At 69.6% G+C, this 57,442-nt stretch carries 52 protein-coding genes and 1 pseudogene (1 of these 53 cut by a window edge); 34 read left to right on the top strand and 19 right to left on the bottom strand.

Features of this window, described 5'->3' with window-relative positions; all coding sequences use genetic code 11:
• Window positions 1-431: the final stretch of a TauD/TfdA family dioxygenase gene (locus tag Q0A34_RS08755; RefSeq protein WP_291479611.1), read on the top strand. 514 nt of this gene lie to the left of the window's left edge; 431 of the gene's 945 nt are visible here — the last part of the coding sequence; its start codon lies off the left edge, out of view; the stop codon is at window positions 429-431.
• Window positions 432-476: 45 nt separating this feature from the next.
• Complete coding sequence (purT, locus tag Q0A34_RS08750; RefSeq protein ID WP_291479610.1) at window positions 477-1,733, top strand: formate-dependent phosphoribosylglycinamide formyltransferase; 1,257 nt, start codon at window positions 477-479, stop codon at window positions 1,731-1,733.
• A gap of 4 nt (window positions 1,734-1,737) precedes the next feature.
• Here purT and Q0A34_RS08745 read toward each other — a convergent pair whose 3' ends face one another.
• The 4 genes from Q0A34_RS08745 to Q0A34_RS08730 all read right to left on the bottom strand — a co-directional run bounded on the left by Q0A34_RS08745 (window position 1,738) and on the right by Q0A34_RS08730 (window position 5,864).
• On the bottom strand, window positions 1,738-2,562 hold the full coding sequence (locus Q0A34_RS08745) for a hypothetical protein (RefSeq protein WP_291479609.1): 825 nt from the start codon (window positions 2,560-2,562) through the stop codon (window positions 1,738-1,740).
• A 92-nt stretch (window positions 2,563-2,654) separates the two neighbouring features.
• Entirely contained in the window at window positions 2,655-3,587 is a 933-nt protein-coding gene (locus tag Q0A34_RS08740; RefSeq protein WP_291479608.1) for a rhodanese-related sulfurtransferase, read from the bottom strand.
• 94 nt (window positions 3,588-3,681) lie between these two features.
• The gene (locus Q0A34_RS08735; protein ID WP_291479607.1) at window positions 3,682-4,251 is read right to left on the bottom strand and encodes a GNAT family N-acetyltransferase; all 570 of its coding nucleotides are present in this window, start codon (window positions 4,249-4,251) and stop codon (window positions 3,682-3,684) included.
• A 182-nt stretch (window positions 4,252-4,433) separates the two neighbouring features.
• Window positions 4,434-5,864: an FAD-dependent oxidoreductase gene (locus Q0A34_RS08730; RefSeq protein ID WP_291479606.1), complete on the bottom strand. Its 1,431-nt coding sequence runs from the start codon at window positions 5,862-5,864 to the stop codon at window positions 4,434-4,436.
• A gap of 1,041 nt (window positions 5,865-6,905) precedes the next feature.
• Between Q0A34_RS08730 and Q0A34_RS08725 the strand changes: the two genes are divergently transcribed.
• The 11 genes from Q0A34_RS08725 (at window position 6,906) to Q0A34_RS08675 (ending at window position 20,593) form a co-directional block, all read left to right on the top strand.
• Window positions 6,906-8,783 carry a nitrite/sulfite reductase gene (locus Q0A34_RS08725; RefSeq protein WP_291479617.1) on the top strand — a complete coding sequence of 626 codons (1,878 nt, stop codon included), beginning with the start codon at window positions 6,906-6,908 and terminating at the stop codon, window positions 8,781-8,783.
• Between the two features lie 15 nt (window positions 8,784-8,798).
• Window positions 8,799-8,993, top strand: a complete 195-nt coding sequence (locus Q0A34_RS08720) for a hypothetical protein (protein ID WP_291479605.1) — start codon at window positions 8,799-8,801, stop codon at window positions 8,991-8,993.
• 78 nt (window positions 8,994-9,071) lie between these two features.
• Window positions 9,072-10,703: an ABC transporter ATP-binding protein gene (locus tag Q0A34_RS08715; protein WP_291479604.1), complete on the top strand. Its 1,632-nt coding sequence runs from the start codon at window positions 9,072-9,074 to the stop codon at window positions 10,701-10,703.
• Window positions 10,704-10,717: 14 nt separating this feature from the next.
• Window positions 10,718-12,532 carry an ABC transporter ATP-binding protein gene (locus Q0A34_RS08710; protein WP_291479603.1) on the top strand — a complete coding sequence of 605 codons (1,815 nt, stop codon included), beginning with the start codon at window positions 10,718-10,720 and terminating at the stop codon, window positions 12,530-12,532.
• 316 nt (window positions 12,533-12,848) lie between these two features.
• Entirely contained in the window at window positions 12,849-13,712 is an 864-nt protein-coding gene (locus Q0A34_RS08705) for a phosphoadenylyl-sulfate reductase (RefSeq protein WP_291479602.1), read from the top strand.
• Window positions 13,709-14,626 (top strand): sulfate adenylyltransferase subunit CysD, encoded by a 918-nt coding sequence (gene cysD, locus Q0A34_RS08700; protein WP_291479601.1) that lies wholly within the window; start codon window positions 13,709-13,711, stop codon window positions 14,624-14,626. The genes Q0A34_RS08705 and cysD overlap by 4 nt, the downstream gene beginning before the upstream one ends.
• Window positions 14,626-16,002, top strand: coding sequence for a GTP-binding protein (locus tag Q0A34_RS08695; RefSeq protein ID WP_291479600.1), 1,377 nt, complete (start codon window positions 14,626-14,628; stop codon window positions 16,000-16,002). The genes cysD and Q0A34_RS08695 overlap by 1 nt, the downstream gene beginning before the upstream one ends.
• Window positions 16,002-16,757 (top strand): CbiX/SirB N-terminal domain-containing protein, encoded by a 756-nt coding sequence (locus Q0A34_RS08690; RefSeq protein WP_291479599.1) that lies wholly within the window; start codon window positions 16,002-16,004, stop codon window positions 16,755-16,757. Before Q0A34_RS08695 ends, Q0A34_RS08690 begins: the two co-directional genes overlap by 1 nt.
• Window positions 16,754-17,740 (top strand): sulfite exporter TauE/SafE family protein, encoded by a 987-nt coding sequence (locus Q0A34_RS08685; protein WP_291479598.1) that lies wholly within the window; start codon window positions 16,754-16,756, stop codon window positions 17,738-17,740. The genes Q0A34_RS08690 and Q0A34_RS08685 overlap by 4 nt, the downstream gene beginning before the upstream one ends.
• Before the next feature lie 204 nt (window positions 17,741-17,944).
• Complete coding sequence (pta, locus tag Q0A34_RS08680; RefSeq protein WP_291479597.1) at window positions 17,945-19,360, top strand: phosphate acetyltransferase; 1,416 nt, start codon at window positions 17,945-17,947, stop codon at window positions 19,358-19,360.
• A 15-nt stretch (window positions 19,361-19,375) separates the two neighbouring features.
• A complete protein-coding gene (locus Q0A34_RS08675) occupies window positions 19,376-20,593 on the top strand; it encodes an acetate kinase (RefSeq protein ID WP_291479596.1) in 1,218 nt (405 codons plus the stop codon).
• Between the two features lie 36 nt (window positions 20,594-20,629).
• Here the strand turns inward: Q0A34_RS08675 and Q0A34_RS08670 are convergent, their stop codons facing one another.
• Genes Q0A34_RS08670 through Q0A34_RS08660 form a run of 3 tightly spaced genes read right to left on the bottom strand, consistent with a single transcriptional unit; the run spans window position 20,630 to window position 25,685 of the window.
• A complete protein-coding gene (locus Q0A34_RS08670) occupies window positions 20,630-23,146 on the bottom strand; it encodes a serine/threonine protein kinase (RefSeq protein WP_291479595.1) in 2,517 nt (838 codons plus the stop codon).
• Entirely contained in the window at window positions 23,143-24,369 is a 1,227-nt protein-coding gene (locus Q0A34_RS08665) for a transporter substrate-binding domain-containing protein (RefSeq protein WP_291479594.1), read from the bottom strand. The genes Q0A34_RS08670 and Q0A34_RS08665 overlap by 4 nt, the downstream gene beginning before the upstream one ends.
• Window positions 24,366-25,685: a hypothetical protein gene (locus Q0A34_RS08660; protein WP_291479593.1), complete on the bottom strand. Its 1,320-nt coding sequence runs from the start codon at window positions 25,683-25,685 to the stop codon at window positions 24,366-24,368. Before Q0A34_RS08660 ends, Q0A34_RS08665 begins: the two co-directional genes overlap by 4 nt.
• A gap of 217 nt (window positions 25,686-25,902) precedes the next feature.
• On the opposite strand from Q0A34_RS08660, the gene Q0A34_RS08655 reads away from it, so the two are divergent.
• The 3 genes from Q0A34_RS08655 to Q0A34_RS08645 all read left to right on the top strand — a co-directional run bounded on the left by Q0A34_RS08655 (window position 25,903) and on the right by Q0A34_RS08645 (window position 28,959).
• Complete coding sequence (locus Q0A34_RS08655; protein ID WP_291479592.1) at window positions 25,903-26,901, top strand: ABC transporter ATP-binding protein; 999 nt, start codon at window positions 25,903-25,905, stop codon at window positions 26,899-26,901.
• Window positions 26,901-27,713, top strand: coding sequence for an ABC transporter permease (locus Q0A34_RS08650; RefSeq protein WP_291479591.1), 813 nt, complete (start codon window positions 26,901-26,903; stop codon window positions 27,711-27,713). Before Q0A34_RS08655 ends, Q0A34_RS08650 begins: the two co-directional genes overlap by 1 nt.
• 64 nt (window positions 27,714-27,777) lie before the next feature.
• A complete protein-coding gene (locus tag Q0A34_RS08645) occupies window positions 27,778-28,959 on the top strand; it encodes a multidrug effflux MFS transporter (protein ID WP_291479590.1) in 1,182 nt (393 codons plus the stop codon).
• A 7-nt stretch (window positions 28,960-28,966) separates the two neighbouring features.
• Here Q0A34_RS08645 and Q0A34_RS08640 read toward each other — a convergent pair whose 3' ends face one another.
• The 6 genes from Q0A34_RS08640 to Q0A34_RS08615 form a co-directional block, all read right to left on the bottom strand.
• Window positions 28,967-29,560 carry a MarR family transcriptional regulator gene (locus tag Q0A34_RS08640; protein WP_291479589.1) on the bottom strand — a complete coding sequence of 198 codons (594 nt, stop codon included), beginning with the start codon at window positions 29,558-29,560 and terminating at the stop codon, window positions 28,967-28,969.
• Between the two features lie 119 nt (window positions 29,561-29,679).
• Window positions 29,680-31,182 (bottom strand): cardiolipin synthase, encoded by a 1,503-nt coding sequence (gene cls, locus Q0A34_RS08635; protein WP_291479616.1) that lies wholly within the window; start codon window positions 31,180-31,182, stop codon window positions 29,680-29,682.
• Between the two features lie 62 nt (window positions 31,183-31,244).
• Window positions 31,245-32,033: an exodeoxyribonuclease III gene (locus Q0A34_RS08630; protein WP_291479588.1), complete on the bottom strand. Its 789-nt coding sequence runs from the start codon at window positions 32,031-32,033 to the stop codon at window positions 31,245-31,247.
• A 10-nt stretch (window positions 32,034-32,043) separates the two neighbouring features.
• Complete coding sequence (locus Q0A34_RS08625) at window positions 32,044-33,162, bottom strand: GNAT family N-acetyltransferase (protein ID WP_291479587.1); 1,119 nt, start codon at window positions 33,160-33,162, stop codon at window positions 32,044-32,046.
• Window positions 33,155-33,790, bottom strand: coding sequence for a peptide deformylase (locus Q0A34_RS08620; RefSeq protein ID WP_291479586.1), 636 nt, complete (start codon window positions 33,788-33,790; stop codon window positions 33,155-33,157). The genes Q0A34_RS08625 and Q0A34_RS08620 overlap by 8 nt, the downstream gene beginning before the upstream one ends.
• 37 nt (window positions 33,791-33,827) lie before the next feature.
• Entirely contained in the window at window positions 33,828-35,174 is a 1,347-nt protein-coding gene (locus Q0A34_RS08615) for an MFS transporter (RefSeq protein ID WP_291479585.1), read from the bottom strand.
• Between the two features lie 156 nt (window positions 35,175-35,330).
• Here Q0A34_RS08615 and Q0A34_RS08610 point away from each other — a divergent pair, with 156 nt between their 5' ends.
• The 3 genes from Q0A34_RS08610 to Q0A34_RS08600 all read left to right on the top strand — a co-directional run bounded on the left by Q0A34_RS08610 (window position 35,331) and on the right by Q0A34_RS08600 (window position 37,674).
• On the top strand, window positions 35,331-35,567 hold the full coding sequence (locus tag Q0A34_RS08610) for a DUF3263 domain-containing protein (protein ID WP_291479584.1): 237 nt from the start codon (window positions 35,331-35,333) through the stop codon (window positions 35,565-35,567).
• A 64-nt stretch (window positions 35,568-35,631) separates the two neighbouring features.
• Complete coding sequence (locus tag Q0A34_RS08605; RefSeq protein ID WP_291479583.1) at window positions 35,632-36,468, top strand: hypothetical protein; 837 nt, start codon at window positions 35,632-35,634, stop codon at window positions 36,466-36,468.
• A 24-nt stretch (window positions 36,469-36,492) separates the two neighbouring features.
• A complete protein-coding gene (locus Q0A34_RS08600) occupies window positions 36,493-37,674 on the top strand; it encodes a glutamate--cysteine ligase (protein WP_291479582.1) in 1,182 nt (393 codons plus the stop codon).
• Between the two features lie 354 nt (window positions 37,675-38,028).
• Here the strand turns inward: Q0A34_RS08600 and Q0A34_RS08595 are convergent, their stop codons facing one another.
• Both Q0A34_RS08595 and Q0A34_RS08590 read right to left on the bottom strand, forming a co-directional pair.
• The gene (locus Q0A34_RS08595) at window positions 38,029-38,658 is read right to left on the bottom strand and encodes a hypothetical protein (protein WP_291479581.1); all 630 of its coding nucleotides are present in this window, start codon (window positions 38,656-38,658) and stop codon (window positions 38,029-38,031) included.
• 236 nt (window positions 38,659-38,894) lie between these two features.
• Window positions 38,895-40,316 carry a dipeptidase gene (locus tag Q0A34_RS08590; protein WP_291479580.1) on the bottom strand — a complete coding sequence of 474 codons (1,422 nt, stop codon included), beginning with the start codon at window positions 40,314-40,316 and terminating at the stop codon, window positions 38,895-38,897.
• 228 nt (window positions 40,317-40,544) lie between these two features.
• On the opposite strand from Q0A34_RS08590, the gene groL reads away from it, so the two are divergent.
• Together groL and ppk2 are read left to right on the top strand one after the other, a co-directional pair.
• Window positions 40,545-42,194 (top strand): chaperonin GroEL, encoded by a 1,650-nt coding sequence (gene groL / locus Q0A34_RS08585; protein ID WP_291479579.1) that lies wholly within the window; start codon window positions 40,545-40,547, stop codon window positions 42,192-42,194.
• Window positions 42,195-42,368: 174 nt separating this feature from the next.
• Window positions 42,369-43,289, top strand: a complete 921-nt coding sequence (gene ppk2, locus Q0A34_RS08580; protein ID WP_291479578.1) for a polyphosphate kinase 2 — start codon at window positions 42,369-42,371, stop codon at window positions 43,287-43,289.
• Between the two features lie 111 nt (window positions 43,290-43,400).
• Here ppk2 and Q0A34_RS08575 read toward each other — a convergent pair.
• From Q0A34_RS08575 to Q0A34_RS08560, 4 genes and pseudogenes are all read right to left on the bottom strand, one after another.
• Window positions 43,401-43,844 (bottom strand): annotated as a pseudogene (locus Q0A34_RS08575) (MarR family transcriptional regulator); the annotation flags it as partial.
• Between the two features lie 73 nt (window positions 43,845-43,917).
• On the bottom strand, window positions 43,918-44,226 hold the full coding sequence (locus Q0A34_RS08570) for a rhodanese-like domain-containing protein (protein WP_291479577.1): 309 nt from the start codon (window positions 44,224-44,226) through the stop codon (window positions 43,918-43,920).
• 164 nt (window positions 44,227-44,390) lie between these two features.
• Window positions 44,391-44,864, bottom strand: a complete 474-nt coding sequence (locus tag Q0A34_RS08565; protein WP_291479576.1) for an inorganic diphosphatase — start codon at window positions 44,862-44,864, stop codon at window positions 44,391-44,393.
• Window positions 44,865-44,875: 11 nt separating this feature from the next.
• Window positions 44,876-45,340 carry an SRPBCC family protein gene (locus tag Q0A34_RS08560; RefSeq protein ID WP_291479575.1) on the bottom strand — a complete coding sequence of 155 codons (465 nt, stop codon included), beginning with the start codon at window positions 45,338-45,340 and terminating at the stop codon, window positions 44,876-44,878.
• 140 nt (window positions 45,341-45,480) lie between these two features.
• Between Q0A34_RS08560 and dacB the strand changes: the two genes are divergently transcribed.
• The 13 genes from dacB to panD all read left to right on the top strand — a co-directional run bounded on the left by dacB (window position 45,481) and on the right by panD (window position 57,399).
• Entirely contained in the window at window positions 45,481-46,833 is a 1,353-nt protein-coding gene (dacB, locus tag Q0A34_RS08555; RefSeq protein ID WP_291479574.1) for a D-alanyl-D-alanine carboxypeptidase/D-alanyl-D-alanine-endopeptidase, read from the top strand.
• 7 nt (window positions 46,834-46,840) lie between these two features.
• Complete coding sequence (gene tilS / locus Q0A34_RS08550) at window positions 46,841-47,920, top strand: tRNA lysidine(34) synthetase TilS (RefSeq protein ID WP_291479573.1); 1,080 nt, start codon at window positions 46,841-46,843, stop codon at window positions 47,918-47,920.
• Window positions 47,917-48,498: a hypoxanthine phosphoribosyltransferase gene (hpt, locus tag Q0A34_RS08545; protein WP_291479572.1), complete on the top strand. Its 582-nt coding sequence runs from the start codon at window positions 47,917-47,919 to the stop codon at window positions 48,496-48,498. The genes tilS and hpt overlap by 4 nt, the downstream gene beginning before the upstream one ends.
• A 38-nt stretch (window positions 48,499-48,536) precedes the next feature.
• Complete coding sequence (ftsH, locus tag Q0A34_RS08540) at window positions 48,537-50,921, top strand: ATP-dependent zinc metalloprotease FtsH (RefSeq protein ID WP_291479571.1); 2,385 nt, start codon at window positions 48,537-48,539, stop codon at window positions 50,919-50,921.
• A gap of 21 nt (window positions 50,922-50,942) precedes the next feature.
• Window positions 50,943-51,557, top strand: coding sequence for a GTP cyclohydrolase I FolE (gene folE / locus Q0A34_RS08535; RefSeq protein WP_291479615.1), 615 nt, complete (start codon window positions 50,943-50,945; stop codon window positions 51,555-51,557).
• A gap of 107 nt (window positions 51,558-51,664) precedes the next feature.
• Window positions 51,665-52,507: a dihydropteroate synthase gene (gene folP, locus Q0A34_RS08530; protein WP_291479614.1), complete on the top strand. Its 843-nt coding sequence runs from the start codon at window positions 51,665-51,667 to the stop codon at window positions 52,505-52,507.
• On the top strand, window positions 52,500-52,880 hold the full coding sequence (gene folB, locus Q0A34_RS08525; RefSeq protein ID WP_291479570.1) for a dihydroneopterin aldolase: 381 nt from the start codon (window positions 52,500-52,502) through the stop codon (window positions 52,878-52,880). Before folP ends, folB begins: the two co-directional genes overlap by 8 nt.
• Window positions 52,881-52,888: 8 nt before the next feature.
• Window positions 52,889-53,422, top strand: coding sequence for a 2-amino-4-hydroxy-6-hydroxymethyldihydropteridine diphosphokinase (gene folK, locus Q0A34_RS08520; protein ID WP_291479569.1), 534 nt, complete (start codon window positions 52,889-52,891; stop codon window positions 53,420-53,422).
• Entirely contained in the window at window positions 53,419-53,910 is a 492-nt protein-coding gene (locus tag Q0A34_RS08515; RefSeq protein ID WP_291479568.1) for a DUF3180 domain-containing protein, read from the top strand. The genes folK and Q0A34_RS08515 overlap by 4 nt, the downstream gene beginning before the upstream one ends.
• Window positions 53,907-55,031, top strand: a complete 1,125-nt coding sequence (locus Q0A34_RS08510) for a DUF6779 domain-containing protein (protein WP_291479567.1) — start codon at window positions 53,907-53,909, stop codon at window positions 55,029-55,031. The genes Q0A34_RS08515 and Q0A34_RS08510 overlap by 4 nt, the downstream gene beginning before the upstream one ends.
• Window positions 55,032-55,052: 21 nt before the next feature.
• Window positions 55,053-55,958, top strand: a complete 906-nt coding sequence (locus Q0A34_RS08505; protein ID WP_291479566.1) for a DUF2520 domain-containing protein — start codon at window positions 55,053-55,055, stop codon at window positions 55,956-55,958.
• Between the two features lie 90 nt (window positions 55,959-56,048).
• Window positions 56,049-56,975: a pantoate--beta-alanine ligase gene (gene panC / locus Q0A34_RS08500; RefSeq protein WP_291479565.1), complete on the top strand. Its 927-nt coding sequence runs from the start codon at window positions 56,049-56,051 to the stop codon at window positions 56,973-56,975.
• A 10-nt stretch (window positions 56,976-56,985) separates the two neighbouring features.
• Entirely contained in the window at window positions 56,986-57,399 is a 414-nt protein-coding gene (gene panD, locus Q0A34_RS08495; RefSeq protein ID WP_291479564.1) for an aspartate 1-decarboxylase, read from the top strand.
• Window positions 57,400-57,442: the final 43 nt, after the last annotated feature.

Below are 57,442 nucleotides of genomic sequence, written 5' to 3'. Positions count from 1 at the left end.
TCTCCTACGCCGAGTTCACCCGGGTGCGGTTCGAGACCGAGCACCCGGTGGTCCACGTCCATCCGGCCACCGGGGAGCGTTCGCTGCTGCTCGGACAGTTCGTCTCCCGGCTCAGCGGATTGCGCGACGACGAGTCCCGGGACCTGATCCGGTTGTTCCAGGCCCGCATCCTCTCGCCCGACAACACCGTGCGGTGGCACTGGGAGGAGGGCGACGTGGCCATCTGGGACAACCTCGCCACCCAGCACTACGGCGTGGCGGACTTCGGTGACCAGCGGCGGAAGAACCACCGGGTCACCCTGGCGGGACCGGTGCCGGTCAGTGTGTCCGGAGAGAGGTCCCGCGTGATCACCGGCGACGCCTCGGAGTACTCGGTGATCGACGAGGAGGTTCGCCTGGCGGACTACCCGGGGAACCTGGCGGTTGCCTGACTGGGCTGCCTGCGGACCACGCGGGGGCTGGTAGCGTCTTGTCCCATGTACACGCCTGACGTCATCGGTACACCTCTTGCACCCAATGCCACGAAGGTCCTGCTGCTGGGATCCGGCGAGCTCGGCAGGGAGGTGACCGTCGCCCTGCAACGTTACGGAGTGGAGGTGCACGCCGCGGACCGGTACGAGGGTGCGCCCGCCCACCATGTCGCCGACGTCCGCCACACCCTCGACATGACCGACCCCGTCGCCGTACGCGCGCTGGTGGACGAGGTCCGCCCGCACTTCGTCGTCCCGGAGATCGAGGCACTGGCCACGGACGCCCTGCAGGACGTGGAGGACGAGGGCCTGGCGACGGTCATCCCCACCGCCCGTGCCACGCGGCTGACGATGAACCGTGAGGGCATCCGTACCCTGGCCGACCGGGACCTGGGCCTGCCGAACTCCCGCCACGTCTTCGCCTCCTCCTACGACGAGTTCCTCGAGGGCGTCCGGAGGATCGGCATGCCCTGTGTGGTCAAGCCGGTGATGAGTTCCTCGGGGAAGGGGCAGTCCTACGTCCGCTCCGAGGACGACCTGCGGCGGTCCTGGGAGTACGCGATGAGCGGGGCGCGGGTGTCGTCGGGGCGGGTGATCATCGAGCAGTTCGTCCCCTTCGACTACGAGATCACCCTGCTCACCGTGCGCTCGGTGGACCCGGAGTCCGGCGAGGACGCCACCTGGTTCTGTGAGCCGATCGGCCACCGGCAGGACCGTGGGGACTACGTGGAGTCGTGGCAGCCGGCGCAGATGACCACCGCGGCACTGGAGTCCGCACGTTCGGTCGCCGCGCGGATCACCGGAGCACTGGGAGGACGGGGGGTGTTCGGGGTGGAGCTCTTCGTCAAGGGCGACGACGTCTACTTCTCCGAGGTCAGCCCCCGCCCGCACGACACCGGGATGGTGACGATGGGCTCCCAGCGTTTCAGCGAGTTCGACCTGCACGCCCGGGCGATCCTGGGCCTGCCGATCGACACGACGTTGATCTCCCCGGGTGCGTCCGCGGTGGTCTACGGCGGTGTGGAGAGCGGCGAGTCCGCGGCGGCCCCGACCTACTCCGGCCTGGCCGCCGCGCTGTCGGTGCCGGAGACCGAGGTCCGGATCTTCGGCAAGCCGGTCAGCCACGAGCGTCGCCGTATGGGTGTGGCCTTCTCCACTGCGGAGAGTGTGGACGTCGCCAGGGAGCGGGCCACCGAGGCGGCGTCGGCGGTGACCGTCGGGGTCGAGCAGGTCGCCCGCGACAGCGGCCGGTGGGGCCGCTGACCGGTCACTCGTTGTCGTAGAGGACCTCGGCCTCGACCTGCACGAGCCAGCCCGGGACCGGCTGCTCGGCGACGCCGACGGTGACCACCGTGGGCTTGGTGGGGTTCATCTCGCCGGAGTAGGGGGCGTCGTCCGGGGCGTCGGTGCCGTCGCCGGTGGTGTCCGTCGGTGCCGGGGCGGCGGAGGACGACGTGCCGCCGTCCCTGCCGTCCTCGCCGTCTTCACTGTCCCCGCTGTCACTGTCCGACGGTTCGGAGGTCGCGGACGTGGGGGAGGGGCTCGTCTGCACCGTCAGCGTGACCGCCGAGGTGCCCGTGAGCAGGGAGTCCCCGGTGACCGGGTCGAGGTTGGCGAAGAACGTGCGGTAGGCGCGGTTCCAGCCCTCGAAGTCGGCCGCCGCCGCGTCCTCCCCGGCACCCCCGTCCGCGGAGGGGTCGGGGGCGAGGTAGACCCGCAGGCTCGCGACCTCGGAGATGCGCCGGCCCTCGGCCTCCACCATGTCGGCGATCTTCTGGAGCACCTGGAGGGACTGCGCCTCGGTGACCGACATACGTTCCGGCAGTTCGCCGTCCTCCAGGAGGACCGGGTCGACGAACTCCATGGGGGTGCCGGGTTCGGCGTCGTCGTTGAGGGCGTCCGGTCCGGTTCCGGACGTCCGCCACAGGTCGGCGCTGCCCGGTGCGGAGAGCGCCTGGGCACGGTCGGCGGTCCCGTCCTCCTCGGTGGTGGTGAACACCGTCTCGAAGGAGCAGGCTGAGGCGCCGAACAGCAGCGCGGATCCGGCGCCGAACGCCAGGACGCCACGGGCGAGGGCGGGGATGCGGGTCATGGGGAGCTCCTGCTGAAGGTCGTGGAGAGTCGCGCACAGGTATTCTGGCACCGACTCTACGGTCCGGTCGCGAGGGTGGGGCACAGGGCCCGTCAGGACACGACGGCGGCGCACCTGTCCCTGCCGCAGTGGGCGGTGGCGGGGCTGGCGGCGCAGGACGTGCACAGCAGGACCATCTCCCGGCAGTCGCCGTTGGCGCAGTTGTGGAAGGTGTTCGTGGCGGTGCCGCAGTGCACGCAGGTGCCCAGGGTGACGGCGTCCTCGCTGAACTCCATGTGCATCCTCTTGTCGAAGACGTAGAGGGAGCCCTCCCACAGTCCGGCGTCGCCGAACTGTTCGCCGTAGCGGACGATGCCGCCGTCGATCTGGTACACCTCGGAGAACCCGCGGTTGCGCATCAGCGAACTCAGCACCTCGCAGCGGATGCCGCCCGTGCAGTAGGTCACCACCGGACGGTCCTGGAGGTCGTCGTACTTGCCGGACTCCAGTTCACGCACGAAGTCGTGCGTGGTCTCCACGTCGGGGACCACCGCGCCCCTGAACCGGCCGATCCGGGCCTCCATGGCGTTGCGGCCGTCGAAGAAGACCACCTCCTCGCCGGAGGCGCGCTTCGTCTCGACGAGCTCGTTGACCTCCGTCGGGGACAGGTGCGTGCCGCCACCCACGACCCCGTTCTCGTCGACCCGGAGTTCATCGGCCGCGCCGAAGCTGACGATCTCCTCGCGGACCTTCACCGACAGCTTCGGGAAGTCCTCGGCGGACCCGGCGGACCACTTGAACTCCATGTCGTGGAATCCGGGGTACTCGCGGGTCCGGCGGATGTACTGCTTGACGGAGGTGAGGGAGCCGCCGACGGTGCCGTTGATCCCGTGGCGGCTGATGATGATCCGTCCCCGCAGTTCCAGCGACTCGCACAGGGTGCGCTGCCACAGCATCACCGCGGTCGGGTCGGCGACCGGGGTGAAGCGGTAGTAGAGGAGGATGCGTGTCTCGGAGTTCGTGCCTCTGGTGCTCTTGGTTCCCACCCCGGTCACTCTATCCGGCACACGGCAGCCGGGTGTCCCCCGTCCCCCGTCCGGGGAGGGGCGGGGGACACCCGGCTGCACTGGCCCCACTGCGCTAGTCGAGCGTGAGGTGCATCTCCTGGTGCTCGATGCCCTCGGCCATGAAGGGCTCGTCGGTGGGCTCGAAACCGTAGGACTCGTAGAAGGACATCAGGTAGGTCTGGGCCTCGATCTTCACCACGGTCTTCTGGACGTTCGGGTCGAGGGCCGCCGCACGCCCGCGGATGACCTCGAGGGCGTCGTCCACCAGCTTCGAGGCGATGCCGAAACCACGGAAGTCGGGGTGGACGCAGAGCCGTCCGATGTGCTGCTCCTCCGGCGGGCCGAAGACGCGCAGCGTGCCCACCAGCCGCAGCGGCGAGCCGGGGTCAGGCAGACCCCAGGGGTAGTCCGGGCCGGAGCCGGGGTGGACGTACGCCAGGAGGTGGTGGGTGCCCGGGTCGATGTCGGTGTCGTCGATCTCCGGGAAGCTGGCGCGCTGTTCGTTGACGAAGACATCCACGCGCAGCTTGTAGAGGGCGTGGACCTGCTGAGGCTGCATGTTCAGCACCTGCTTGCCCGTGAGGTGGACCTCCGGCGCTTCAGAGGCCGGGTTACGGGCTGCGGTGTCAGTGGTGTCGCTCATGACGTTAAGGATAACGGTATGAGCGCAATGAATCACTAAAAGACGGAGAAAACTCCGGGTTTCGCCCCTGGACGCGAAAAACCCCCGCGGAACAGGGGTGTTCTACGGGGGACGTCGGCAGGAGGTATCCCGGGATTTATAATTTCACCGTGTGAAATACGGGCTTCTCCGCGGGGCGGGTGTTACGCCTTCACGCGTGCCTCGCCGGAGGAGTAGTGCACCATCTCCTCGTGGGAGCGGACCTTCTTGCGCTCCCGGCCCTCGGCCTCGCCGAGGGCGCGCTCGTGCGCGTCGAGGTTGTACCAGCCCTCCCAGGTGGTGTAGTCGATGCCGCGGGAGTGCAGCAGCTCGAGGACCTCGTCCTCGGAGGGGGCCTCCGGGCGGAAGCCGATGCCGGCCTCGTGGTCGGCCAGCAGGTTGGCGACGGCCTCGTTCGCGTCGCCCTTGGTGTTGCCGATCAGGCCGACGGGGCCGCGGCGGACCCAGCCGGTGGCGTAGACGCCGGGCAGGGTCTCACGCAGCTCCGCCTCCGGGTCTGCGGAACCGGGGACGCCGGCGATGCCGTCGGCGGTGGGCCCCTCGGTCAGGACGCGGCCGCCCACGTTGGGCAGCACGTTCTCCCGGCCGTCCCAGGGGAGGTCGTTCTGGCGGTCGGAACGGTAGCCCACCGCGCGGTAGACCTGGCCGACGTTCCACTCGGTCAGCTTGCCGGTGGTGCGCACCCCGCCGTTGCCGTCGAGTTCGGTGCGCTCGGTGACCAGTGCGGTGACCTTGCCGTCGTCGTCGGTGCGGACCTCCACCGGGGACTCGAAGAAGTGCAGGTAGAGCTTGTGCGGGGCGCCCTTGGGCTCGGCGACCGCGTAGTTCTCCAGGATGGTGCACACCTGGTCGGTGATCTTGGAGTTGTGCCGCGCGTTCTCCGAGGCCTCGTCGTAGTCGATGTCCTCGGGGTTGACGACGACCTCGATGGTGTCTGAGTGGTTGAGCTCCTTGAGCTCCAGCGGGGTGAACTTCGCCTGGGCCGGGCCGCGGCGGCCGAAGACGTGGACCTCCCTGGCCTTGTTGTTGCGCAGGGACTCGTACACGTTGTCCGGGATCTCGGTGACGAGGAGTTCGTCGCCGGTCTTGGCCAGCACGCGGGCGATGTCGAGGCCGACGTTGCCCACGCCGATGACGGCGACGGACTCGGCGTCGACGTCCCAGGAGTCGTCGAAGTGCGGGTTGGCGTCGTAGAAGCCCACGAACTTGCCGGCGCCGAGGGTGTGCTCGCCGCCGGGGATGTTCAGGTCGCGGTCGTCGGTGGCGCCGGTGGCGTAGATGACGGCGTCGTAGTGCTTCTTCAGGTCACCGAGGGTGATGTCCTCACCGACGTTGACGTTGCCGAGCAGACGGATCTGGGGCTTGTCCATGACCTTGTGGAGCGCCTTGATGATGCCCTTGATGCGCGGGTGGTCCGGGGCGACGCCGTAACGGATCAGGCCGAACGGTGCGGCCATCTTCTCGTAGAGGTCGATGGAGACGTCCTTGCCGGACTTCATCAGTGCGTCGGAGGCGTAGATGCCGGCCGGGCCGGATCCGATGACGGCGACGCGCAGCGGGCGGTTGTCAGACATGAATGCGTTGGTCCAATCCGTGGTTGGCGGGTTCGTGCGGCAGCTCGGGGCCGGGCAGGAGTGGTCTCCTGTGTACGTTAGTCTGCCCTGAGACGAACTGAAAGTGTCAGGACGGCGCAGGTGAGGACGGTCACGCACACGTGTGACCTCAGGTCAGGCACAGACTATAGACCACTCGGTCTGTAACCTGCAAGGGGCGGCGGCGAAGTCCCACGTCAGCGTGGGTGAGTATCTCCTACGTTGTGTCTGCGAACAGACCGGTCTAGTCTGGGACGACACCTTGAGACCAGACCAAGCGGTCTGCACGGCCGGTGTCCTGGCCGGCCCCAGCGTTCCTCGGTCCCGCGGACGCGGGTGCGGGGGCCAGTAATGACCCGGACGACCCGGATGACCCGGAAGATCAGGAGAAGAGAAGGCATGACGACGGCGACCGACGAACTGACCACCACCGCCGACCCGGTGGCTGAGGCGCAGGCACGGCTGGACGAGGCCACCGCGGCGACCGAGGCCGCGGAGGCCGCCGCTGACGCAGCCCCGGACGACAAGAAGCTCGCCGCGGCGGCCCGTCGTGCCCGCGCGGCACAGAAGAAGGCGGCCCGGGCGCTGAAGAAGGCCGCCGAGGCCGCCGAGGTCGCCGATGACCAGGGCACAGACGGTGGCGAGGCGGCCGCGGGTGCAGGGGAAGCCGACCAGGCCGCCGGGACCTCCGCCACCGCGGACGCCGGCGGCCCCGTCGTGGCGCCGTCGTCACTGCAGGACGCCCTGTCGTTGATCAGGGCCGGGGCGTCGGTGCTGGCCGTCGCCGCGGGGACGGCCGAGGGCGCTGCCGCCGCGACGCCGGGTGACACCGCCCTGGCCGACGCTGCGCGGGACACCCGCTCGGCCGAGCGGCAGGCGGCGCAGGCCGTGCGCACCGTCGAGGCCGTCCTCGGCGTCGAGTCAGACGCGTCCGCCGACAACTCCGACAACTCCGACAACTCAAACGCCGCCGATGCCCCGTCCGTCCCCGAGGACCCCTCCGTCACCGCCGCACGTGAGGAACTGGCCCGTGCGGAGGCGGAACTCGCCGACCTCGCCGCCGTCACGAAGCAGGCGGAGGCCGCCACCGAGGCGGACCCGGACGACAAGGCGCTGTTCTCCGCCGCCCGGAAGGCGCGGTGGAACGAGCTCAAGGCGGGCAAGGCCGTCCAGAAGGCCACCACGGCGCTCGAGGAGGCCGTCGCCGCCGCGCCGCCGCCCCCGCGTGAGCTCACCGAGGAGGAGAAGGCCGACCGTGCCGCACCGAAGCCGCAGGGCCAGTGGCTGGTCGACGGCAGGAAGCCGCTCAACGACGACGAACGCATCAAGCAGGACGACGCCGGTCTCGCCGTCGCCGACCGTGTGCGGGAGATCTACTCCAAGCAGGGGTTCGACTCGATCCCCGCCGAGGACCTCGCACCGCGATTCAAGTGGATCGGCATGTACACCCAGCGTCGTCAGGACATGGACGGTGAGCAGACCGGTGTGCTGTCCAACGCCGAACTGCAGGACCGCTACTTCATGATGCGCATCCGGTTGGACGGCGGCATGATGAGCAGCGAGCAGATGCGTGTCATCGGCGGGATCTCCACCGACTTCGCCCGCGGGACCGCGGACTTCACCGACCGGCAGAACATCCAGCTCCACTGGATCCGTATCGAGGACGTCCCGGAGATCTGGGACCGTCTGGCCGCGGTGAACCTGGACACCTTCTTCGGCTGCGGTGACGTGCCCCGCGTGATCCTCGGTTCGCCCGTCGCCGGCATCGCCAAGGACGAGATCATCGACGCCACCCCGGCGATCCGCGAAATCAAGGAGAACTGGCTCACCCGCGACGAGTTCGCCAACCTGCCGCGCAAGTTCAAGTCCGGTATCTCCGGGTCGGTCCGCCAGGACATCACCCACGAGATCCAGGACGTCTCCTTCATCGGCTCGGAGCACCCGGAGAAGGGCCCCGGGTTCGACGTCTGGGTCGGTGGCGGACTGTCCACCAACCCCATGTTCGCCCAGCGTCTCGGCGCCTGGGTGTCGATCGACGAGGTCCCGGAGGTCTGGTGCGGTGTGGTCCGCATCTTCCGCGACTACGGCTACCGCAAGCTGCGCAACCGGGCCCGGCTGAAGTTCCTCGTCGCCGACTGGGGCATCGAGAAGTTCCGTCGCATCCTGGAGGACGACTACCTCGGACACAAGCTCACCGACGGGCCGGAGCCGGAGGTCTACCCCGGCTACCGCGACCACGTCGGGGTGCACGAGCAGAAGGACGGCCGGTTCTACGTCGGGGTGAAGCCCACCGTGGGTCACACCGAGGGCGACCAGCTGCAGCGTCTCGCCGACCTGGCGGAGGCGCACGGGGTCACCGACCTGCGCACCACCCCGGACAAGGAGCTGATCTTCCTCAACGTGGAGCCCGGCGCCGTCGACGGGCTGCTCGACGCCCTCGAGGCGGAGGGGCTCTCCGCCCGGCCGTCGGCCTTCCGCCGCGACATCATCTCCTGCACCGGCCTGGAGTTCTGCAAGCTGGCCCTGGTGACCACCAAGCAGCGCGCGATCACCCTCGCCGACCAGTTGGAGGAGCGTCTGGGCGACCTGGACGTGCCGTTGAAGATCAGCCTCAACGGCTGCCCGAACGCCTGCGCCCGCACCCAGGTCGCCGACATCGGGCTGAAGGGCCAGATCGTCACCGACGACGACGGCAACCGTGTGGAGGGCTTCCAGGTCCACCTCGGCGGCGCGGTCGGGATGCACCCGGACTTCGGCAAGAAGCTGCGCGGCCACAAGGTCACCTCCGCCGAGCTGGACGACTACGTCGTCCGGGTCGTCGAGAACTACAAGGAGCAGCGCAACGAGGGCGAGCAGTTCCGGGACTGGGTGCTGCGCGCCGACGAGGCCGTGCTGCAGTAGGACCTGCGGAACACCATGGACGACACCAATTCCCGTATCCCCGGGAAGAGTGCACACCCCAACCCGAGGAGGGCCACCGTCATGAACTGCCCCTACTGCACGTCGGAGAACCTGTTCCCCGACACCGAGACCGACAACGCCTGGCAGTGCCGGGACTGCTGCCGGGTGTTCTCGGTGAAGCTGCACGGACACATCGAACGCGGCGTCTGACCCTTCCTCCCGCCACTCAGCCCCGTCCTGACCTGCACAGTGTAGGGCACCCTTTCCCGTGCTGTAGGCTCGACGACCATGGCAGGAGATGACTCGGCAGGCGGCACCGGCGACGACACGATCAGAACCGGGCACCTGCGCAGCGTCCCCTCGAAACTCCCGGACCCCGCCGACCGGCACTGGCTGCTGAAGCTCGCCGTCGCCCAGCGCCCCGTCCAGCTCATCGCGTCGGTGGGGATGCTGGTCGGCTTCGTCTGCAACGCCACCACCTCCATCGTGGTGGGGCGTGCCATCGACGACGCGGTCGCCACCGGGCGGTGGCACCGGCTGGTGCTGTGGGTCGGGGTACTCGTCGCGTTGTTCCTGGTCAACGCCGTGGCGTTCTGGCTCGCACGCCGGTACACGGAGATCACCCTCCAGCAGCTCAGCCACGACCTGCGCACCACCGTCACCGACCGCATCCAGGACCCCCGGGGCATCAGCGGCGCCAACGGGCGTGAACGTACCGCCGGCGGGCTGCTGTCGATCGCCAGCACCGACGCGAACAAGGCCGCCGAGATCGTGGTGATGACGGTGTTCCCCATCGCCGAACTCGGCTCTATCCTCTATGTCGCCGTGGTGGTGCTGTCGATCCACTGGCAGCTGGGTCTGGGGGTCCTCGTCGGCGCCCCGCTGGTCGTGGCGTTGTCGGTGCGGGCGGCCCGCCCCTTGCGCGGCAGGGCCCAGGCGCGTCAGCAGGCCCTGGCGCAGGCGGCGGCCGTGGCGGCCGACGCGGTCCAGGGGCTGCGGATCGTCAAGGGGCTGGGTGTGGTCCGCACGATGCGCCGCCGCTACCGCGGCTACTCGACCAGGGCGTTGGAGGCCACGGTGCGCGCCAACGCCGCCGAGGCGCGGTTGACGGTGGTCACCGAGTCCGTCGGCGCGATCTACGTCGTCGCCATCGGGGTGACCGCCGGGTGGATCGCGCTGCACGGCGGCCTGACCGTGGGGCAGCTGATCACCGTGGTCGGCCTGTCGCAGTACGTCGTGCAGCCGATGACCATGCTGGGCCGGAACTTCGCCACCCGGGTGGCGGTCTCCGCGGCGTCCGGGCGCCGGGTGCAGGAGATCCTCACCGCCCCCTTCGCCACGCCGGACGAGGAGTCCGACGCGACGACGGACGCGCTGCTGGCGGTGCTGCCACCGGGGCTCACCGTCGTGCGTGGCGGCGACGGTGCGCAGGTGACCGACGCGCTGCTGCGGCTGCCCCGTCACCGGGTGACAGTGGCCCCGCACGGCGCGGACCTCTTCGACGGGCCCCTGCAGGACAACGTCCACCCGGATCCGGCGGTGGCGGCCCGTGCGCTGGAGGTCGCCGACTGCTCCGACATCCCCGGTGGTCCGGAGCGGCCGGTGGGGGAGGGCGGACGGCGCCTGTCCGGTGGCCAACGCCAACGCGTCGCCCTGGCGCGCGCCATAGCCGCGGACCCGGAGCTGCTCGTGCTCACCGACCCGACGACCGCGGTGGACTCGGTCACCGAGCAGCACATCGCCGAGCGTGTCGCGGCCCTCTACGCCGGCGACGGCCGTCCGGGCCACCGGGTGCTGGTCATCAGCGACGCCCCGGCGTGGCACGTCGCCGCGGAACATGAACTCACCGGTGGTGAACTGGCGCAACGGGCGGGGGGCGCCGGCCTGGCCGGTGCGACGGCGACCGGAGGGGAACAGTGATGAGGGCGGCGTCCATGACGGCACCACAGGCGGCACCACAGGCCGACGGCGGCGGGCCGGTGCGGACCTTCCCGTTGGCGACCTGGACCCAGGCACGCAGGGAGGTGGCCGCGCAGGCGCGAAAGGTGCCGCGTGCGCGTCGCCAGGCGCTCGTCGCCTTCCTGCTGCTGGCGGTCGGCTCGACCTGCACGGTCACCATCCCGCGTCTGCTGGGGCGCATCGTCGACATCGTGTCCTCGGCGTCGGACCAGCTGCCCCAGGCGGAGACGGACCTGTGGCGCACCGCAGGGCTGATGGTGGTCGTCGCCGTCGGCGCAGGGGCGTTCAACGGTGCGGGCTACTTCATCCTCGCCCGGCTGTCGGAGCGGCTGATCGCGAATCTGCGTGAGGAGATGGTCGGCACCGCGCTGGGACTGCCCATGCACACCGTCGAGGACGCCGGCACCGGGGACGTGGTCAGCCGGTCGACCGACGACGTCGCACAGGTGTCCGCGGCGATCATGGAGGCCCTGCCGATCCTTTCGGGGGCGGTGTTCGTCATCGGGGCCACGGCGGTGAGCCTGCTCACCGTGGACTGGCGTTTCCTGCTGATCATCCTGGTGGTCTCACCGGTGTACTGGCTGGCCGCCCGGACCTACCTGCGGCGCGCGCCCGCCCTGTACGCGGCGGAACGGGCGTCGATGGGGCTGCGTGCCCGACGTGTCCTCGAGGCGATCCACGGCCGGGCCACGGTACGTGCCTTCAGGATGGAGGACGAGATGCACGCGCGGATCGCGGACTCGTCCCGGCAGGTGATGACCAACGCGGTCAACGCGAACCGGGTCATGGTCGTGCTGATGAACAAGATGCTCTTCGCCGAGCTGGTGATGCTGGGAACGGCCATCGTGCTGGGTTTCGTGCTCGTCGACCACGGGGTGCTGGGGGTGGGGGCGGTGACGGCGGCGACGCTGATGCTCATCCGGGTGCGCGGCCCGTTGCTGCAGATCATGCGGGTGCTCGACGTCGCGCAGTCCGGCTACGCCTCCCTGGCCCGCATTGTGGGAGTGACGGTGGACCCGCCGCGTCCCGTGCCGGACGCGGGGGCGCCCGAGCCGCGCGGCGAGGTGCGTCTGGAGGGTGTCGACTTCCGCTACGGGGAGGACGCCTGGGCGGTGCGGGACGTGTCCTTCACCGTCGAACCGGGGCGCACCGTGGCACTGGTCGGCGCGTCCGGAGCCGGGAAGACGACGGTCGCGACGCTGCTCGCGGGGCTCCGGGAGCCCACCGCCGGTGCGGTGACGGTGGACGGCGTGCCGGTGACCGCCCTGTCGGACGATGAGCGTGCCGCCCGGCTGGCCCTGGTGTCGCAGGAGGTGCACACCTTCTCCGGGACGCTCCGCGACGACCTGGGACTGGCGGTGGACTCGGAGGTCACCGACGGTGAGCTCGTCGACGCGCTGGAGGCGGTGGGGGCGCTCGACTGGTTCCGTCGGCTGCCGGACGGGCTGGACACCGTCGTCGGTGCACGTGGGCTGGTGCCGGATCCGGTGGTGGCGCAGCAGATCGCGTTGGCCCGGGTGCTGCTGCGTGACCCACGGGTGGTCGTGCTGGATGAGGCGACGGCGGAGGCCGGGTCGGCCGGTGCCCAGGCGCTGGAGGCCGCGGCGCGGCGGCTCACCGAGGGCAGGACGGCGTTGACGGTGGCCCACCGGCTGGACCAGGCACGTCTGGCGGACGAGGTGTTGGTCATGGAGGACGGCCGGGTCGTGGAGCAGGGGACCCACGACGAGCTCGTCGAGGCCGGTGGCCGCTACGCGACTCTGTGGGAGGTCTGGTCGCGCGGTCGGTGACGCGCGCACGCACGGGACAGGTCCGTGTGTGTGGGGGCCTGCCGCGGGGACTTTCAGGGTGAACAGAACCCCGGGACGTGACGGTGCGGGGTGGCTCCGGAGGTTCCGTACAGACCCCTCGGTCTAGGGGATACATGGTCCACTACCAGCAGACACAAATGGGACTTGTGTCCATACACGAAATACTGGTTGCTCAGGGGAGGACTCTGCTCTAGTCTGGTGTCTCATAACGCAGACCGACCGGTCTGTTGGGCGCCGGTCGGACACGACAGGACGACAGCCTGACACCGCAATCCCCGACTGAAGAAGAGCTGCAATGACGAACACAGGACCAGACGTCGGCTTCGCGGCGCTCACCGGCCTGATCGGTGCGTCCGGGACGGACGGTGCGCCGGGAAACCGCGACGCCGGAGATGCCACAGACGCCACAGGCCTCACCGACCCCGAGGTCAGTCCCCCCGGCGTCCCCACCACCACGACACCGCTCAGCGAGGAGCAGACCGCGGCCCACCGCGCACTCGTCGAGAAGTGGAACCACACACTGGAGGGCGCCGGAGCGGAGGAGATCCTCGACTGGGTCAACGAGCACGTCACCGGCACCGTCGCGGTGACGATGTCCATGCAGGACACCGTCCTGGTGGAACTGACCGAAGGCCGCGTCCACGACGCCGAGATGGTCTTCCTCGACACCGGCTACCACTTCGACGAGACCCTGGACGTGGCCCGCGAGGTCGACGAGCGCTACACCCTCCCGCTGCGCACCGTCGAACCGGCCTACCCGGTGGCCAGGCAGAACGAGGTCTACGGCCGCGACCTGTACAGGCGCAACCCCACGGCCTGCTGCCGGATGCGCAAGGTCGAGCCCCTCGCCAGGATGCTCGACCCCTACGAGGCGTGGATCTCGGGCGTGAAGCGGGTCGACAGCGAGCTGCGCAAGGACACCCCGATCCTCGACGTCGACCGCACCGGCCGGCTGAAGATCAACCCCCTCGCCGCGTGGACCGACCAGGACGTCGAGGACTACATCCGAGACCACGACCTGATCATCCACCCGCTGACCAGGCAGGGCTACCCGTCCATCGGGTGCGCGACCTGCACCCTGCCGGTGGCTCCCGGCGACGACCCCCGTTCCGGCCGCTGGGCCAACTCCTCCAAGACAGAATGCGGACTCCACCTGTGACTACTGCGACAGAACTCCCCACACTCAGCCCCCACCTGGCCAGCCTCGAGGCGGAGGCCATCGAGATCCTCCGTGAGGTCGCCGGCCAGTTCGAGCGCCCCGCCCTGCTGTTCTCCGGCGGGAAGGACTCGGTCGTCGTCCTGGAACTGGCCAAGCGGGCCTTCGCCCCCGCCGCCGTCCCCTTCGAGCTGGTGCACGTCGACACCGGCCACAACTTCCCGGAGGTCATCGAGTTCCGCGACCGTGTCGCCGAGGACCCCCGCATCACCCTGCACGTGGCGCACGTGCAGGACTGGATCGACTCCGGTGCGGTCCAGGAGCGTCCGGACGGCACCCGTAACCCGCTGCAGACCGTGCCGCTGGTGGAGACGATCCAGCAGCGAGGGTACGACGCCGTCCTCGGCGGTGCCCGTCGGGACGAGGAGAAGGCCCGCGCCAAGGAGCGCGTCTTCTCTGTGCGTGACTCCTTCGGCGGCTGGAACCCGCGCCGTCAGCGCCCGGAGCTGTGGGGCCTGTACAACGGCCGCCACCAGGCGGGCGAGAACATCCGGGTGTTCCCGATCTCCAACTGGACCGAGGCGGACATCTGGGACTACCTGCGGGCACGTGACGTGGAGATCCCCGGGATCTACTACTCGCACGACCGTGAGGTCTTCAACCGCGGCGGCATGTGGCTGACTGCGGGCGAGTGGGGTGGGCCGACCGAGGACGAGGTCGTGGAGACCCGGACCGTGCGCTACCGCACCGTCGGCGACATGTCCTGCACCGGTGCAGTGCTGTCGGACGCGGCCACCATCGACGAGGTCATCGACGAGATCCGCCTGTCCACCACCACCGAACGCGGCGCCACCCGTGCCGACGACAAACTCTCCGAGTCCTCCATGGAGGACCGCAAGAAGGAAGGCTACTTCTGATGACCGCCGCCACCGTCAACTCCACGGAGACGTCCTTGCCGAGCAACAACAGCGCCGACAGCGGCGCGGTCCTGCCCACCCTGCGGCTGTGCACCGCGGGTTCCGTCGACGACGGCAAGTCCACGTTCGTCGGACGCCTGCTGCACGACACCAAGTCCATCCTCGCCGACCAGTACGAGGCGGTCCAGCGCGTCTCCGCGGCCAAGGGCCTGGAGAACCCGGACCTGTCGCTGCTGGTCGACGGACTGCGCGCCGAGCGCGAGCAGGGCATCACCATCGACGTCGCCTACCGGTACTTCGCCACCGACAAGCGGTCCTTCATCCTCGCCGACTGCCCGGGCCACGTGCAGTACACGCGGAACACCGTGACCGGCCTGTCGACGTCCGACCTGGTCATCGTCCTCATCGACGCCCGCAACGGCGTCATCGAGCAGACCCGCCGTCACCTCACCGTCGCCGCGATGATGAAGACCTCGCACGTCGTCGTCGCCGTGAACAAGATCGACGCCGTCGACTTCGACGAGGGCGTGTTCCGCTCCATCACCGCCGAGGTGCGCAGTCTCGCCGAGGACCTGAAGCTGCCCAAGATCGACGTCGTGCCGACCTCCGCGCTGCTCGGGGACAACGTCGTCTCCCCGTCGGAGAACACCCCCTGGTACGGCGGCCCGACCGTGCTGGACATCCTGGAGAACGCCCGACCGGCCCGCGTGAACGCCGGCAAGACCCGCGGTCTGCGGTTCCCGGTGCAGGTCGTCATCCGTGACCACGCCACCGGCTACCGCGGCTACGCGGGACGGCTGACCTCCGGGTCGGTCAGCGTCGGTGACCCGGTCACCGTCGGCGGGCGTGGCGGCCGGACGACCACCGTCGCCGGCATCGACGGCCCCGCCGGGGAGCAGGACCGCGCCGAACGTGGCGAGTCCGTCACCCTGCGGCTCACCGACGACATCGACATCTCCCGCGGCGACCTCATCGCCACCGAGGTCGAGGGCGACCCACTGCCCGAGCCGTCCAACCAGGTCACCGCACTGGTCTTCCAGCTCGCCGAGACCCCGGTGAAGCTTCGGGGCAACGTGCTGCTGCGCTACGGGTCCGCCACGGTGCGCGCACGGGTCGACGAGATCCTCAGCCGCGTCCACATCCTCGACGAGGACGAGACCGGGGAGGACGGCGACCTGGGCACTGAACTGGCGCTCAACGACATCGCCGAGGTGCGGGTGACCGTCGCCGAGCCGCTGCCTTTCGAGGCCTACCGCCGTGGCGGCCGTGTCGGGTCCTTCCTGCTGATCAACCCGGGCACCGGTGACACGCTCACCGCCGGTCTGGTCTCGGAGGAGACCGGGGCCGCTGAGTCCCCCGGGGCCCCCGGCCTCTGATGAACCCGCCCGTGGTGTGCCTCGCACACGGGTCCCGGCACCCGGAGGCGGACCGGACGGTGGTGGACATCGCCCGCGCCGTCGCCGGACTGACCGGGCACGAGACCAGGGCCGCCTACCTCGACTTCTCGCCGCTGACCCCGACCACCGTGGCGCGCCTGCTCGCCGCGGAGGGGCACACCGAGGCGGTCGTCGTGCCGCTGCTGTTCACCACGGCCTTCCACATGACCACCGACGTCCCCGACGCGCTCGCCGCGGCCACCGAGGAGACCGGCGTGGTGCTCCACCGGGCGGACGGAATCGGCACCGGCGACGACCTCGCCGGAGTGCTGGCGTCCCGTGTCGCGCCGGGTGCGGACCATCTCGTCCTCTACTCGGTGGGGTCCAGTGTGCCCGGCGCCAACGAGCGCGTCGCGGAACTGGCCGGGGACGTGGGGCGGCGCCTCGGCGTCCCCGCCCGAGCCCTGACCGCCACCGGCGGTCCAGGAACCGGCAGGGACGCCCTGGTCGCGCACGTCCGTGACGTCGTCCGGCAGGGCGCCGGGCGGGTCGCCGTGGAACCGCTGTTCATCAGTCCCGGCACGCTCTGGGACACCGCGGTCCGCGCCCTGGCCGGGTCACCGGTCGCCGCGGCGGTCACGGCGGGCGCACCCCTGGGCACCGCGGTCGCACCACTGGTCGCCGCACGACTCACCGCACGACCCGCCGCACACCGACCGCACACCCCAGGCGGGAACGGAGGAACCACCCGATGAAACTGCTGCTGTTCGCCCTCGCCGGCCTGATGGCGCAGCTCGTCGACGGCGCCCTCGGCATGGCCTTCGGTGTCACCGCCACCACGATGCTGATCCTGTCCGGCACCGCCCCGGCCCAGGCCAGCGCCGCCGTGCACTTCGCCGAGGTCGGCACGACACTCTTCTCCGGAATCGCCCACTGGCGGCTCAACAACGTCCACTGGCCCACCGTGGTGTTCCTCGGGGTGCCCGGGGCGGTCGGCGCGTTCCTCGGGGCGACCGTGCTCGCCGGATTGTCCTCGGAATCGGCCGAGCCCGTGGTGTCGACACTGCTCCTGCTGCTCGGCGCCTACGTGCTGGCCCGCAGCATCCTGGTCCCGTGGAAGAGGACCTCCGCCGCGGACGGTGCCCCGGCGCCGGCGGCGTCGAGGAACCGCAGGTCCCGGCTGGGACTGGTCGCCCTCGGGCTGGGCGGCGGGTTCCTCGACGCTTCCGGCGGCGGAGGATGGGGGCCGGTCACCACCTCGACGCTGATGAGCGTGGGGCGCAGCGAACCCCGCAAGATCATCGGCACCGTCAACACCGCGGAGTTCCTCGTCGCCGTGGCGGCGTCCGCCGGCTTCATCGTCGGCCTGGAACGGGTGCACGAGTCGTGGCAGCCCGTGGTCGGCCTGCTGATCGGCGGGCTCATCGCGGCGCCCGTCGCCGCCTGGATCGTGACGGTGGTCGCCCCCGACGTCCTCGGGGTCGTCGTCGGCGCCGTGCTGGTGGGACTCAACGGGGCGCGGGTGAGCGTCTCCCTCGGCTGGGCCGGCGGACTGCTGACCGTTGTCGTGGTCGCCCTGTGCCTGGTCGCCGTGGTCCACGGGCTGCGGCTGCGGCGCGCGGCCCGTGCAACGGACACGGCGGGCACAGGGGACACAGGGGACACGGTGGGCCGCACCTCCGCAGCGTCCTCCCGCTCCAGTGAACAGGTAGTTATCGGAACAGAGCGACAACGGTGACCCCGGGTACGCCGTCGGGAGCGCGTTTCACCCCCGGGTGAGTGGGATAAGACACAGCAATGGGGGTAGTGAGACCAATGAGACAGAACTGCGTTGGTCGGGGTGGGTGATACGCGGCACAATGGGGGAGGAACATCCCCATGCTCCGGGAAGGTCACCAGGCTCCGGACGTGACGGGGACCGTCAACCATGTAAGGAGACCCCGTGACCGTTCGAGCAGTGCTCAGCCCGATCGCCACCGCCGCCGGACGTCGAGACGAACTGATCACCGGCCTGTCGGGCCAGGTGACCGACATCTTCGAGACCCTCCGTCCTGCGGCGCCGGACTTCGGTGCAGCCCTCGACACCGCACTGACCAGTGACGTGGCCGTCCTCGTCGGCACCGGCGAGCCCATGTTCGACTCCCGGCTGGCCGCCGCCGCCGGAGTCGCCCACTTCCTCGTCGCCGCAGGGGAGCAGGACCACCTGCAGCTCCAGCAGGTGTCCGGGCAGCTGGTGCGCTCGGGACGTGAGCCGCGGGGGATCGCCCTGCTCGACCGTCCGCAGGCCACGTCGTCCGCGCTGGAGTCCGAGGGCACCGCCGTGCCGTTCGTCGCCCTGGACTCCGTGGGCTCCGCCGAGCCCGGGACGCCGGTGATCGGCCCGGAGTCCTTCGAACGCAACCTGATCATCCAGGCACGGGCAGCCAAGGCGCACATCGTCCTGCCCGAGGGCGACGACGACCGCATCCTCGAGGCCGCCCACCAGCTGCTGGCGCGCCGGGTGTGCGACCTGACGATCCTCGGTGACCCGAAGAGCATCGCCGCCAGGGCGCACGAGCTCGGCCTCGACCTGAGCTCGGCCACCCTCACCGACCCCGGCAGCGGCGACGACCTGGAGCGCTTCGCCGAGGAGTTCGCCGAGCTGCGCAAGTCCAAGGGAGTGACCGTCGACGAGGCGCGGGAGACGATGAAGGACATCTCCTACTACGCCACGATGATGATCCACCTCGGCATGGCCGACGGCATGGTCTCCGGCGCGGCCCACACCACCGCCCACACCATCAAGCCGAGCTTCCAGATCATCAAGACCTCGCCGGACGCCTCGATCGTCTCCTCCATCTTCCTCATGGTCATGGACGGGGTGCTCTGGGCCTTCGGTGACTGCGCGGTGAACCCCAACCCCACCCCTGAGCAGCTCGCCGAGATCGCCGTCGTCTCCGCCAAGACCGCCCGGCAGTTCGGCATCGACGCAAAGGTCGCCATGCTGTCCTACTCCACCGGCAGCTCCGGTGCCGGTGAGGACGTCGAGGCCGTGGCGGAGGCCGTCACCATCGCCCGCGAGAAGGCCCCCGACCTGGGGGTCGACGGCCCGCTGCAGTTCGACGCCGCCGTCGTGGACTCCGTCGGCCAGAAGAAGATGCCCGGGTCGGACGTGGCCGGCAAGGCCACCGTCTTCGTCTTCCCCGACCTCAACGCCGGAAACATCACCTACAAGGCCGTGCAGCGCACCGCCGACGCCCTGGCTGTCGGCCCCATCCTGCAGGGACTGAACAAGCCGGTCAACGACCTGTCCCGTGGGGCGACCGTCCCCGACATCGTGAACACCGTCGCCATCACCGCCATCCAGGCCGGAAAGTAACCGAAAGGCATACACATGACCTCGAGCACCACCTACGTCCTCGTCCTGAACTCCGGCTCCTCGTCCATCAAGTTCCAGGTCATCGACCTGAACGCCGATGTGCAGGACGGCCCCTTCCTGTCCGGCCTGGTCGAGCAGATCGGCGAGAGCCGCGGCCACATCAAGCTCGTCACCGAGGACCAGACGATCGAGGACCGCCGCCCGATCCTCAGCCACTCCGTCGGCCTGGAGCGGGCCTTCGGCATGATGTCGCTGCTCGGCGTCGGCCCGCAGGACCTCAACATCTCCGCCGTCGGGCACCGCGTGGTCCACGGCGGCAACAAGTTCTCCGAGCCGGTCGTCATCACCGACCAGGTCGTCGACGAGATCCGCACCCTCGTGCCCCTCGCGCCCCTGCACAACCCGGCGAACATCGACGGCATCGAGAACGCCCGGACGCTGCTGCCCGACGTCAAGCACGTCGCCGTCTTCGACACCGCCTTCTTCCACAGCCTGCCGGAGGCGGCGTCACGCTACGGCCTCAACCGTGAGGTCGCCGACCAGTACCACATCCGCCGCTACGGCTTCCACGGCACCAGCCACCAGTACGTCTCCAACCTGGTCCCGAAGATCCTGGGCAAGGACCCCGAGAGCCTCAACCAGATCACCCTGCACCTGGGCAACGGTGCGTCGATGGCGTCGATCCGCGGCGGCAGGCCCATCGACACCACCATGGGCCTGACCCCGCTGGAGGGCCTGGTCATGGGCACCCGTACCGGCGACATCGACGCCGGCATCATCTTCCACCTCTACCGCGAGGGCAAGATGACCATCGACGAGATCGACACGCTGTTCAACAAGCGCTCCGGCCTGAAGGGGCTGGCCGGGGCCAACGACTTCCGCCTGATTCAGGAGCTCATCAACGAGGGCGACCAGAACGCGCAGGAGGCCTACGACATCTACGTGCACCGTGTCCGCCGGTACGTCGGCGCGTTCATGCTGCAGCTGGGCCGTCTCGACGCAGTGGTGTTCACCGCCGGCGTCGGCGAGAACCACGTGGGCATCCGCCGCGACACGATGGCTGACCTGGAGAACTTCGGCATCGTCATCGACGACGCGCGCAACAAGAACGACGAGGGCGTCGAAGGGCCGCGTGTGATCTCCTCCGACGACTCGGCGGTGAAGGTGCTCGTGGTCCCGACGAACGAGGAGCTGGCCATCGCCCGCGCCGCGCAGGAGCTGTCTGAGGCCTAGGCGGCGACGGCCGTCACCGGACAGCGGGGGCCTGTTTCAGAACCAGGTGCGCGGCCGGATCCGGTTGGCCATGTCCACCAGCCGGAACCGGTGGCGGGCGAAGGGGGACTGGCGGGCGATGTCACGCAGCCCCTGCTCGATACCGGCGCGCAGCCCGCGCTCGCTGAACTCCACGTCGAACAACGGGGCCTTCGACACCCGCACCGGGGAGCCGGACTTCTCCTGCTCGGCGCGCAGCCACTCCAGCGCGGCGGCCAGGACCGCCAGCCTGACCTGAGGGATCCGGGGTTCATTGGTCGGCAGAATCTCCAGGCGCCGCGCCGCACGCCGCAGCCGGGCCTCGTTGAGGGAGGACTTCTCGGTGATCAGCATCAGCACGGTCGTCAACCGGGCCATCCGGTGGTGCCGGGAGGACTGCGGCAGGCGGTCCAGTGCCGCGACGGCGGCGTCCACCAGGCCTTCGGCGTGCAGCTGGCGGGCCAGCCCGAAGGCCGCGGACACGGTCGAGGCGTTCGTCGCCCACACCAGGCCGTAGAGACGGATGGTGTGGAAACGCAGCGCCACGGGGTCCTGGGAGAGGTGGGTCCACCCGGGGACCTCGCTGTAGTCGGGTGACTGCTGCGCACCCTGGGTGTAGGTCAGGGCCAGGGCGGCCTTCTGGACGTTGGGGTCCAGGAGCCGGGCGGTGTTCATCCCCTGGTGCTGCAGCATCAGTTCATCCGTCGCGGCCAGGGCGAGCTTGGGTGCGGGCTCGCCCGGCAGGGTGTTGAGCACCTCGTTGAAGCACGCCTGTGCGGCGACGAAGTCACTGGTCAACAGGTTGGAGACACCGGAGAGCCACTGGTGGCGCCAGTCGCGTTGCAGCCGGTCGTCCATGTCACGCAGCGTCAGCACCGCCTCGGTGGTCATGCCGAGGTCCAGCTGCGCCCGGACGATGGTCAGCGGGATCTCCGTCGACGCCGACAGGTCCGGCTGCTTCAGCGCGGCCTTCAGGGTGTCCAGCACCTCGCCCGGTTCGGTGAGGCTGGCCGCGGACAGCAGTGACGCGCCGGGGTCGTTCGGGTCGGTCAGTGGCGTCGGCAGTGCGGCGACCACTTCGGGGGCGGTGGTCTCCACGGACCGTTCGATGCCGTCGATGAGCTGGTCGGTGCGGAAGAGCAGGTGCTTGGTGCCGAAGGTGGAGCGCTGCGCGGTGAAGCGGGTGTCCAGGTGGGGGTACTGGCGGCCGTCGCGGATGGCCAGCACCTCGCGGAGCACGCCGATGAGCTGGTTGGCCATCGTCCCGGCGGAGCTGAACCGTCGCTCGGGGTTCTCGTCCGTGGCACGCAGCAGCAGCCGGTAGAGAGACAGGTACTTGCGGAACAGCGGCTCATCGTTGGGGGTCGGAAGGCCCGGGTCGTAGACCCCGTCGGTGACGGGGAGCTTCACGATGAGGCTGGCCAGGGTCCGGCCCACCGTGTAGATGTCGCTGGCGATCGTCGGACCGGTGCGGGCGATCTCGGGGGCCTGGAACCCGCGGGTGCCGAAGATGTGCCCGAAGGCGCCGATGCCGGAGACCGCCCCGAGGTCGATGAGCTTGACCTGGTCCTCGGTGATGATGATGTTGTCCGGTTTGAGGTCGTTGTAGACCACGCCGCGGGAGTGCAGGTAGTCCAGTGCCGGGAGGACCTCGAGGATGTAGCCGATGGCGATGTCGATGGGCAGGGTGTTGCCCGGTTGGCGGCGCCTGCGGTGGCGGAGCGACGGGCCGCCGACGTACTCCATGATGATGAAGCCGCCGGGACTACGCGGGTCGTCGATGAAGTTGAAGATCTTCACGATCCCGGGGTGGGTGATGTCGGCGAGGAAGGCACGCTCCGACTCGGCGACGGCCCGCTCGTGGGCGGTGGTGGTGGCCATCATGCCCTTGAGCACGACCCACCGGTCGGACACGTTGTGGTCGACGGCGAGGTAGATCCACCCCAGCCCACCGTGCGCGATCGGGCCCAGGACCTCGTACTGTGCGGCGACCATGTCACCCGGCTGGAGGACGGGCCGTTCGGTCCCCTCGGAGACGGCCTTCTCCACGGCCTCGTCGCTGATGACGGCGTCCTGCGGGTTCGTCGGGGGGATGAAGGGCAGCCGCACCATGCCGCCGGCGACCTCGGCTCCGGCGCGGGAGGTGCCCCGTCGACGACGGAAGGTGGAGAGCGCCTCGCGGCGGCTGCGTTCGCCGGAGTCGACGGTGGGCTGCCGTTCGGTGTCGCCCGCCTTGGAGCTCCCGCCGGGGGCGCCGGACGGGCCGGTGACGGCGGAATCGGCAGGGTCGACATGGAACTCGTCGCTGTCGCTGTCGTCGGCGAAGGGATCGAACGGGGTGGCCTGGGTGGACTGGCCGCCGCTGTGTTCGTCGTTGCCGTCGGACTCGCCGGCCCCGTCGGTATTGCCGGCATGGTCGTTGCCGGCGGGGGAGACCGGGACGCTGTCGGAGTCGTCGTCGGCGAAGGGGTCGAAGAAGGTCGCCTCGGTGGCCTGCCCGGAGTCCTCCGGGGTGCGCTCGTCGGGGTCGGTCACTGGTCCTCCTCCCTGTGCGAACCGTCGCTGTCTCCGTCGTTACCGGAGTTATCGGCGTTACCGTCTCTACCGTCGTTTCGGTCGCTCCCGCCGTTACCGCCGTCGTCCGCGGAGCCGTCCCGGTCTTCCCGGTCATCCGCACCGGCCCGCGCACGCTCGCGCAGTGCGGTGAGTTCACGGTTCTCCGCGGCAGAACGGTAGCTTGCGGCGGGTTGGCTGGCGTCGCCCAGGTAGCCGCCCAGCCAGTTGTCGTAGATGTCCTCCCAGGTCCCGTCCTCGCGGATGCGTTCCATGGTCGAGTTGACCTGGCGGATCAGCCCGGCGGTGTCCCTGTCCTGGGGCAGGGCGGCGGCGACCCCGTAGTCGGTGCCCTCCGAGCCGTTGCCGATGATCTCCGTGTAGGGGTCCTGCGCCTGAAGGCCGGAGAGGATGGCGGAATCGGAGTAGATCGCGTCCACCTGCCGGCGCTGCATCGCCATCAGGCAGTCCGACCAGGTCTGGGTGGCCAGGATGTCCTGGTGGGGGACGTCGTCGCGGAGTTCCTGCAGGTTCGTGGAGTCGTGGGTGACACACACCGTCTTGTCGCCGAGGTCCTGCTCCCCGGTGATGCCCGAGTCACGCATGGCGAGGATGCGCGGGTAGGTCGTCAGGTAGGGGACGGAGAACTCGACCTGTTCCTGGCGGGGCCGGGTGATCGTGAACGTGCGGATCACCAGGTCCACCGTACCCACCGACAGGACGTCCTCCAGGTCGTTGCCTTCCACGTAGCGGTACTCGATGCGGTTCGGGTCACCGAAGATGTCGCGGGCGATCTCCCTGGCGAGGTCGATCTCGAAGCCGGCGAGCTCACCGTTGACCGGGTCGCGGAAGCCGAGCTGGTTGAGGGACTGGGCGACACCGACGACCAGCCGCCCACGCTCGATGACGGTCGGCACGCGGCGCGCCGGGGAGACCTCCGCCCCGGTCTGCGGGTCGGTGTCGGGGCGCAGGGAGCCGAAGGCGTCGCGTGCGCCCGCCATGGTGTCGTGGGTGGTCCGGGTGGTCAGGTCGTCGACGTTGTCGGACAGTTTCGAGCCGTTGGGCAGCGCGAGGGACGGGTTCGGCGCGTCCGGCCACTGCTGCAGGCTCTGTTCGTCGGAGACGCAGGCCGCCAGCACAGTGGCGCTGACGGCGGCGACGACCGTGGCGAGGACGGGTGTGAGGATGCGTGCGCGGGTGTTCACAGGTACTCCTGGAGCCGTGGACGGGTGCCGTAGACGATGCACAGTGCGGAGATGACGCCGAGCAGGATCACCAGGGCCGAGACCTGCTGCGCCGACACCCGAGAGTCGGCGAGGTAGGTCCGCAGCTGGTTGCGGGTGTCGTCGATGAGGGAGCGCAGGTTCTCGTCGAGCTTCTGGTACGGGTGGACGTCCTCTTCGCCGATGGTGGCGCCGATCGCCGCGGTGTAGTCGCCCTGCTGGACGTAGGCGAGCATCTCGGCGTGCGCGTTGTCCCAGGCGCGCAGGTTCTCCCGGGCCTCGTCCAGGATGTCGCGGTCGCCGACGATGGTGCGCAGTGTCTCCAGTTGGCTGTCGATCCGCGTCACCTGCCCGGAGAAGTCGTTCTGGGTGTCGTCGGAGTACTCGCGCTCGACGAGGCTGAGCGCCTCGGTGGTGCGGGTCTGCTGCACGGTGATGCGCAGCGAGGTCAGGGTCTCCAGCGGCTGGGCGGTGCCGTCCAGTCCTCGGGTGCCGTCGGTCCAGGTGGTCAGGGCGGAACCACTGGCCCAGAGCAGTGCGACGGTCATCAGCACCGTGGCGGTGGCGTATCCGCCGTTGATCCGGCGGTTGGTGTGGGCCGCCAGCCAGAACTGCGCGACCGCCAGCATGATCACGGCGGCGACGAGCCCGGACAGGGCGAACCAGCCGGGTTTGGTCAGGGCGAGCTGCTGTTCACCGACCTCGGAACTGGTGTTGGAGTACAGTTCGCCGGCGGCGGGCAGGATCTCGTCCTGCATCATCGTGCTGGCCTGGGTCACGTAGGCGGCGCCCACCGGGTGGCCCTGCCGGTTGTTGACCCCGGCCTCGGTGATCAGGCTGGTGTAGATCGGCAGCTTCTCCTGGATCTCCAGGATCAGCGACATCTCGCGGGTGGACGGGTCGTCGATGCCGTTGGCGGCGCGGATGATCGCCCGCGAGGCGATGTCCACGGCCTCCCGGTAGGACGGGTCGGTGTCCGCGCCGCCGGCGGCGTCCTCGACGAAGCCGGTGGTGGCCACGGAGTCGGCCACCGACAGTGAGTTGTACAGCTCCTGGGCGGCGAAGGAGACCGGCTCGGTCCGGTTGACCAGCGTGTTGAGGTCGCCCTGCTGGTTGGAGGACTGGGCGGCCATCGCACCGCCGGCGGCGAGGATGGCCAGCACCAGGACGACCGACACCACGGTCAGCAGGCCGGGTGTGGTGGAGATGAACCGGCGGAACCGGCGGGGGATCTCGAGCGCCGGGGTGAAGACGCTCAGCCGGCGCCCGCCCGGGCCGTCGGCGGGCGCGTCGTCCATCCACCGGTCGGTGTCCTGGCGGCGGCCCCCGGGTCCGACAGGAGCGTCCGTGCGGTGGGTGACGTCCGTTTCGCGGGTCGTGAATGTGCCGGTCGAGACCGTATCGGCGGCCCCGTCACTTGAATCACGTGTCGGCACGGGCATGTAGGACATCCTACCTTCGTCAGGGGAATAAGTGTCAGTGCCCTGGCTGCAGGGTGTATGGCACCATAGGGGAATGATTGAAGTCGAATCCCTGACAAAGCGGTACGGTTCCGCGACCGTCGTGGACGACCTGAACTTTTCGGTCCAGCCGGGAATCGTCACCGGATTCCTCGGGCCCAACGGTGCAGGCAAGTCCACGACGATGCGCATGATCGTCGGACTCGACCGCGCGTCGGCCGGCACAGCGACCATTGACGGCCGGCGTTACGACCAGTACGCCAAGCCGCTGCACAAGGTGGGCACGCTGCTCGACGCGAAGTGGGTTCACCCCAACCGCACCGCGGCGAACCACCTGAAGTGGCTCGCCGCCGCCAACGGCATCCCCGCCAAGCGGGTCGACGAGGTCCTCGGGCTCGTCGGGCTGAGCGACGTCGCCGGCAAGAAGGCCGGGAACTTCTCCCTCGGCATGGGACAGCGGCTCGGCCTGGCGGTCGCGCTGCTGGGGGACCCGGAGGTCCTGATCCTCGATGAGCCGGTCAACGGCCTGGACCCGGAGGGCATCCGCTGGGTGCGTGACTTCGTGCGGCACCTCGCCTCTGAGGGGCGCACGGTGATGATCAGCTCGCACCTGCTCAGTGAGATGGCGCTCACCGCCGACCATCTCGTGGTCATCGGCCAGGGGCGGCTGGTCGCGGACACCTCGACCCACGACTTCATCAAGAACGCCTCCACCGCGACCACCGTGGTGCGCACGGACCATCTCGAGGAGATGAAGAACGCCCTCACGGAGCAGTCCGTCGGCTTCACCGAGAGCACCGACGACGACGGCCGCGTGATCCTCGTCATGGAGGACACCGAGCCCGACGAGGTCGGCGGCATCGCCTACACCTACGGGCTGCTGCTGCGTGAGCTCAGCGAGCGCCGGGCGTCGCTGGAGGACGCCTTCATGCGGATGACCGGCCACGCCGTGGACTACCACGCCAGCCTGGGCGGGGAACTCGGGGACGTGCCTGACCTCGGTGACCTGCCGGACCAGCAGGACGCCGCGCCGACCACCGAGGGGGAGAAGTAATGCTCGCACACGCCATCAACGCCGAGTGGATCAAGATCCGCACCACCAAGGCGGTCTACTGGACCTCGGCACTCATCATCGTGTTCTCCGTGGCCTTCGCCGCTTTCCTCAGCTGGGCGAACGCCATGAGCTACCAGATGTTCGTCGACGACGGGGACCTGGAGACCGCGGCGATCAACGCGCAGGCCCTGAACGTGGCAGGTGCCCTGATGGGCCTCCAGATGTTCGGTGTGATGATCATCCTCATCCAGAGTGCCCTGCTGGTCACCGGTGAGTACGGCAACAGCACGGCGAAGTCCAATGCCCTGGCGGTGCCGAAGCGTTGGCAGCTGCCGGTCGCGAAGTTCATCGTCTACGGTGTCATCGCGGCGGTCATCACCCTGCTCTCGGCGGTCCTCAGTGTCCTGACGTCACGCTGGATCGCCGGCCTGCAGATCGACGACGACGCGATCCTGTCGAACATCTCCTTCTCCGCGGACGACGCGTGGACGGTCATCCTGCGCATGGTCGTCTACGCCGTCGGCGCCGTGGCCCTGGCCATCGGTGTGGCCTACCTGCTGCGGAAGACCGCCGGGGCCATGGCAGTGCTGTTGCTCTGGGTGCTCGTCCTCGAGGAGGTCCCGGGCATGTTCCCGAAGGTGAAGGAATGGGTCCCCCAGTACCTGCCGTTCAAGAACATCGGTAGCGCTGTCAACCTCAATGACGTCGCGAACGCCCCGTGGGGCCAGACCGGCTCGGTGATCTTCTTCCTCGTGGTGTGCCTGGTGATCTTCGTCGTCGGTACGGTCACGCTGCGTCGTCGCGATGCCTGACCGTACGTCCCGGGGGAAGGGGGGATCTGCCCCGGCGGCCCCGGCGGCCACAGTGTCGCTGGCGATGCTGGCAGGCATCGCCCTGCTCTCCACGGGAGGCCCGTTCGGCACGGACATGTACCTCCCGTCCCTGCCGGAGATCACCGACGACCTCGGCACCACGGCGTCGCTCACGCAGCTGACGATCACCTCGTTCATGGTCGGCATGGCCGTCGGCCAGCTCGTCGTCGGGCCCCTGTCCGACCGGGCCGGCCGCCACCGGCTGCTCGTCGCCGCGACCGTCGTCGGCCTGGTCGCCTCGGTCGTCTGCGCGCTGGCGCCGTCGATCTGGCTGTTCATCGTGGTGAGGTTCTTCCAGGGGGCCGCCGGCGGTGCCGGGGTGACCCTGGGCCGTTCGATGATCGCCGACCGTCTCCACGGTGCGGCCGCGGCGGCGGCACTGTCGACGATGATGATCTTCACCTCCGTGGCTCCGATCGTCGCCCCGGTCGTCGGTGGTGCCGTCGCCGGACTCGCCGGATGGCGGGCGGTGTTCTGGACGCTGGCGGCCGTCGCCGTGCTCCAGGTGGTCGTCGCGCTGCTGCTCCCGGAGACCCACCCGGCCGGGAACCGTACCGAGGGCGCGATGCTGGTGGTGTACCGGCGCATGGCCGGTCTCTTCCGGGTCGGACCGTACGTCGGGCACCTCGTGGCCTTCGCGATCGGCTTCGGCGGGTTCTTCGCCTTCGTCTCCGGGTCCTCGTTCGTGATGCAGGAGCAGTTCGGCCTCACACCGTCCCAGTTCAGCCTGGTCTTCGCAGGTAATGCGGTGGCGCTGGTGCTGGCCAACATGGTGAACGCCCGCATCGTGGAGAAGGTCGGCCCGGCCCGCATGCAGGCGGTCGGTCAGGGGCTGCTTCTCTGCGGTGGCCTCGGCCTGCTTCTGACCGCCCTGACGGTGCACAGCCTGGTGCCGGTGATCCTCTTCACCTTCGTCGCGACCGTCGGGACGGGGTTGAACCTGGGCAACACCACGGCGCTGGCGATGGACCTCGCACCGGGACGTGCCGGGGCCGCCTCGGCCTTGCTCGGGGCCGGGCAGTTCCTGGCGGCCGGTGTCGTCGCACCTGTCGTCGGGCTGGGGGAGGACGGTCTGCTCACCATGGCGACGGTGATGGCGTCCTGCGCCGCGGTCGCTGTCGTGGGCGGCGTCTACGGTCGCCGTGGGGCCCGACCCCGACCGGTCCCGGGGACGCCGGCAGGCTGACCGGTGATCAGTTACGGCTGCGCTGGATGTCCTCGATGAGACTCTCGGCGGCGATCGACAGGTTCCGCAGCGCCGGTACGCCGCGGCGGAGCTTCGCCAGGTCGCGGCCGTCCATCCGGCGTGCGGCGCGGGCGATCAGCATCGCCCACTCGTCGGTGATGGAGTTGAGCATCTCGATGCCCTCGTCCGACAGGTAGAGGTCCTGGGCCCGCCGGTCCTGGTCGTTGGCCTGCCGCAGGACCAGCCCGGAGTTGATGAGGCGACGGACCGTGGCGGAGACGTTCGAGGCGCGCAGGAACCGCAGCCGCGCGATGTCCGACACGCCGCACCCGGGGTGCTGGGCGATGAAGTGCAGGACCTCGATCTCCGACTGCGAGATCGCCAGCTTGTGGTTCGGGCGGTCCATCAGCCGACGCAGCGCAGAGAGGAAGTCGTAGACGGCCGTCGCGATCTCGGCGACGTCGATCTCCGGCAGGATCTCGGGTGCCCGGTGCCCGCGGATCTGGTCCTGCACCGGGTCAGAGCCCAGGTCACTGATGAGATCTGCGAAATCGTCGGCAGACTCGGTGGAGTCCGTGGTGTCCCGGATGTCTTTGGCCATGGTGGGCTCCTTGTCTGCTACTGCACTAGCGTCTGACTCGTCTGTCAGTCCCGTCAGCTATCACGGTAGTCGACCCGTGGTAGTTTCTGCGACCTATTGTTTATGACATTGTAAGCCATTTACTGGAGCGCGGACGTAAGCCGGGCAACATTCTCGACATAGCGTCGCATCAACGGACGGTTGCCCCACTCCTCCTCGGTGAGTTCCGTGCAGGACTCGCGGTAGGAGTCGGTGAGCTCGGTCATCGAGTCCAGCAGGTCGCCGTGCCCGGCGAGCATGGTGACCTCGTAGTTGAGGCCGAACGAGCGCATGTCCATGTTCGACGAGCCGATGATCGCCACCTCCGAGTCGGCGATGACGAACTTCGAGTGCAGGACGGCGGGGTAGGGGAACCGGTGGATCCGCACACCGGCCTCGAGCATCTCGGCGTAGTAGGAGGACTGGGCGTAGTCGACGATGGTGTGGTCGGCCTTCTCCGAGACGAAGAGCTCCACCTCCACCCCGCGGTAGGCGGCGGTGGTGACCGCGTCCAGGAGAGACTCGTCCGGCACGAAGTAGGGGCTGACCAGCACCAGGTGCTCCTTGGCGTGGTGCGCCACGGAGGTGAACAACCGCAGGTTGGGTTCCGTGGTGAACCCGGGGCCGGACGGCACGACCTGCAGGATCTCGTTGCCGGAGTCGGGGACCTGCGGGGTGGTGTCGGCGTTGAGCCAGTGTGTCGCCTGCGACGGTGAGAGCAGGTCGAGCTCCTCCTTGGACTCGGTGAACCAGTCGACGGCGAAGACGGTGTCCAGGCTCATCACGATCGGGCCGGTGACCTCGACCATGACGTCGATCCAGTGCCGTCCCTTCTTCCGGTTCTTCGCGATCAGGTAGCTGGAGTCGATCATGTTCTGGCTGCCCATGAACGCGGTGTGCCCGTCGACGACCACGATCTTGCGGTGGTTACGCAGGTCAGGACGCCGGAAACGCCACCGCCACGGTTTGAGCGGAAGCATGACCATCCATTCGACACCGATGTCGCTCAGGCGCTTGCCCAGGGAGAGGTAGCCCGGGTACTTCCAGCTGCCGACATGGTCGAACATCAGGCGGACGGTGACCCCCCGCTTCACCGCGCGCTCCAGGGCGTCGAAGAACACGCCCGTGGTCTCGTCCCACGCGGTGATGTAGATCTGGACGTTGACGTAGTTCTCGGCACTGTCCACCGCGTCCGCCATGGCGCGGATCGACCCCTCGTAGTCGGAGTGCAGCGCCACCAGACGTCCGGTGGCCGCGGGCATGGACGTCAGGTGACGGTTGAGGTGCATCATGCTGACGATCTCGTCGGTGACCTCGAACCCCGGGGGGACGTCCGGCTCATCCGCGCTGACGGTGCGGATGAGCTCGTTGGCCTGGTTCTGGATGTTGTGGCGCCGCCGGTTGATGTACGGAGACCCCATGAACAGGAACAGGATCACCCCGGCGAAGGGGATGAGGAAGATCGCCAGCAGCCAGGCCATCGCACTGGTGGGTTTGCGCTGCGAGGGGACGTAGCCCAGGGCGATGAACTTCAGGGTGTAGTCCAGCAGCACCAGCGCCCACTGCCACCATTCCAGTCCGTCTCCGACGACGTTGCCGAACAGGGGGAACCCGAAGTTGTCCGGCGTGATGAACGACCAGAACTCGGAGGCGGCCACCGTGACCGTCACAGCGTGTAGTCCACGATCACGGGGGCGTGGTCGGACGCGCCCTTGCCGGACCGTTCATCCCGGTCCACCCGCGGCGCGGACGGGGTGAGCCCCCGCGCGTACTGCAGGTCGATCCGGATGCCCTGGTTCCTCTGGAACCTCATCGCCTGGTAGTCCCAGTAGGTGTAGGTCCCCCGCAGCGGTGCGGTGGCCTCGGTGACGCCACCGCGCCGGACGAGGGCGTCCAGGGCGGCACGTTCCCGCGGGGTCACGTGGGTCTTGCCCTCGAACCAGGAGCGGTCCCACAGGTCCTCGTCGGTGGGGATCACGTTGAAGTCGCCGACGACCACCACGGGGTCCCCGCCGTTTCCGCCGCCGTGCTCTGTGCCGTGCTCCAGGTAGGACGCCATGGCGTCGAGGAAGTCGATCTTGTACGTGAAGTGCCGGTCGGAGATCTCCCGCCCGTTGGGGACGTAGAGGCTCCAGACCTCGACCCCGCCACACCGGGCACCCACGGCCCGGGGCTCCAGCACAGGCTCGGCGAGGGGGTCCTTGTGGAAGCGGGGCTGGCCGAAGTCGGACCGCACGTCCTCCAGGCCGACCCGGGACAGGATCGCGACACCGTTCCAGGCGTTCTCACCGACGTGCGCGTGCTGGTACCCGGTGTAGGAGAAGTCGGGGAACTGGTCGTCGGTGCACTTGGTCTCCTGGAGGCACAGGACGTCGACGTCCGAGCGTTCCAGGAAGTCCCGGACCCGCTGTTCCCGGTTGCGCACGGAGTTGATGTTCCAGCTGGCGATCCTCATGACCTACAGCCTATCCACTCCGTGGCCCGCCCGGGGCCACCGCACCTGGGGTGGCGAGCGTCAGGCAGCGGTGCCGGTGGTGCTCGGCGAAACCGAGGGAACGGTACAGGCCCAGGCCCGCCTCATTGGTGGCGATGACCTGCAGGTAGCTGCGCGTCGCCCCGTGGTCGCGCCCCCAGTGGAGCATGGCCGTGCCCATCAGCCGGCCCAGCCCCTGACGGCGCCGTCCGGGGACGACCTCCACCGCCGAGTACCCGAGGTGCCGTTCGCGTCCGCCGGTGGTGACGGTGCCGCGCGTGACGGCGACGAGCTGCCCGTCCACGGTGAGCCGGGCGAAACCCAGCGTTCCGTCGATCCGCCCCGACAGGAGCCGGAGGGCGTGCTCGGGCAGTGGCCGGCCACGGAAGTGGTAGAGCCGCAGCCACTCCTCGTCCGGCTGGTCGGCGACGGAGAAACGGACACCCTCAGGGCCGTCCGGCACCGGCGGGAGGTCACCCTCCAGGGACCGGGTCATCACGATGATCTCCGGGCCGGCGACGGTGCCGGGCAGCCCGGCGAGGTGCTCGGCGGGGCGGGCCACCCGGTCGGGGAGCAGGATCCTGGTCGGCAGGTCGTGCCGCCGGTAAAACGAGTGGATGGCGTCGAGGGGGACCGGGGCCGTCCCGGTCTCCGGGCCCAGGGGCACCGCCGAGTTCGACCGTTCGGTGATCCCGTCGCCGGCGCGCATCAGCCAGCCGGAGGCGGTGTCGTTGGTGATCCCGGGGAAGGCGGCGGCGGTGGCCTGTTCCACGGCCCGGATGTCCGACGCCCGGACCGGACGGTCTGCGAGGGTCTTGAGCACGACGACCTCCCCGGCGGGCACCGTGTGCACCACGTCGTCCGGGGTGCGGATACGCAGGGGGTCCACCGAGTCGATGACACCGATGACGTCGGTGACCAGCGGGCGGCCCGTCGCCGGGTTCATCGCCGGCCCCGTCCCCCGGTCGTCGACGACGAGCCGCCGGACCGTCGCCCGGGCGCCCGCACGGACGCCGGCGGGGTCGGTGCGTCGCGACACCGGGAACGGAAGGCCGGTGGTCTCCGGGGACAGCGCCCCGGCGTGTGCCGCCGACCAGGAGGTGTCACTCATCGTGGCCGAAGGGGTCGGGGTCGACGCCGGGGACCCAGGAGTTTCCGGCGACGGTCCACCCCTCCCGCTTCACGGCCTTCTTCGCGGCACGGCGGTTCCGCCCGATGAGGGTGTCGGTGTAGAGGAACCCGTCGAGGTGGCCGACCTCGTGCTGCAGGCAGCGGGCGAAGAAACCGTATCCCTCGACGGTGACCGGCTCACCGTGCTCGTCCAGGCCGCTGACCCGCGCCCAGTCGGCACGCCCGGTGGGGAAGTCGTAGCCGGGGACGGAGAGGCAGCCCTCGACGTCGTCCTCCTCGTCCGGCATGGTCTCCGGGATCTCCGAGGTCTCCAGGACGGGGTTGATCACGCAGCCGCGTCGCAGGGGGCCACCCTGGGCGTCGATCTCAGCGCCGGGTTTGCGTGAGCCGTCCGGCCCGTCGATGTCGGGGCAGTTGTACACGAAGAGGCGCTTGGAGACGCCGACCTGGTTGGCGGCCAGGCCCACACCGTGGGCCCGGTCCAGGGTCTCGTACATGTCGGCGACGAGCGTGTCGAGCTGACCGGACCCGATCTCGGACTCGGCGACGGGCTGGGTGGGGTTGTGGAGGACGGGGTCGCCGCAGATGACGACGGGGAGAACTGACATGTCCCCCAGAATAACCGCCGGGTGCCGGGCGGCGGAACTAGACGTGGAGGTCAGACTTCTCCACGGACTTCGGCACCAGCCACACCGCGGTGGCGGAGACGAGGGCGATGGCGGCGAGGTAGACGCCGATCGTCCAGGACTTCCCGGTGGAGTCCAGCAGCAGCTGCGCGATCATCGGGGCGAAGGCGCCGCCGAGGATGGAGCCCAGGGCGTAGCCGATGGAGGTGCCGGAGTAGCGGACCTCCGCCGGGAACATCTCGGCGTACAACGCCGGCTGAGGCGCGTAGGAGGGTGCCAGGCCGACCGTGAGCACCACGATCACCAGGACCAGCCAGAGCAGTTCACCCTTGTCGACGAAGAACCACATCGGCACGGCCCACACGGCGATGAGCAGGTAGCCGATGATGAAGGTCTGGCGCCGTCCGATCCGGTCGGAGATACGGCCGGACCAGATGGTCAGCACCAGCCAGGAGACACCGCCGATGAGCGTGGCGACGAGGGTCTGGGACTTCGCCATCCCCAGTGCGTTGGAGCTGTAGGAGGAGAAGAAGGCGATGATCATGTAGCCGGCGGCGTTGTTGCCGGCGAAGATCAGGGCGGCGAGCAGCACGCGGCGCCAGTGGTTGCGGAACAGGTTGCCCAGCGGTGCGGAGGCCTCCTTCTTGCGCTTCTGCATCTCCAGGAAGACCGGGGATTCGTCGACGGCACGGCGGATCACGTAGCCCACCACGATGAGCACCACCGAGGAGATGAAGGGGAGGCGCCAGCCCCAGCTCTGGAAGGCCTCGTCGGACATGCTGTTGGTGAGCAGGAACATGAAGGAGGAGGCCAGGATCAGACCCAGCGGGACGCCGATCTGGGGGTAGGAGCCGAACATGCCCCGCTTGTCGCGGGGGGCGTGCTCCACGGCCATCAGGGCGGCGCCGCCCCACTCGCCGCCGGCGGAGAGGCCCTGCATGATGCGCAGCAGGATCAGCAGCAGGGGGGCCAGGACACCGATGGTCTCGTAGGTGGGCAGCAGGCCGATGAGGGCGGTCGCCACACCCATGCCGAACAGGGTGACGACGAGGACCATCTTCCGCCCGTAGCGGTCGCCGAGGTGTCCGGCGATGACGGCGCCCAGCGGGCGGAAGAGGAAGCTGACGCCGATGGTCGCCCAGGCGACCACCTGGGCCAGGGGGGAGTCGCCGAGGGGGGCGAAGAACAGTGGCGCGAAGACGAAGGCCGCGGCCTGCGCGTAGATGAAGAAGTCGTACCACTCGATGGTCGTCCCCACGAGGGTGCCCGCCAGGACACGCTTCTGTTCGGGGGTCTGTCTCTGGGAACCGGACGTGGGCGCCGGGCTGGACGACGCCTGTGCGGCTGTGGAGGGGGAGGTGCTCATGTGTGTCTCTCTGGGTCTCTCCGGGATGAAGGACGATCCACCGGGTACGTGGGGCGGAACCGGGAAAACGTGGTCGTCCGGGCAGCGTTACTCTACGCAACGGTGGAGCGGTGTTGGAGCGAAATTACCATCTTCGGCCAGCTAAACTGATTCACCGTGGATGATCTGAGTGACGGGGCTGGTGCCGGGCTCTCCGAACGGGAGCGGGAGATGCTCGACTTCGAGTCGTCGTGGTGGCGCGATGAGGGGGCGAAGGGGGAGGAGATCCGGCGGCGGTTCGGGGTCAGCCCGGTCCGGTACTACCAGCAACTCAACGCGTTGATCTCCCGTCCGGAGGCGATGGACGTGGCCCCGGTGGTGGTGGGGGCGCTCCTGCGGCGACGCGACAGGTGACCGGAAGCGGTCTCCCGGGGTGTCATGTGGACGTTACTGGTGTGACTGTAGTTAGTATTGGGGCGTGACTGATCAGAACGGACCCCGCCACGGAGACGATTCCGTCTACGACCCCAACCCGGACACGGACTACGACGACGAGTACGCCATCGACCCCGCCCCGGGTGCGGCCGCTGCAGGAGGCGCCGGAGCAGCCGGAGCGGCCGGAGCTGCCGGAGCTACAGGCGCCGGTACCGGTGGCCCGCCCCTGCGCGGCCTCGCCATGGTGCTCACCGCCGTCGCCGTCGTCCTCATCGCCTGGGGCGTCTACTCCTTCGTCGGAGGTGACGACGACGTGGAGGACACCGCCCGCGACACCCCGGCCGGACAGGGTGCGGCCGGTGACGGTGCCGCGTCGTCGGCCGGCACCGGTGCGTCCGGGGCCCCGACTGACGGCGCCGACGGTACCGACGGTGCTGAAGGCTCCGACAGCCCCGGCAGCTCCGATTCCGCCCCCTCCGGAGACCGCGAGGGCGGGGACACCGACCCCGCCGACGGCGCCGGCACCCCCGGTGAGCCGGCCGCACCGCAGGTCGACCGTGCCACCACCGCCGTGACCGTCCTCAACAACAGCGGCGAGCCCGTCGCCCGGTCCACCGCGGACCGCCTGCGGGGCGAGCAGTGGGCGAACGTCGGCTACGGCAACCTCCGGGGCCGGATCGAGGGCATCAGCGAGGAGTCGCGGGTGTACTACCCGGAGGGCAACGCGGAGTCCCAGGCGGCAGCCGAGCAGGTCGCGGGTGACCTGGGGATCACCGCCGTCGCCGGCAACCCGGACTACTACGACCGCTTCAGTGACGCCGACGTCCGCAACGGCCCGCGTGCCGACGGGGTCGTCGTCGTGCTGACCGGTCCACTGTGACCCTGATGCAGTAACATCCTCCCCATGGAATTTCCGTCCTCCGCCCCGACGGTCGGTATCGAGTGGGAGGTGGCCCTTGTCGACCCCGAGACAAGGGACCTCGTCCCGCGTGCCCCCGAACTCGTCGACGCCCTCGACGAGCGCTTTCCGGGACACCGGGTCACCCGCGAGTTCCTCGCGAACACCGTCGAGATGGTCACGGGCGTCCACGAGACCATCCCGGACGCCGTGGAGGACCTGCGCGAGCAGCTCACCCAGATCCTCACCGTGGCAGAGGACCTGGGGGTGAACGTCTTCTCCGCCGGCACCCACCCCTTCGCGCACTGGGGGGACCAGATCCTCAGCGAGAAGGGCAGCTACCAGGAGATCATCCAGCGCACCCAGTACTGGGGACGTCAGATGCTGATCTGGGGCATCCACGTGCACGTCGGTGTCGGCGGACGCGACCGGGTGTGGCCGATCATCAACGCGGTCATGACCCAGTACCCCCACGTGCTGGCGTTGTCGGCGTCCTCGCCCGCCTGGGAGGGGCTCGACACCGGCTACGCCTCGAACAGGACCCTGCTCTACCAGCAGCTCCCCACCGCAGGCATGCCGTACCAGTTCGCCGACTGGGAGGAGTGGGAGGCGTTCAACGAGGACCAGGACCGCTCCGGGGTGATCAACCACACCGGCTCCATGCACTTCGACGTGCGACCGTCCAAGTACGGCACCGTGGAGGTGCGGTTCGCCGACGCCACGATGGACATCCGTGAGGTCGGCGCCATCGGGGCCTTCATCCACTGCCTGGTCGTGCACTACGAACGCGAGTGGGAGGCGGGCCGGGAACTGCCGAGTCTGCAGCACTGGCACATCGCGGAGAACAAGTGGCGCGCGGCCCGATACGGTCTCGAGGCCCTGATCATCACGGACCGGGAGACCACTGAACGGTGGGTCACCCAGGACATCTCCGACTGGCTGGAGGTGCTCGCGCCGATCGCCGAGGAGTTCGGTTGTGCCGGGGCGCTGCAGGACGTCCGGGGAATCATGGAGCGGGGCGGGGACTACGCCCTGCAGCGCGCCGCGGCCCGTGAGGCCGGTGCGGCGTTGGAGCCGGGTACCCGCACCCGCGGCGACGTCGGTGCCGAGGAGGGGTTCACCCAGCCTGAGTCGTGGATCGCCGCGGTGGACCTCACGGTCGACACCCTGCGGGAGTCGGTGCGGTAGGGGCGTTCGGGGGAGAGGGGAGTCGGCGCTGGGTGTCCCGGCGTCGCCGCTCCGTCACGCCGTGGCCCCTGATTCTGCGAGGCAGCAACCCCAGAGGTTGGTCCCGCCATCCTGTGGGGTTGCTCTGTGAGGAGTGCGGCAACCGCAGCCTCCGCGGCAACCTCTGCCACCGCAGTCGCGCATCTCCTCAGCCCCGCATTTCCGCCGGGGCGCGTCGCTCCGGGTGAGCGTGGAGGTTCCCGCGTGCGCCGACGAAGCAGCGTGATCACCCTCCCAGGCAGCGGATCGTGCTGTTTCGCTGCCTGGGAGGGCGACTGTCCCGCATTCGCGGGGAGAGGGGCGGGCGGGGACGTGCTACCCGTGCAGCCGGCCGGCCGCGGAAGCCAGGGCGCTGGCGATGGACAGGTCCCTGTCTGCGCCGAAGCCGACGGCCCAGACCTTCTTGGTCTCGTGCTGGGCGAAGACGAAGGTCACGGTCGCCTCGAAGATGTCGTACTGGTGGAACTCGAGGATCTCGACGCGGCGGCCGTGGTCGGCGAGGATCTGCGTCATCGCGGAGGCGGCCCCCATGGAGGTGATCGACACCTGCGTGCCGGCGTCCTCCCGGAGCCCGGTGACGGTCATGTCGAAGTCGCGGCGGCCGGCGGAGCGGCGGGTGGTGGTCATCGACTCGACGCGGTAGGTGGAGGGGGCGTAGGTGGCGACGAACTTGCGCCACTCCATCCCGCGCGCCTCCTGCCGCATCCCGGCGGGCAGCCGGTGGCCGAAGCGGGCGCGGAACGGGTCCTCGGCGAAGACACGGGTGCGGCTGCGGCGCTTCTCCAGGCGGGTCTGGTTGCCTTCCCGGTAGGTCACGGCGGTGGAACGGCGCAGGCCGGGACGGTCGGTGTAGACGGGGGAGAGTCGCTCGTCGCGCGCCTCTTCGGGTCGTGCGAAGCGAATCATCGTGGTGGTGGGCATCCGGTTGTCCTGTGACTCGAACATGAGTGGGTCTTTCCCTTGTGCTGGTTACCGTCGGTGGGATGTGGACCGACGCAACCGCCTGCAAGTAGCGTGACTTCCCCGTGGTGGAGGGGTCAGTCCGCGCCTCCACCCGGGTGGGCTACTCGCTTAAGGGTGTTGATCATGCAGGTGATGTTATCTGTATCACTGCCGGCAGGCAACCCCGGGGTGGCCCGCCGGTGAACGTCCGGCGGCGGCCCTACCGCGGCACCCGCCGGTCAGCGGCGGCGCAGCTGACCCGAACGCGCGAGGAACAGCAGCTCAGCGGTGCCGATGGCGGCGATCTCGGTGGGGTCCACGGACTCGTCGGCGGAGTGGATCCGGCAGGACGGCTCCTCGATGCCGAACAGTGCGAGTTCAGCGTCCGGGTACCTCTCGAGCAGGGCGTTGCTCAGCGGGATCGACCCGCCGGAGCCGATTTCGGCGGTCTCGTCCGCCCCGTAGGCGTCCGCGAGGGCCTGGGAGAGCAGTGTGAGTGCCGGGCCGGAGGTGTCCGCGGAGAACGGGGAGGCCAGTGATCCCCGGTCGATGCTGATCCGGGCGTTGTGCGGGACGTGGGCCTCCAGGTGCGCCACCAGGGCGTCCTGCCCCTCCCGGGGGTCCATTCCCGGCGGGATGCGCAGGCTCACCACCGCGCCGGCCTCGGCGACGACGGCGTTGACGGAGTCGGCGACGGAGAGGGAGTCCAGGCCGGTGACGGTGATTGCGGGGCGTGAGATCGTGAGGTCGTTGGGGTTGAGGCCGCGGGAGGCGCCGAGGACGTCCACCCCGTCGAGGACGCCGGCGTCCGAGCGGAAGGTGGCCTCGTCGGGGCCGCGTCCCTCCCAGCGGGCGTCGGAGACGAGTCCGTCGACGGCGACGAGTCCGTCGTCGTCGTGCAGGGTGGACAGCAGCCGGATGAGGGACAGCAGTGCGTCCGGGGCGGCCCCGCCGAACTGGCCGGAGTGCATGGGCTGCTCCAGTGTCCGCAGCCGGACGGTGACCGGTGCGGTGCCGCGGAGGGCCGTGCAGACGGCCGGGACGCCGAGGGCGTCGTTGCCGGAGTCGGCGATGAGGAAGGTGTCGGCGGCGAAGAGTTCCGGGTCGGACGCGAGCAGGTCCTCGAGGCCGTAGCCGCCGCGTTCCTCGGACCCTTCGACGACGACGCGGATGCCGATGCTCGACAGTGCGGTGGCGGTGTCCTCGTCCAGGTCCCCGGAGTCGAGGAGTGTGTTGAGGGCGCGCAGCACGGCCAGGTGCATGACCACGTGGCCCTTGCAGTCCGCAGCGCCGCGTCCGTACCAGCGGCCGTCGCGTTCGGTGAGCTCCCAGGGGGAGGACGTCCAGTTGTCGACGTCGCTGGCCGGCTGCACGTCGAAGTGGGAGTAGAGCAGGACGGTGGGCCAGCCTTCGGCGGCCTCGCGCACGCCGATGACCGACACGGAGCCGTCCGTGGTGGTGTGGGGTTCGACGGGGATCCCCTCGGCACGGAAGGCGTCGGTGACCCACCGTGCGGCGGCGGCGTTGTCCTCCTCGAGCCCGGGGGTGGAGTGCACGGAACGGAAGGCGACGAGGTCACGGAGGGCCTGCTGCAGCCACGGCATCTGTTCGGAGACGGCTGCGCGGGCCGATTCTGCGGTGAGGGTGTTGTGCTCTGTCATGGACACCAGCGTAGCCGCGACCGCCACCTTGCACTCGGCGGGGGAGACTGCTAGAAACGGGAGCTAGCACTTGCTGATGCGGAGTGCCAGAACGAACAACAGAAATGAAGTCTCACTCAGGTGCAGTGAGGGTGGACGTCGCGGCATGCGTCCATCCGTGCCGTCGCGGGCGCTGGATCTGATCCGAACGTGTCGCTCCTATCTCTACAACGGAGGATCAAGAGCCACATGGCAAAGATGATTGCATTCGACGAGGAAGCTCGCCGCGGCCTGGAGAAGGGTCTCAACACCCTCGCCGACGCGGTGAAGGTCACCCTCGGCCCCAAGGGCCGGAACGTTGTGCTCGAGCGCAAGTGGGGTGCCCCGATGATCACCAACGACGGTGTCACCATCGCCCGGGAGATCGACCTCGAGGACCCCTACGAGAAGATCGGCGCCGAGCTCGTCAAGGAGGTCGCCAAGAAGACCGACGACGTCGCGGGCGACGGCACCACCACCGCCACCGTCCTGGCACAGTCCCTGGTCAAGGAGGGTCTGCGCAACGTCGCGGCCGGCTCCAACCCCATGGGCATCAAGCGCGGCATCCAGGCCGGCGTGGAGAAGGTCACCGAGGCACTGCTCGCCGGCGCCAAGGAGATCGAGACCCGTGAGCAGATCGCCGCGACCGCCGGCATCTCCGCCGCGGACGAGAAGATCGGCGAGCTGATCGCCGAGGCGATGTACGCCGTCGGCGACGGTGAGCTGAACAAGGACGGTGTCATCACCGTCGAGGAGTCCAACGCCTTCGGCGTGACCCTGGAGACCACCGAGGGCATGCGCTTCGACAAGGGCTACCTCTCGGCCTACTTCGCCACCGACGCAGAGCGTGGCGAGGCTGTCCTGGAGGACCCGTACATCCTGCTGGTCTCCTCGAAGATCTCCACCGTCAAGGACCTCCTGCCGCTGCTGGAGAAGATCATGCAGTCCGGCAAGCCGCTGCTGATCATCGCCGAGGACGTCGAGGGCGAGGCCCTGTCCACCCTGGTGCTCAACAAGATCCGCGGCACCTTCAAGTCCGTCGCCGTCAAGGCCCCGGGCTTCGGTGACCGCCGTAAGGCCCAGCTGCAGGACATCGCCATCCTCACCGGTGGCCAGGTCATCGCCGAGGAGGTCGGCCTCACCCTCGAGTCCGCTGACCTGCCCCTGCTGGGCACCGCACGCAAGGTCGTCGTCACCAAGGACGACACCACCATCGTCGACGGCGCAGGCTCCTCCGAGCAGCTCGCCGGGCGGGTCCGCCAGATCCGTCAGGAGATCGAGAACGCCGACTCCGACTACGACAAGGAGAAGCTGCAGGAGCGCCTGGCCAAGCTGGCCGGCGGCGTCGCGGTCCTCCAGGTCGGTGCCGCCACCGAGGTGGAGCTCAAGGAGCGCAAGCACCGCATCGAGGACGCCGTGCGCAACGCCAAGGCTGCCGCCGACGAGGGCATCGTCGCCGGCGGTGGCGCCTCGCTGCTGCAGGCCGCCCACGTCCTGGACGGCAACCTCGGCCTGGAGGGCGACGAGGCCACGGGCGTGCAGATCGTCCAGGCCGCGCTGTCCGCACCGCTGAAGCAGATCGCATTCAACGCCGGCCTCGAGCCCGGCGTGGTCGTCGACAAGGTCGCCGGCCTGGACGCGGGCCATGGCCTGAACGCGGCCACCGGCGAGTACGTCGACCTGCTGTCCTCGGGTATCTCCGACCCGGTCAAGGTCACCCGTTCCGCACTGCAGAACGCCGCCTCGATCGCCAGCCTCTTCCTCACCACCGAGGCTGTCGTCGCCGACAAGCCGGAGCCTGAGGCTGCCGGCGGCGGTGCCGACGAGATGGCCGGCATGGGCGGCATGGGCGGATTCTGATCCGTCTGAACCGCTGAGCCGCTGAGCCGCTGAGACCCCGCCCCGGTCCGCCATGATCCGTGGTGGACTGGGGGCGGGGTCGACGTGTCTCCGGGGTCGTATCTGGGGTCGTGCCCGGGGGTGGCACGTCCCGTGTGCCGTGTGGCGGTGCCGGAGAACGATTAGCATGGAAGCATGACCAACGACAGTGGCGATCAGCGCGCGACAGACGAGCAGGACTTCCACATCGTCGATCTGGCGGCGACTGAAGGCTACATCGTCGACGACTCGGACGAGGACGATCCGGTCCTGATCACGCCGGACGGGCACCGGGTCGACACGTGGCGGGAGAACTACCCCTACGATGAGCGGCTCAGTCGTGAAGAGTACGAGACCACCAAGCGGTCCCTCCAGATCGAGCTGCTGAAGTGGCAGAACTGGACGAAGGACACCGGCCAGAAGCACATCATCCTCTTCGAGGGGCGCGACGCGGCCGGCAAGGGCGGGACGATCAAGCGTTTCAACGAGCACCTGAACCCCCGTGGTGCGCGGACCGTCGCCCTGGAGAAGCCGAGTCCCCGGGAGTCGACCTCCTGGTACTTCCAGCGCTACATCCAGAACTTCCCCTGTGCCGGGGAGATCGTCTTCTTCGACCGCTCCTGGTACAACCGTTCGGGCGTGGAGCGTGTGATGGGCTTCTGCACCGACGACCAGCACGCGGAGTTCCTGCGGGAGGTGCCGATGCTGGAGAACATGCTCATGGGTTCCGGCATCAGCCTGACGAAACTGTGGTTCTCGGTGACGCAGAAGGAGCAGCGCACCCGCTTCGCGATCCGGCAGGTGGACCCGGTGCGGCAGTGGAAGCTCTCCCCGATGGACCTGGCGTCCCTGGACAAGTGGGACGACTACACCCGTGCCAAGGAGGAGCAGTTCCGGTACACCGACACCAATGAGTCGCCGTGGATCACGATCAAGTCGAACGACAAGAAGCGTGCCCGGCTCAACGCGATGCGGTACGTGCTGAGCAAGTTCGACTACACCGGCAAGGACTACGAGGTGGTCGGACAGCCTGACCCGAAGATCGTGAAGCGTGGCCGCGACCAGATCGGTGACTGACCGGTCCTAGCCCGCGTCGGTCCGCGGGGAGTCCCCGGCGGGGGAGACGTCGTCGATCGCCTCGACACCCTCGACACCTGCGACTGCGTCGACGCCGTCTACTCCGTCGCCGTCCTCTTCGGCGGCGATGATCGACTTCGCCAGTTTCTTGAGGTGCTTGAGCTGTTTGGACGTGGACTCGTCGAGGGCCTCGTCCTCGGCGTTCTGCACGATGGGGGACAGGGCCAGCTGGGTCTTGCGGCCCTTCTTCGTCACGGAGATGATCTGCCGGCGGCGGTCGTTGGGGTCCTTGTCCCGTTTGGCCAGCTTGCGCTTCTCCAGGGAGTCGACGAGCCGGACCATGTCGGACCGGTCCACCCCGATGATCTCGCCGAGCTCGGCCTGGCTGGCGGCGTCCCCGTCCACCAGGTAGGTCAGTACCCAGTACTCCCGGAGGTTGAAGCCCTCGGACATCAGCGCGGTGTCCACGAACATGCGGGTGCGGCGGCGGAGCCGTTCGAGCTGGAAGGACGGTGACCTCAGGAGCTCGCTGGGCAGATGCGCTGTCTCTGGCATGCCCCCACCCTATCGTCCCCCGGGTGGGATGCACGAACTATGGGGTGCCCCCGCTATTGAGGAGGGGATGTTTCTAGCCTTCGGTGCCGACGATCGGCAGGCCGGCGTCGCGCCACCCGATGGTGCCGGAGCCCACGTTGATCACGTCGATCCCGTTCATCTCCAGCCACTGCGCGGCCTTGGCGGACCGGCCGCCGGAGAGGCAGATCAGGTAGATGTCCCGGTCGAAGTCGAACTCGCCGTAGCGGGCCTGCAGTTCGGAGAGCGGCAGGTTGACCGCACCCTCGGCATGCCACTGGTTGTACTCGTCCGGCTCACGGATGTCGATGAGCTGGGCCCCTTCCGGGACGTCGGTCGGTGTCACGGTCTCGAAATCACTCATGGTGAGCCAGTTTACGCCGGGGGTGTCGGAACGGTCCACGGGCGTGGAGGACCCGACAGCCGACCGTGCGACGGAGCCTGCCCGGTGCCCCCGTGGGGTCGACCGGAGAGGTTGATCCGGCCACGTGAGCTCACGGAACCCCGGGGGGGGGTGAGGAGGATGCGCTACTTGTGGCGCTCCACGGCCTCGGCGAGGATCCGCTCGGCCTCGGCCTTGTCGGCCCAGCCGGAACCGTTGACCTCCTTGCCCGGCTCCAGGTCCTTGTAGTGGACGAAGAAGTGCTCGATCTCGTCCTTGACGTCCTGGGGGATGTCGTCGATGTCCTGGAACTTCTCGTAGCGCACGTCGTCGACGACGCAGAGCAGCTTGTCGTCGCCGCCGGCCTCGTCGGTCATCTTGAAGACCCCGACCGGGCGGGCCTCGACGATGACACCGGGGAACACGGACTCCGGCAGGATCACCAGGGCGTCCAGCGGGTCGCCGTCCTCGCCGAGGGTCTCGTCGATGAAGCCGTAGTCGGCCGGGTACGCCATGGGGGTGAAGAGGTAGCGGTCCAGGTAGACCTTGCCGGTCTCGTGGTCGACCTCGTACTTGTTGCGGGAACCCTTGGGGATTTCAATGGTGACTTCGATGCTCATGGCTGGTGAGTTTACCCTGCCCGCCGGACGGCGTCGGCGATGGCCGCCAGGGTCTGTTCCATTCCCTCGCGCAGCCTGGCCTCGAAGGCGTCGTTGCCGCCGAGGGCCACCGCGACCATGGCGCGGGAGACGAGCGTGGTGTCCCCGTCGACGATGCGGGACTCGGTGAGTGTGGTGGTGCCGTCCCCGTTGTCGGTGAGCTCGAATCGCCAGTGCGACCGGTTGACGGGCACCCGCCACTCGAGCACCTCGTTCGGGGACCACCGGGTGACCGTCGACCAGGTCGGCCAGAACAGGAGGCCCTGCCGGTTGAGGTTCAGCGTGGTGGTGCCGACCCCCGGCTCGCCGCCGAGGACGATCATCCTCCTGCACTGGGGGCTGCGTTCACCGATGGCGGAGAGGTCGGAGACCGCCTCCCAGACCTTCTCCGGTGGGGCGTCGACGGTGCGTGTGGCGCTGATCAGTGGTGTTGTCATGGTGGCCACATTACGGACACCACGGTCCCGGATTCGGCCGGTTCGGCATATTGCGGTGGGCGGCCGTCGGATACGCTGGTGTGGTCACGCACCCACGCACCTCCCGTGCACCACTCCCACAGGAAGGCCCCGATGCCCCGATGAGCAAGTCCGCCTCGCGCCGTTGGCTGTACGGCATCCTGGCCTTCCTGGTGGTCGTCGTCGTGGTGGTCGCCGCGGCCCTGGTGGTGCACCAGCGCAACGCCTACACCGTGGCTGACGCACGGCCCCTGCCGGAGCCGTCGGCGGTCCTCGCCCCGGCCGAGACCGACGGGCCGGCCCCCGACGTCGGTGACGAGCTGTCGGACCCGGCGTCCGACCCCGCCCTGGGGCGGTTGTCCGGGCATGTCACCGACCTCGCCACCGGCGAGGAGATCTGGTCGGAGAAACCGGACACCATGCTCGTCCCCGCGTCCGCGACGAAACTGGCCACCGCCGCCGCGGCACTCGTCACCCTCGACGGGGGTGAGCGGGTCGCCACCCGGGTGTACCGGGGGGCGAAGCCGGGGCAGATCGTGCTGAAGGGCGACGGGGACGTCACCCTGGAGCGCTCTGAGGGGTCCGGCTTCTTCACGGACCCCGCCAACGTCGACGACCTCGCCGCGCAGGTCGACGAGGCGTTGGGGGAGGACCGGGTCACCGAGGTCGTGGTGGACAACTCCGCCCGCGCCGGGTCCCTGTTCAACAAGACCTGGTCGCGTGACGACATCGGCGCCGGCAACGTCGCCCCGTTGTCGGCCGTGATGGTGGACGCCGGCCGACTGGCCCCCTCCGACTCCTATTCACCGAGGTCGTCGAACCCGGCGTCCGACGTGGGCGACTTCCTCGCGGCCGCGTTGGGCGGTGCCTCCGGTGCGACGGTCTCCGTCACCGACAAGGCCGTCGACGTCGGCGACGAGGCACCGTTGGCGGCGGTGTACTCCGCACCGTTGAGCACCCGTGTCCGTGACATGCTGCTGCACAGCGACAACCTGCTCGCCGAGGCTGTCGCGCGCGAGGTGGCGCAGGCCCGCGGCGAGGACCCGACGTTCGAGGGGGCCGCGAAGGCCACGCTCGACGCGTTGACGGAGGAGGGGATCGACGTCGGCAAGGCGGTGCTGCGCGACAATTCCGGGATGAGCGAGGACAACCGTCTCAACGCACGGATCCTCGACGGCATCGTCGCCGCTGCCGGGACCGACGACGACCTGCGGGTGCTGCTGGACGGTCTCCCGGTCGCCGCCGGTGACGGCACGCTGGCCGACCGGTACGGGCAGGGTTCGGGCGCCTCCGGCGGTGCCGGCTGGGTGCGGGCGAAGACCGGCACCCTGGACGGGGTGAACACCCTGGCCGGCACGGTGACGACCGAGGCCGGCCGCACCCTGAGCTTCGCCTTCCTGTCGAACGGGTCGGACGCGGACGCCGGGCGGGCGGCGCTGGACCGGCTTGCCGCGGCCCTGCGTTCGGCGTCGTGAGCGGGGCATGGCCGCCACACCGCACACCCTGAGGGTGCGCCGCAGCCTGCGGCGTTTCCTCGCCGCGCACCCGGGGCGGATCGCGCCGGGCGACGCGGTGGTCTGCGGGGTGTCCGGCGGCGGCGACTCACTGGCCCTGGCGGCCGCCTGCGTCCATGCCGGGCTCGACGTCACCACCGTCACCGTCGACCACGGCCTGCAGGACGGTTCGGCGCAGGTGGCGCAGGACGCCGCCCGCGCCTGTGATGCCCTGGGTGCGTCGGCCCGGACGGTGCGGGTGCGGGTCACCGGCGGCGGGGAGGCCGCGGCCCGTGAGGCGCGGTACCGGGCGCTGGGGGAGTGCGCCGACGGGCGTCCCGTCCTGGTCGGCCACACCTCCGACGACGACGCCGAGGGCCTGCTGCTGTCCCTGGCACGCGGTTCGGGCACGGGCAGTCTCGCGGGCCTGCGGGAGGTCTCCGTGGAGCATCCGGTCGTGGACGCCGGCGCCGGTTGGCTGGGGCGTCCCCTGCTGTACGCGGGCCGGGCCGACACACTGGGCAGCTGTGCGGAGCTCGGCCTCCGGGTGTGGCACGACCCGCACAACACCAGCGACGCCGTCCTGCGGTCGCGGGTGCGCCACGAACTGCTGCCCCTGGCCCGGGAGATCCTCGGCGCACATGTGGGGGAGGCGCTGGCGCGGTCGGCCAGGATGCTGCGGGAGGACGCCGACCTGCTCGACGGGCAGGCGCGGCAGGTGCTCGACGCCGCCGGGGCCGGGGCCGGCGGCACCTGTCTGCCGGTGGCGGTGGTGGAGGGGTGCCCGGCGCCGGTGCGCAGGCGCGTCCTGCGCCGGTGGCTGGGGGCCGGGGTGGGTCCGTTGACCTCCCGGCACCTGGAGGCGCTGGACGCACTGGTCGCGGACTGGCACGGACAGGGGCCGGTCGCCGTGCCGTACCCGGCGAACGGGGCGGCCGGCGCGGCCTCGCCGGGAGGGGCACCGTCGTGGACCTCTACAATGGGTGGCACCCGTCGACTGGTGGTGCGTCGCCGTCGGACGGCCACCGGCAGTCAGCTAGTACTAGAGCAAGAGGACAGGACCCCGTGATGATCGCCAAGAATGCCGACGTACCCGACAACTGCTACCACGACGACGTCGAGGGCGTTCTCGTCGACGAGGCCACCCTCCACGCCCGGATCGCCGAGATGGCGAAGGCGGCCAGCGACCGCTACCGGGACGAGGAGGAGGACACCATCCTGCTGTGCGTCCTGAAGGGCGCGACGTACTTCATCGCGGACTTCGCCCGGGCGATGGACATCCCCACCCAGATGGAGTTCATGGCCCTGTCGACCTACGGGCAGTCCGCGGAGTCCTCCGGCACCGTGGAGATCCGCATGGACCTGACCCGGGACATCGCCGGGCGGAACGTGATCATCCTGGAGGACATCATCGAGTCCGGGATCACCCTGCACTGGCTGGTCGACCACCTGAAGGGCCGGGGGCCGAAGAGCCTGGAGGTGGTCACCCTGCTGCGGAAGCCCGAGGCGGTGCAGCGGCACGTGGAGACGACCGACATCGGGTTCGACATCCCCAGCGACTTCGTCGTGGGGTACGGCCTGGACTACGCGGAGCGTTACCGTGACCTGCCCTGGGTCGGGACGTTGCGTCCCAGCGTGTACAGCTAGGAACGGCTCACCCGGTCCTGCGATACGCTAGTGGGACTATGAACAAGAAGAGGGTTCTGAGGATCGCCGCCATCGTCGCCGCGGTTCTCGTCGTCATCTACGCGTTCGGTGTCCTCACCGACTCCACCCGCGGCTACGACGACGTCGACACGTCGGTGGCCATGAAGCAGTTCGACGACAACAACGTCGCCGAGGTGCAGATCAACGACCGTGAGCAGCAGCTGCAGATGACGCTGCGCGACGAGATCAGCGTCGACGGCAAGGACGGGATCAGTCAGGTCACCGCGCAGTACCCCGCGCGCGCCGCCGACACCGTCTTCGACCGGGTCGAGGCGTCGGACGCGGACAGCTACACCACCAACGTCACCCAGGACAGCGTCCTGGGCTCCCTGCTGGTGATGCTGCTGCCGATCCTGCTGATCGGTGCCCTGCTGCTGTTCTTCCTCACCCGGATGCAGGGAGGCCCCGGCGGTGCCTTCAACATCGGAAAGTCGAAGGCCAAGGAACTCAACGTCGACAACCCCGACACCACCTTCGACAACGTCGCCGGTGCGGACGAGGCGGTCGAGGAGCTCGACGAGATCCGTGACTTCCTCCAGAACCCGGAACGCTACGAGCACCTCGGGGCGAAGATCCCCCGTGGTGTGCTGCTCTACGGACCGCCCGGCACGGGTAAGACGTTGCTCGCCCGCGCGGTCGCCGGTGAGGCCGGTGTGCCTTTCTACACGATCTCCGGCTCGGACTTCGTGGAGATGTTCGTCGGTGTGGGCGCCTCCCGGGTGCGTGACCTGTTCAAGACAGCCAAGGAGAACAGCCCCTGCATCATCTTCGTCGACGAGATCGACGCGGTGGGCCGTCAGCGTGGCGCCGGCATGGGCGGCGGGCACGACGAGCGTGAGCAGACCCTCAACCAGCTGCTGGTGGAGATGGACGGTTTCAGCGACCGGGAGAACGTGATCCTGATGGCCGCGACGAACCGGCCGGACATCCTCGACCCGGCGCTGCTGCGTCCGGGACGTTTCGACCGGCAGATCCCGGTCACCAACCCGGACATCGCCGGACGTGAGCAGATCCTGCGCGTGCACTCCGAGGGCAAGCCCCTGGCGCCGGACGTGGACCTGAAGTCCCTGGCGAAGCGCACCGTCGGGATGTCGGGTGCCGACCTGGCCAACGTGCTGAACGAGGCGGCGCTGCTGACCGCGCGCGTGGACGGCAACGTCATCACCGGCGACGCCCTGGAGGAGGCGACCGACCGTGTCATCGGCGGGCCGCGCCGCAGCACCAAGATCATCTCCGAGCACGAGAAGAAGGTCACCGCCTACCACGAGGGCGGCCACACGCTGGCGGCCTGGGGCATCAAGGACATCGAGCGGGTGTACAAGGTGACCATCCTCGCCCGCGGCCGGACCGGTGGCCACGCGATGGCGGTGCCGGAGGACGACAAGGGCATGTACAACCGCTCGGAGCTCTTCGCCCGCCTGGTGTTCGCCATGGGTGGACGGTCCGCCGAGGAACTGGTCTTCGGTGCGCCGACCACCGGTGCGTCCGCCGACATCGAGCAGGCGACGAAGATCGCCCGCTCCATGGTGACCGAGTACGGCATGAGCCCGGACCTCGGTGCGGTGAAGTACGGCGAGGAGCAGGGCGACCCCTTCGTCGGGCGGGGCGGGCAGGGTGCCCTGGAGTACTCGCCTGCCGTGGCGGCGACGATCGACGAGCAGGTCCGCATGCTCATCGAGAAGGCGCACGGGGTGGCCTACCGCATCCTGCGGGACAACCGTGACTACCTGGACCGGCTGGCCGAGAAGCTGCTGGAGAAGGAGACGTTGCGTCGTCCTGACCTGGAGGCGATCTTCGAGGACATGGAGCCGGTGGAGGTCAACGACATCTTCCCGAACCAGGACCTCGACTACCCGAGGGACTTCCGGGAGCCGGTGAAGACGCCGACCGAGATGGCCCGTGAGCGGGGCGAGGAGCTTCCTCCCCGCAACGACTTCTTCTCGCAGGCCCGTAAGGCGCGTATCGAACGTCGTCGTCGCCAGCAGGCCGAGGACCTCGGGCAGAAGCAGGCCGGTGACGGCGGCGGGGACGGGAGCCAGGTGACGGGGCAGCCGGCCCCCGGCCGGTGGAGCGGCCAGTCCCACCACGACCACCTGTGGGGCGGTCAGGACCGGGTGAACCCGGAGGGCCCGGACCGTCACCCGGGCGAACGCAGCTACGGGGGCAACGGGGCCGACGGGGTCACTGCCGGTACCGGTTCCTCGGACGACACCGGCGACCAGCCGTTGCGCGGTTTCCGGCTGCCGGAGAGTGAGCAACCGGACAACCCGTGGACGAGTGACGACGCACCGACGCGTAACCTGAGGGCCCAGAACGACGGCGGCCGCCACCACCGTCGTGACGACACCGACGAGAAAGACTGAACTGACACCGTGACCGACTCCGTGACCGACAGCGACAACCACCCGGAGAATGGCCCGGGGACCGGCCCCGTCTTCGACCAGGCCCGTGCCGAGGCCGCGGTGCGTGAGCTCCTGCTCGCCGTGGGCGAGGACCCCGACCGGGAGGGGCTGCAGGAGACCCCGGCACGGGTCGCCCGCGCCTACCGCGAGTCCTTCGGCGGCCTCTACGAGGACCCGGCGGAGGTGCTGTCGAAGACCTTCAACGAGGACCACCGTGAACTGGTCCTGGTGAAGGACATCCCCGTCTACTCCACCTGTGAGCACCACCTGGTGCCTTTCTACGGGCACGCCCACATCGGGTACATCCCGGGGGACTCGGGGACGGTCACCGGCCTGTCGAAACTGGCCCGCCTGGCCGACGGCTACGCTAAACGTCCTCAGGTCCAGGAGCGTCTGACCCGTCAGATCGCCGATGCCGTCGAGGAGCGACTGGAGGCGCACGCCGTGATCGTCGTCATCGAGGCCGAGCACCTGTGCATGGCGATGCGCGGAATCCGCAAGCCCGGCGCCTCCACCGTGACCTCGGCGGTCCGCGGCGGGTTCCGTACGGACGCCCGGTCGCGTGCCGAGGCGCTCAGCCTGATCCGCGGCCACTGAACCACAGGCAGGACGGCCCCTCCACCATGTCAGCCACATCGCCCACGTCACCGGGCGCGCACCCGGCACCCGGCGCCCCGGCACCGTCCCCGACCCGCACCGCGGTGATGGGGATCCTCAACGTCACCGAGGACTCCTTCTCCGACGGCGGCGAGTGGACGACCACCGGGCGGGCCCTCGACCACGCCCGGGCCATGGTCGCCGCCGGTGCCGACATCATCGACGTCGGCGGGGAGTCCACCCGGCCCGGCGCCACCCGCGTCCCGGCCGACCTCGAGGTGCGACGCGTCGTCCCGGTGATCCGGGCCCTGCACGAGGAAGGGATCACCACCAGCGTCGACACCATGCGTGCCTCGACCGCGGCGGCCGCCGTGGAGGCCGGGGCCGACATCGTCAATGACGTCTCCGGGGGGCTCGCCGACGAGCGGATGTACCGCACCGTCGCCGACTCACCGGCCGACTACTGCCTGATGCACTGGCGGGCGGAACGTTTCGAGTCCGCCGCGGGCCGGGCCGACCACGGCGGGGACGTGGTCGCCGACGTCCGCGGGGTGCTGTCCACCCTCGCCGCCCGCGCGGAGCGCGCCGGTGTCGACGCCGGCCGGATCATCCTGGACCCGGGTCTCGGCTTCGCCAAGGACGCCGACGACAACTGGGCGCTGCTGTCGGGTATGCGCTCCTACATGTCGCTGGGCTACCGTGTGCTCATCGGTGCCAGCCGGAAGCGCTTCCTCACGGCGCTCCGCCCCGGTCCGGACGGGGCGCCGGGCACACCGGCGTCGGCGGACGACGCGACGGCGGCGGTGAGTGCCCTGGCCGCGGCGTCCGGGGCCTGGGCGGTCCGTGTCCACGACGTCGCCGCGAACCGCGCCGCCGTCGACGTCGCACACGCCGTGGCCACCGGCCGCGGCCCGGCACTACCTGAAGGATGGAGGGCCCGCCGTGGCTGACCGCATCGAACTGACCGGCCTGGAGGCCTACGGCTACCACGGGGTCTACGACTTCGAGAAAGAGCAGGGGCAGAAGTTCATCGTCGACCTGGTGGTGTGGACCGACTTCACCGACGCCGTCGCCGACGACGACATCAGCCGCACGATCTCCTACGTGGACCTCGCCGACATCGCGGTGGGCATCGTCTCCGGGCCGAGCATGGACCTGATCGAGACCGTCTCCGCCTCGATCGCCGACGCCGTCAACGACGTCGAGGGGGTCCTGGCCGTCGAGGTCACCGTGCACAAGCCGGACGCCCCGATCCACCACCCGTTCTCCGACGTGCGCGTCGTCGCCCGCCGCTCGCGCAAGACCCCGGGGTCCCGTACATGAGCGGGGACATGAGCGGGAACGGTCTCCCGGCCGTCCTGGCGTTCGGCTCGAACATGCCGGGGGAGTTGTCGGGTCCGGAGGACCAGATCCGGCGTGCCGCCCGTGCCCTGTCCGATGTCGACGGCGTGACTCCCGTCGCCGCCAGCGCGATGTTCGCCACACCGCCGTGGGGCGTGACCGACCAGGACGAGTTCCGCAACTGCGTGCTCACGGTGCGTACCACCCTGGACCCGCTGGCCCTGCTGCACCGCTGCCAGGACCTCGAGCAGGAGGCCCGGCGGGTCCGTGACCGGCACTGGGGGCCGCGGACCCTGGACATCGACGTCATCGACTACGCCGGGGTGCGCAGCGACGGTCGGTGGGGCGAGGAGCTCGTCCTGCCGCACCCGTGGGCGCACCGGCGGCCCTTCGTCCTGGTGCCCTGGCTCGACGCGGACCCGGAGGCGACCCTGGACGGGCGTCCCGTGCGTGAGTGGCTGGCCGCGTGCGGGGGGCCGGACGAGGGAATCCGGGCGTTGCCCGACGTACGATGGGCCCCATGAACCAGACCAGTGTCGGGCTGCTCGTCGCCTCGGCGGTGGCCGCGGGAATCGTGTCCTTCGCCGGTGTGTGGGTCTTCTACGGCAGCTTTCCGCCGATGAGGGTCAGCGGGTCGACGGCGTTGTGGATCTTCGCGGTCGTGGCGGGGGCCCTGGCGGTGACGGTGCGTCGCCGGATCGCGGCGGGGGAGGTGGGGCAGGACCGGTCCCAGATGTCGCCGGTGTTCGTCTCCCGGTGCGCGGTGTTCGGCAAGGCCGCGGGGTGGATCGGTTCGGTGCTGGGCGGGTTCTACGGTGGGGTGACCGTCTACGTCCTCCTGCGGCACGGCGAGTTGCTCGCCGCCCAGCAGGACACGCCGGGGGCGGTGGCGTCCCTGCTGGCCGCGACGGCGATGGCGGTGGCCGGTGTCCTGCTGGAACGAAGTTGTCTCGTTCCTCCCGGCGATGCCGACGGTGATGAGCGACGCGGAGATGTATTCTTGACGCCATGAGTTCCGCGTATTCGCCCGACGATTCGCACCGGCTTCCTGATCCGTCGAGCCGGAGCGGTTCCTCCACGCCCGGTAACGGCATGAAGCTGCTGATGTACCTGGTGTTCGTCCTTGCACTGGTCGCGACAATCATCATGTTCTTCGTCGACTCGGAGATGTGGCTGAATGTCGCGGTCATCACCTCCCTGTGGGCCGCCTTCTTCGGCGCGATCCTGGTGTCGCGCTATTCCGGGGTGATCGGGGAGGAGCGCAGCCGCCGTCAGGAGTTGGAGCGCCGCCACCGGGCGGAGATCGAGCGCGAACGGTCGGAGGCGCAGCGTCGCGAGGTGCAGCTGGAGAACGACTTCCGCAGCCGGCTCGGCGGAGAGCACGACAAGACGCTCGACGCGATCCGCAAGGAACTCGAGGCGATGCGTGAGCAGCTCTCCGACCTCTCCGGCGGTGACTGGAACAACGAGCAGGTGTCGCTGAAGGCACGCGCCGAGCGGATCATCGAACTGGAGCGCAACGTCTCCCGCGCGGGCGGGCAGGCGGGAGCGTCCGAGACACCGGCCACAGGCGCGACAGGCGCGACAGGCGCGACAGGCAAGGACGTCCCGGGGGCCGCCGGGGCCACCGGAAGTGTCGCCGGCGGCGAGAAGCCGGGGCAGACCCGTTCGGGTGGACGCCGTGGCGGATTCTCCACGGGAAGCTTCGCCGCCGTGCGGTGGTCGGGTGCGGACAGTGAGGACACCACGCAGATCCCGATGGTCGTCGACACCCGCTCGATGGACACGCCGGAGGCCGCGACGGACACCGCGCCTGACACCGCGACCCACGCTGAGTCGGACAAGGCGACCCACGCCGCGACGGAGTCCCCTGAGACCCCGGCTGCACCGTCGGCGGAGAACGTCAGCCCGCGGTGGTCCACGCAGGAGAAGCCGGCCGAGCCGACGCCGGCAAGCGAGCCGACGCCCGCACCCCGGCCGGCGGCTGAGCCGGAGCAGGCCGCCGAGCCCGCTCCGGGCCGGCGCCGTCGGGCGGAGGAGAACGAGCCGCACGGCCGCCGCCGCGCCGACGAGAGCGACAAGGGCGTCACCGTCGCCGAGCTGATGGCCCAGATGAAGAAGAACGCCCGGTAGTCCACAGGTAGACTTCTCGCCGTGACTGACACGACACCCGCCGACCGACAGGAACCACGCCTGTCGGTCGGCGTCATTTCCGCCGGGGCGGTCGGGACCGCGGTCGCCGAGAGCCTGCTGCGGGCGGGGCACCACATCCACGGTGTGGTGGCCCGCTCCGAACGGGCCCGGGAGCGGGTACGTACGCGGCTGCCCGGGGTTACCGTCTTCGACGGGTCGGGCGTCGGTGAGGTCGCCCAGGCGGCACTCGTCGTCCTCGCCGTCCCCGACCCGCAGCTGCCGGACGTGGTGCTCGACGTGGCGGAGGTGGTGCGCGCAGGGCAGATCGTGGCACACACCGCGGGCGCGCTGGGGTGTGCGGTGCTGCAGCCGGTCACCGACACCGGCGCGCTGCCGCTCGCCCTCCACCCGGCGATGACCTTCCGGGGCGGGCCGGAGGACGCGGACAACCTCCTGGGCTGTGCCTGGGGTGTCACCACCGACTCGGAGACCGGGACGGCCGTGGCGGAGCTGCTGGTGTCGACGATGGGCGGGGTGCCCGTCCCCGTCGCCGAGGACCGGCGCACCGTCTACCACGCCGCGATGGCGCACGGGGCGAACCACCTGGTCACGCAGGTGGTGGAGTCCCTGCGCATGCTCGACCACGTCCTCGGCGACGGGGCCGAGGACCCCCGCTCGTCGTTGCTGCTGCGCCGGATCCTGCCCGCGGCGGTGGAGGGCGCGCTGGACAGCCGGATGGCCGCGCTCACCGGCCCCACCGCCAGGGACGACGCCACCACCGTGCTGCGTCACCTCGACGCGCTGCGGGGGGTCGGCTCACCGGCGGGCAGGGAGTCGGACCTGGCGTCGTCCTACCGGCAGGGTGCCGAACGCACGGCACGGGCGGCGGGGTCGCTGAACGTGGAGCAGGCCCTGAACCAGGCCTGAGTGGGGTTCGGCGGGGTCGGGCGACTATCGTGTCTTAGCGTCCAGTTTCCTGTGTCATCACAGCCGCCACACCTGTCAGGAGAATCACCGGTGAGTTTCACCCCGGGTCAGGCCACCGTCTACACCGACATCGACAGCATCGGTGAGCTCACCCGTGCCATGCGCAAGGCCGGGCGCCCCGTCGTCCTGGTGCCCACCATGGGGGCGCTGCACGAGGGGCACCTGGCGCTCGTCCGCGCCGCCCAGCAGCTGCCGCGGGCGCTGGTGGTGGTGTCCGTCTTCGTCAACCCGCTGCAGTTCGCCGAAGGTGAGGACCTCGACGCGTACCCGCGGACACTGGATTCCGACGTGGAGAAGCTCGCCGCCGTCGGTGTGGACGCGGTGTTCGCCCCGAGCCCCCGGGAGATGTACCCCAACGGCCCGCGCACCACGGTGCTCCCCGGGCCGGCGGGTGCCGTCCTGGAGGGCGAGCAGCGGCCCACCCACTTCGCCGGGGTGCTCACCGTGGTCTCGAAGCTCTTCCACATCACCAACTGCTCGCACGCCTTCTTCGGTGAGAAGGACTACCAGCAGCTGGTCCTGATCCAGCAGATGGTCACCGACCTGAACCTCGGCGTGCAGGTCCACGGGGTGCCGGTGGTGCGCGAAGCAGACGGGCTGGCCAAGTCCTCCCGCAACATCTACCTCTCCGGGGAGGAGCGTAGCGCCGCGCTGTCCCTGTCGGCGGCGCTGCTCGCCGGCGCCCATGTGGCGGAGGACGGGGCTGAGGCCGTCCTGGACACCGCCCGGCAGGTGCTGGACACCGTGCCGGACGTGGAGGTCGACTACCTCGAACTGCGGGGACTCGACCTCGGGGAGGCCCCGGAGAAGGGGGACGCCCGGCTGCTCGTCGCCGCCAGGGTCGGTTCCACGCGGCTGATCGACAACGTCGGCGTGCCGCTGGGGATCGGGTTCCGCAACATCGGTGAGCAGGAGGAGAACTCCGAAGACCTGACGCCCGCGTCGGGGAGAGAGTAGGGTTTCTGTCGTGATCCGCACCATGATGAAGTCCAAGATCCATCGGGCGACCGTCACCCAGGCCGACCTGCACTACGTCGGCTCCTGCACCATCGACGCCGACCTGATGGAGTCCGCCGACCTGCTCGAGGGCGAGCAGATCGACATCGTCGACATCGACAACGGCGCCCGCCTGACCACGTACGCCATCACCGGCGAACGCGGGTCCGGCATGATCTCGATCAACGGCGCCGCCGCACATCTGGTCCACCCCGGCGACATGGTGATCATCATCGCCTACGGGCAGTACAGCTCCGAGGAGCTCAAGGACTACAACCCCCGCGTCGTCTTCGTCGACGACGCCAACGAGCAGGTCACCCTGAGCACTGACCCCGCCGACGTTCCCGTGGGCTCGGGGCTGCTGAACCCCCGTTTCCCCGCCTAGGAGGGGCGTGCCGCGGAGGGGGACAGCCGCCGGCTGCGTGGGG

The organism is Corynebacterium sp., assembly GCF_022712195.1.
Classification (GTDB): Bacteria; Actinomycetota; Actinomycetes; order Mycobacteriales; family Mycobacteriaceae; genus Corynebacterium.
Note: the sequence above shows the minus strand (reverse complement) of the source record. Positions and strands in the feature narration are given on the sequence as shown.

Coding starts and splice junctions, on each gene's coding strand:
- purT (WP_291479610.1), top strand. CDS start 477: ATGTACACGCCTGACGTCATCGGTACACCTCTTGCACCCAATGCCACG.
- Q0A34_RS08745 (WP_291479609.1), bottom strand. CDS start 2,562: ATGACCCGCATCCCCGCCCTCGCCCGTGGCGTCCTGGCGTTCGGCGCC.
- Q0A34_RS08735 (WP_291479607.1), bottom strand. CDS start 4,251: ATGAGCGACACCACTGACACCGCAGCCCGTAACCCGGCCTCTGAAGCG.
- Q0A34_RS08730 (WP_291479606.1), bottom strand. CDS start 5,864: ATGTCTGACAACCGCCCGCTGCGCGTCGCCGTCATCGGATCCGGCCCG.
- Q0A34_RS08720 (WP_291479605.1), top strand. CDS start 8,799: ATGGACGACACCAATTCCCGTATCCCCGGGAAGAGTGCACACCCCAAC.
- Q0A34_RS08715 (WP_291479604.1), top strand. CDS start 9,072: ATGGCAGGAGATGACTCGGCAGGCGGCACCGGCGACGACACGATCAGA.
- Q0A34_RS08710 (WP_291479603.1), top strand. CDS start 10,718: ATGACGGCACCACAGGCGGCACCACAGGCCGACGGCGGCGGGCCGGTG.
- Q0A34_RS08705 (WP_291479602.1), top strand. CDS start 12,849: ATGACGAACACAGGACCAGACGTCGGCTTCGCGGCGCTCACCGGCCTG.
- Q0A34_RS08695 (WP_291479600.1), top strand. CDS start 14,626: ATGACCGCCGCCACCGTCAACTCCACGGAGACGTCCTTGCCGAGCAAC.
- Q0A34_RS08690 (WP_291479599.1), top strand. CDS start 16,002: ATGAACCCGCCCGTGGTGTGCCTCGCACACGGGTCCCGGCACCCGGAG.
- Q0A34_RS08685 (WP_291479598.1), top strand. CDS start 16,754: ATGAAACTGCTGCTGTTCGCCCTCGCCGGCCTGATGGCGCAGCTCGTC.
- Q0A34_RS08675 (WP_291479596.1), top strand. CDS start 19,376: ATGACCTCGAGCACCACCTACGTCCTCGTCCTGAACTCCGGCTCCTCG.
- Q0A34_RS08660 (WP_291479593.1), bottom strand. CDS start 25,685: ATGGACGACGCGCCCGCCGACGGCCCGGGCGGGCGCCGGCTGAGCGTC.
- Q0A34_RS08655 (WP_291479592.1), top strand. CDS start 25,903: ATGATTGAAGTCGAATCCCTGACAAAGCGGTACGGTTCCGCGACCGTC.
- Q0A34_RS08650 (WP_291479591.1), top strand. CDS start 26,901: ATGCTCGCACACGCCATCAACGCCGAGTGGATCAAGATCCGCACCACC.
- Q0A34_RS08645 (WP_291479590.1), top strand. CDS start 27,778: ATGCTGGCAGGCATCGCCCTGCTCTCCACGGGAGGCCCGTTCGGCACG.
- Q0A34_RS08640 (WP_291479589.1), bottom strand. CDS start 29,560: ATGGCCAAAGACATCCGGGACACCACGGACTCCACCGAGTCTGCCGAC.
- Q0A34_RS08630 (WP_291479588.1), bottom strand. CDS start 32,033: ATGAGGATCGCCAGCTGGAACATCAACTCCGTGCGCAACCGGGAACAG.
- Q0A34_RS08625 (WP_291479587.1), bottom strand. CDS start 33,162: ATGAGTGACACCTCCTGGTCGGCGGCACACGCCGGGGCGCTGTCCCCG.
- Q0A34_RS08620 (WP_291479586.1), bottom strand. CDS start 33,790: ATGTCAGTTCTCCCCGTCGTCATCTGCGGCGACCCCGTCCTCCACAAC.
- Q0A34_RS08615 (WP_291479585.1), bottom strand. CDS start 35,174: ATGAGCACCTCCCCCTCCACAGCCGCACAGGCGTCGTCCAGCCCGGCG.
- Q0A34_RS08600 (WP_291479582.1), top strand. CDS start 36,493: ATGGAATTTCCGTCCTCCGCCCCGACGGTCGGTATCGAGTGGGAGGTG.
- Q0A34_RS08595 (WP_291479581.1), bottom strand. CDS start 38,658: ATGTTCGAGTCACAGGACAACCGGATGCCCACCACCACGATGATTCGC.
- Q0A34_RS08590 (WP_291479580.1), bottom strand. CDS start 40,316: ATGACAGAGCACAACACCCTCACCGCAGAATCGGCCCGCGCAGCCGTC.
- groL (WP_291479579.1), top strand. CDS start 40,545: ATGGCAAAGATGATTGCATTCGACGAGGAAGCTCGCCGCGGCCTGGAG.
- ppk2 (WP_291479578.1), top strand. CDS start 42,369: ATGACCAACGACAGTGGCGATCAGCGCGCGACAGACGAGCAGGACTTC.
- Q0A34_RS08570 (WP_291479577.1), bottom strand. CDS start 44,226: ATGAGTGATTTCGAGACCGTGACACCGACCGACGTCCCGGAAGGGGCC.
- Q0A34_RS08565 (WP_291479576.1), bottom strand. CDS start 44,864: ATGAGCATCGAAGTCACCATTGAAATCCCCAAGGGTTCCCGCAACAAG.
- Q0A34_RS08560 (WP_291479575.1), bottom strand. CDS start 45,340: ATGACAACACCACTGATCAGCGCCACACGCACCGTCGACGCCCCACCG.
- dacB (WP_291479574.1), top strand. CDS start 45,481: ATGAGCAAGTCCGCCTCGCGCCGTTGGCTGTACGGCATCCTGGCCTTC.
- tilS (WP_291479573.1), top strand. CDS start 46,841: ATGGCCGCCACACCGCACACCCTGAGGGTGCGCCGCAGCCTGCGGCGT.
- ftsH (WP_291479571.1), top strand. CDS start 48,537: ATGAACAAGAAGAGGGTTCTGAGGATCGCCGCCATCGTCGCCGCGGTT.
- folP (WP_291479614.1), top strand. CDS start 51,665: ATGGGGATCCTCAACGTCACCGAGGACTCCTTCTCCGACGGCGGCGAG.
- folK (WP_291479569.1), top strand. CDS start 52,889: ATGAGCGGGAACGGTCTCCCGGCCGTCCTGGCGTTCGGCTCGAACATG.
- Q0A34_RS08515 (WP_291479568.1), top strand. CDS start 53,419: ATGAACCAGACCAGTGTCGGGCTGCTCGTCGCCTCGGCGGTGGCCGCG.
- Q0A34_RS08510 (WP_291479567.1), top strand. CDS start 53,907: ATGAGTTCCGCGTATTCGCCCGACGATTCGCACCGGCTTCCTGATCCG.